Here is a 40668-nt window from a genome sequence, read left to right as displayed (position 1 = left end):
TAAACTGTTTTGTGTTTGAGTTCATTTGTTATTCCTCCGTTTTGGATATACTTCTATTCTATCATATTTGAATGGAAAATATGATATTACCCTAAATTCACACCTGTTCAGGTTTTAAGGTATTCATAATGTGTTCTAAATCAACTTTGATGTACTGAGACTGTTTTTTACTGTTCCATTTCGAAAGTATTCAGGAAACTCATTTTTGATATACACTATATTATTTAGTTTAAGTCGCGATATCATAGTATTTCTTTTGGTTTTCTATTTGATTCCAATTACAAAATTATAATAGCATTTCAATAGTAAGGCTATCTCTGCATTTTATCTTTATACCGTCATGCTATTATCTTGATATAATTATGTTGAATGTAGTAGTGACGGAAATAGTGAAAGATTTCTAATTGGTTAACATATAAAATAAACTATTTCTTCCTTACAATAAAATAAATCGTGGAGAAGATAAAAGATGCAAAGAACAATATTAATTGTAGAAGATGAAGATATTTTACGTGAAATTATGAAAGATTACTTATTAAACGAAGGGTATAACGTCTTAGAGGCGATGGATGGGAAAGAAGCGTTATCTATATTTGAAGAGCATGAGGTGCATTTAATTATTTTAGATATTATGTTACCGGAATTAGATGGTTGGACGGTTTGTCGGCGAATTCGGAAGAAATCTAATGTACCTATTATTATGCTAACGGCTCGGGTGGATGAAGATGATACTTTACTTGGATTTGAACTAGGGGCAGATGATTATGTTACAAAGCCGTATAGTCCTCCTATTTTATTAGCAAGAGCAAAACGATTAATGGAAAGCCGATATTCTTCCGCTGCTAATGTACCAGCTGAAGACACATTAACGAGTAGTGGTATCCATGTACATTTTCCTTCTCGTACAGTAACTATAGATGGGGAAGACATAAATTTGACGCATACAGAATTTGAAATAGTAACGTATCTCATGCGAAATCAAGGAATTGTAATTTCGAGAGAACAACTAATCAATAAAATTTGGGGTTATGAATTCGCTGGCGATGATCGCACTGTTAATAGTCATATTCGTAATTTGCGTCATAAATTAGGACAAAAAGCAGCTTGTATTGTAACGGTTGTACGAGCTGGTTATAAATTTGAGGGACAAGTATGAAAAAGGAATTGTATTAAAGTTATTTATGTTAACAACAGCATTATGCACACTTATTTTAGTAACTATTTTTATTGGACAAACTATATTTTTTAAGCAATACTACGCAAATCGAAAAGTTAATGATATTAAAACAAATATTCAATCCTTTGAAAAAGCATATATAAAAGCTGGAGATGATGCGAAAGTAATTCAAGAATTAGAACAAAATTTCTATCAAGAGAATGCGACATGGATTACAACGTTAGATAGTGTAGGTAATATAAAATATGCAAATGATTTTTCTATAGAAATTCAATTAGACCCAAACGAAAATAAGATATTTTCTGAACGTTCCATTCACATACCGTTGTATAGTTTTATCAATTTAGAAGATATACAGAGGATGAAATATAGTTTAGAACAAGGGAGTCATATTATTATCGACGGAGTACAGAAGGGGGATATAGTAGTCCCTGCGATGTTAACAATAAAAGAGAAGAATGTTGGGCTAGAGAACAAGCAACTGTCAGAAAGGTTGTATGGGCCAAAAGCCGTATCTTCAAAAGAAAGTTCACAATTATATTTAGCGGGAAGCATTCAAAACGTGCAATTACCGGAGGGGACTGTAGGAACGAACTTTATATATGGAAATCGTGTGCTTATAGATAGAATAAAACAATTTCAGGTTGATTTATTATTGAATCAAAAATCTAATGATGTTACTTCTACAGAAATAATGGATTACGAAGAAAATGATATTAAATATAAAGTTTTAATCAAGCCAACAAAAGACGCGGGGGGTAAGACAAACTATATATTTGCTATGACATCATTGCAACCAGTTGATGAAGCGATACAAATGATAAAGGATTATTATGTATATTTAATTATCTTTGTATTGATTTTAATTGTTTTGATATCGTTCTATTACTCAAAAAAAATCGCCAAGCCATTATTACAAATAAATGATACTACAAAAAAAATCGCGGGTTTAGATTTCTCTGAGACGATACCTATTACTACAAAGGATGAAATAGGTGATTTATCACAAAATATTAATACACTTTCTAAAGCTTTGCATTCGTATATTCATCAATTGCAGCAAGATATAGAAAAAGAAAAGCAATTAGAGAATACACGTAAAGAATTTATCGCTGGTGTTTCACATGAGTTAAAAACACCTTTAAGTATTATGAAGAGCTGTATTTCAATTTTAGAGGATGGTGTTGCTAGTAATAAAAAGGAGTATTACTTTAAAGCAATGTCAAAAGAAGTAGATAAAATGGATATGCTCATTATTGATATGCTGGAGTTAGCGAAATTCGAATCTGGTACATATAAAATGGAAATGGATGTTTTCCATATTGATGAAATGATCGATTACATATGTGAGCAATTAACCTCGGATATAACAGCTAAGCAATTATATGTTCATAAACAACTTTCTAAAATTGAAGTTGTTGCAAACCAGCATCGCATAGAACAAGTTATAACGAACTTTATTACAAATGCGATTCGTTACACACCAGAACAGGAGAATATTATTATTTCTACAATAGAAGAGAATGAACGTGTAAAAGTATGTGTAGAAAATAAAGGGGCTCATATCGCGCCAGAACATTTAGAGAAAATATGGGATCGTTTCTATCGAGGGGATACGTCTCGTCAACGTTCAAAAGGTGGAACAGGATTGGGACTTGCTATTTCAAAAAATATATTAGAGCTACATGATGCGGAATATGGTGTTTCAAATACAGAAGATGGAGTATTATTTTATTTCTATTTAAATAAAAACGTGTAGAATTTTTTCTACACGTTTTTATTATTTTTAAACAAAATCGACACTATCTGCATTTTATCTTTATCAGCATTCATTACTATTTTCATTAGAAAGAGAATGAAAAGTTGATAAGGAGATTGTTAAAATGAAAAAAAGAGCGATATTGCTTTTGCTTATTATAATAATAATGGGTACAGGCGTTAGTTTCATACATGCTAAAGGGCACAAAAACATATCAAAAGAGGATTTACGATTAAAAGGAAAAACTATTGTAATTGATCCAGGGCATGGTGGAGGAGATAGAGGGACGAAAGGAAAGAAATTAGGAACGATTGAAAAAGAGCTTAATTTAAAAGTAGCACAAAATATAAAGAAAGAATTAGAAGAAAGAACGGATGCAAAAGTTATATTAACACGTGAAAAAGATACGAGCTTACTTCCAGAAACAAAGCAAAAGGAAGAATTACAAGCACGTGTCAAAGTAGCGAAAGACCATGCGGCGGATCTTTATATTAGCATTCATCATGATGCTTTTGAGGATACAAATGTAAAAGGAATAACAACTCATTTTGGATCTAATAAAAGGAAAGATAAAAAGTTAGCTAAGACCGTACAAGAAGCTATTTTTGATCAAAATATAGACAGCCGTGATAGAGGCATTCATGGAAGTGATTTTCTTGTCTTACGAGAAAATCCTTCTCCGGCTATCTTAATTGAATTAGGGTTTACATCTAATGCGAGTGATGAAAAAAGAATGAATTCAGAAGAATTCCAAGCAAAATCGCAACAAGGTATTGTGGATGGCATTATTAATTATTTTACGATGTAATAAAATAGGTAAATAGAAAAATACTATTCTTTCTAAATCTTAATTAGAAAGAATAGTATTTTTTATTTTGGGTGTATATCCAGTTTTCAAATTTAAGAATTAACTTAACCTTATTCTTTAACTGATTTCGACACTATCTGCATTTTATCTTTACCTCTCTCTATTAATCTATTTATTGTAAACACCGGTTGAAACGAATGATTCAGTCGAATAAAGGCTCAGCCTTATAAATAATGAAAATTAATAGGGAAAGGATCGGAAAATCATGAAAGAATCGAAAAGTAAGAAAAAAACAAGTGTAGTAACGAAGGCAATCATATCTTTAGGAGTTGTTTTAGCAACGACCTTTTTCACCTTCTTTTTAATTGGAAAATGGAACTCTATCCCAGCGAAGGGAATAGCTAACGAAAGTAGTAATCAAGTTAACACGCAACAACAAGAAAAGAAAAAAGAAACACCACCAGCAAAACAGAAAAGACCTGATGGAAAACCGGTGGGAAAGGTTGTTTATTTAACATTCGATGATGGTCCTAGCGAACTAACTGGGAAATTTTTAGATGTACTAAAAGAGCAAAATGTCGCCTCGACATTTTTTATGCAAGGTAGCAATTTACAAAATACAGGTTTTCAGGAAAACGTAAAGCGAGCAGTAAAAGAAGGGCATTATATTGGTGCTCATAGTATGACACATAATAGTGATAAGTTATACAAAAAAGGACAATTTGTACCGGAGATGAAAGAAACGTTAGCTCTTATCCATAATATTACGGGTACAACTCCTAAATTAGTTCGTCCGCCATATGGATCTGCACCAGGATTAAAGGGCGAGGAAATTCGTAACCAAATTGTAGAAGCAGCAATAAAAGTTTGGGATTGGACAATAGACTCAAATGATTGGAAATTAAAAGATAATCCAACTCAGATTATCGATAATGTAAAGAAACAGACAACAGAAGAAGTAGAAGTTGTTTTAATGCATGAAAAGGCGCAAACATTACAAGCTCTTCCTGAAATTATTAAATTTTATAAAGAGAAAGGGTATGAATTTGGTGTATATAATGACGAGGATCATTTTCGTCTAAACTTCCAAAAAGATCAACGTCTATAGTATAAACATAGTTATTTTAAAAGGTGTTTTTATTACTAAATCAATAATTAAGCAAAATTCGATTTCCTATACGATAAAGAAATCGGCTTTTTTTATAAAGTTGACTTTTTAATCAAAAAGGTTTATTCTACTTGTGCAAGTAACGACTTGCATTCGGGTTTGGATAAAGATTATGTGAAAGTTGGATGAAACGTGAATGAAATGACAAATACATCAGAACGTATTATTGAGGCTTTTTTAGAACTATTTCGTACTCATGGCTATAAGGGAACGACGACTCGCTCGATTTCGGAATTAGCGGGCGTAAACGAAGTAACGATCTTTCGGAATTTCGGAAGCAAAAAGAATATTATGGAAAAAGCTGTCGAATCTTTATCGCGTGATATGGAATTGAATAAATTAATGCCTGGAGAGATGACTTGGAATCTTGAAGATGACTTGCTATCTATTGCAGAAGGATATCTTGCATATATAGAAAAGTTAAAGGATTTAATTTTGATTAGTTTTCAGGAAGCTGAAATGTTCCCAGAGCTTAAAGAAAAAATTGCATTAATTCCTAAACAATTAAAAGATAATTTGGTTTCATATTTTATTGAGATGAGAGAAAAGGGAAAGCTTATTGAAACTGATATGGAAGCTCAGGCGATGAACTTTATTTGGATGAATTTCGGTTACTTTCTTTCTAACTCACGCTTCGGGGACAATTTATTTTCAAATTCAAAAGAGATTTTTCTAAAACATAGTGTCCAACTATTTTCTAGGGGGCTAACTCCCTAGGTCTTTTTTTACACCAGATGCAAGTAAGTACTTGCTATAATAAAACAACAAGGAGTACGACAATGAAAACTTTAAAAAATTTCTTTAAATTCCCCCCAACATTCATTGGAATTGCAACAGCATTTGCCTTTCTGTTAATTTTCTTTTGTGTGTGGATGACTGCATACGATGGTGTTACTGATCGGATAAACCAATTAAAAATTGGGTTAGTTAATGAAGATAATGAAATGGGAGCCAATATTGAAAAAAACTTGAAGGAAAATCTGCCCTTTAAAGTTAAAAGCTATAGCTCGGTAACGCACGCCCAAAAAGATATGGATAACAGGAACTTAGATATGGTTATTCAAATTCCTGCAAATTTCTCAAGTCTATTGAAAGAAAATAATACTACAGAGATTAACTATTTCATCAATCAAGCAAACTCATCTTTGGCAAAACAGATTATGGAAGGCGCGGCAAAGGATATTACGCAAACAGTTAATAAAAATGTATATGCGTATAAACAAAAGCTTATTTCATCTAACCTATCTAACGAACTAAGTACAGTGATGCCGTCAGAAGAATTGGTCCAAAAGTTATCAGAAAACATTACGAAAGCTATGAGTTCATTAAACATTGATTCTGTGCAATCATCTGTCGAAAAAACAAACAATACAGATGGCTTTGCAGCAACTATGATTCCATTTTTAATTGTTCTTGCTTCATGGGTTGGAGCGATGCTTATGAGTTTAAATCTTAATATTGTTGCAACAATATTAAAAAACACGCACGGAAAAGGGTCTATATTTTTATCAAGACAAGTTATTACCATTGTCGTATCTGTTATTTTAGCTATTATCACGTTATTATTAATGACCTTATTTAATGTTAAATTGAATACAAGCTTGTTTGAAACATGGATCTTCCAAACTCTTGTCTTTTTCTCTTTTTTAAGCGTAACGCAAATGTTTATCGTTCTATTTGGTCCTGCTGGTATGATGTTTAATATCATATCGCTGTCAGTACAATTAGTTACTTGTGGAGTAATTGTTCCAAAAGTGTTGCTATCCAATTTTTACCAAATTGTCGGTTCTCTTTTCCCTGGAACTTATGTAGCTGACGGATATCAAACAATAATTTTTGGTGGGGGAAATCTATCACACGATATGAATATTCTTCTTTGCACTTCAATTATTACCATTCTTATAGCGGTGGGGAGAATTATGCTGCAAAGAGATAGTAAAAGTGAATTGATCAAACAAACTGCCAACAGATAAAAAGCTTATATTACATGTGAAGTGCACCCTGATTGCTAAACAAAGTCTAACAATCGAGGGGCACTTTTTTTAGTCAAATTCTCTTAGCATACGAAATTCGCGTTTTTCTCCGTAGCGAAATAGGGCTCATATGCTCTAACCTCATTCTATTAGTAAATAGCCTGCAATCATTGTCCTCTGTACATGAAATAAATTTGGTTTGTAATATAATCTGAACTAAAATGAAGTCCGTTTTTTATCCACCACATAATGATTCCTACCAATGAAGCGGTTTTAATCTCAATGGCAACATAATCTTCGGGTAGCTCTGTCTCACTATTATTTCTGCGCGTTTCTACTAATTTCTTTATTAATAGAAATAATTGTTCCTCAAAATGATTCATATTAAATAAAACAGATAAATAATTTCGATGAATATATAAATAATCAAGCAATTGTGTTAGCTGTTGTTTTTCTGATAAATTGCTTACGTGTATTAAAGCGGTAATTTTATTAGAAAGTTCGTTTAAAATTTCATCAGTGAGTTGCATGAGTAAATCCTGAATATCTTGATAGTGTAAGTAAAATGTTGTCCGATTTAATCCAGCTTCGTTTGCAATTTTCTGGACTGTTAAATTTGAAATAGTGGATTCCTCTTGTAAAAGGGAATAGACGGCATTTTTAAACATTTCTCTTGAACGAAGTGTACGAGGATCCTCTTTTTTAGATGTAGACATTTTGAAACTCCTTTATAGATTTTTCTTTGACTTTCTCGACATAGCATATTTTCAATGTCGATTAATGAACATTTTTAACAAAATTGTTCATGGTCAGGAATATGTATCTTTGTTACTATGAATTTTATCGACACTGTGTCGATAATGCAACTATAGAAAAAGGGAGTTTACAAATGGAGAAGGGAATAACAGAAAAAAATAAGAAAATTTTATTACTTGTACTAATTGCTGGATGTTTTTTATCAACATTAAACCAGACGTTACTTAATGTGGCAATGAGTAAATTAATGGAAGTATTTGATGTTACAGCTACAACTGTACAATGGTTAGCAACAGGTTTTATGCTCGTAAACGGTGTTTTAGTGCCAATTACGGCATTTTTAATGAAACGTTTTACAACGAGGCAATTATTTATTAGCTCAATGATTTTTTTATTGATCGGAACATTACTATGTGCCGGTGCCATCAATTTTGGCATGTTATTAACAGGAAGAATGATTCAAGCAATTGGGGCAGGAATTATTATGCCGCTCATGATGACAGTTATTTTATATTTATATCCTAGTGAAAAGCGCGGGAGTGTTATGGGAACTATCGGCTTTGCTATGATTTTTGCGCCAGCCATTGCTCCAACGTTATCTGGTTTTATCATTGAATATGTATCATGGAGATGGTTATTTATTGGATTAGCTCCATTTGTATTCATCGTCATTATTCTTGCGCTAAAATATTTAATGAACGTTGCAGATACGACAAAAGCAAGATTGGATATTGTAAGTGTCATTTTATCAACGATTGGCTTTGGTTGTGTTTTATTTGGATTCAGTAGTGCAGGAAGTAAGGGATGGGATCACCCGATTGTTATTACGACAATTATTACCGGGGTACTTGTTACAACGCTATTTTGCTTACGTCAAATAAAGTCTAACGATCCATTATTAAATTTATCCGTATTTAAGTATAAAATTTTTACTCTTACATCAGTGATCAATGTACTTATCACGATGATTATGTATGCTGATTTAATTCTTTTACCGATTTACTTACAAAACGGAAGAGGATTTACTGCATTTGAATCAGGTTTACTTCTATTACCTGGAGCGGTCATTAATGCATTCTTATCACCAATTACAGGTAAAATGTATGATAAATACGGAGCAAAACCACTCTTTATTACAGGGTTAGTATTTATCATTATTTCGATGTGGGGGGTAATTGATTTAACTGAATCCACAACGTATATGTATGTAATGGTGCGTACTATTCTTTTACGGATTGGGTTAAGTTTCATTTCAATGCCTTTAAATACAGCAGGACTAAATGCTTTACCTAGAGAATTAGGTTCACATGGTTCAGCCGTAAATAATACGGTTCGTCAATTAGCTGGTGCTATTGGAACAGCTGTTGTTATTACTATATATACAACTCAAGCAACTTCACACGCTTCAGAGTTATCTTTAGAAAATGGAAACATTACAGCTATTCAACTAGCGAAATTATCCTCTATTTTCGGCTCAAGCGATGCGTATCTATTCATGTTATTTTTATCTTTCGTAGCATTAATCTTTGCATGTTTCATGCCTAAAAAAGTGGCAACTCAAAAACTTGAAAGTAAGGCAAGTAATTAGAATGGTTTATAGAGTTGTTTAGAAAGTATATGATGGAAGAAAAGCAAGTGATCTAATAATTAAGGTCATTTGCTTTTCTTTTTGTTTATGCACTTAACTGTATTTTGTAAAGATATTAAAGGAGACATGAAAAAATCCACCTACAACAATTAAAAGATTGATTGAAACAATATAAAAAGGACTCGTAAATTTATCCCACTTTAATGGGTAGTAAGACCCCTACCTCAAAATTCAGAGAAAGCAAAGAAGTTAGGTAGGGGATCAACTGCCCATAAAAGTCCGATTGGTGAGGGCTGATTAAAGTTTCACTTTATAAGAGTTCTTTTTTGTAATTGCTATAATTTCTACTTAGGAATTGAAAATAAAATTAATCCGGATTATTATATTGTTATTGTAAATTTATTTTATTGAAGGAGGATACATAGATGAAAAGCTCAAAAGGCTCTATTGAATCAGAGATAAGCAAAGCAATTACTCACTGGGAAAAGGACTACCTAGGACGCGGGTCTATATCCGTTAAGACAGATATATTACGGGATATGATTATCGTAAATTTACAAGGTGTTTTAACGCCGGCTGAATATAGTGTTTGCGAAACAAAAGACGGTATGTTAACGATAAAGAAGAATCGTTCGGAGCTAGTTGAATCTGGAATTGATGATCTGAAAGAGATTATACTAGAATTAACTGGAGAGAAAGTGAAGAGCTTTCATACGGATATAAGCTCCCGTACAGGCGAACGAGTAATGATTTTTAAATTGCTTCATAATCTTGAGGAGAAATTTTAAAAATACCTTAAGGTTAGTGGAAGGATTAAGAAACCTACAAGTTTTGCACTTTATTAACAGGCTAATAATTAAAAACTTGAAGTTATTTAGGTATAATAAATCTTAATTCTAATAACTCTTAAAAAACGGATAAATAAATTGACAAACTGCTTAATATGGTTTATCTTATAATTGTTTTAAAAAATTGATAGATGCTCATTTTAACAGCTTGCTATAATTAAGGCTTTAGCATTTTTTTAATATGTAATATTGACTAAATGAAAAAGTTTCTTAATTAAAAGATAGCGTATAACATAAATTGATATATTGATTGCATAATCTAGGAGATCAGAAATATACATTTCTTTTTAACAGGAGTAATACATACATTATTATCCTCTATAAAATGGGAGCTCTTCAAAAAACTTTATTGAAGTTAGTTGAAGGGAAACCGACAATCTCCATAATTCAATGATGATATAAAATCATTGAATTATGGAAGTTGTCGGTTTTTTTTATGGGAAAAAACGATGCACTAAAAAGAGTGAATGAAAATTGAAATTTAAAAAATTATCTTAATTAAAAGGAATTTTTATAGGTTATTTTCGCTTAGAAGGGAGTATTTAACATGTTAATTTCGCTGAGTTCATCAACACTGTTAACATTATTTTTTATGGCGCTTAGTGCTTCTTGGCTAAGTGGATTATTGTTTTTACATGCAAGGATGCCTTTACGTTTTGTTCATATCCATATTGGTATCGCTGCTTTGCCTTCATTGATTTCTTTACTCGCACTTGTTAATAACAATGGAGATAGAGTTGTGGGGCCTTGGCATCTAGATACTTTAGCTTGGTTAATGGCTTTCTTTGTTCTTACAATTGGTTTAATCATTCAGCGTTTTTCTGTACGTTACTTAATGGGAGACCGCTCATATCGAAAATACTTTGCACTTTTTACATTTACTACAGGTGTATCTTCGGTTGCATGGTTAAGTGACGATCTTCGTTTCATGATCATTTGTTGGGGAGCAACGCTTATAGGATTGGTTCTACTCATAGGGCTAAATAAAGGGTGGAAAGTAGTTAGTGAAGCAACTAAAATCTCTGGCTATTTATTTACAATAAGTTGGATTGCGTTGCTATCAGCTATCATTTGGCTTTTTCAAGTAACTGGACAGTGGCAATTAACATCAGTTTTAACGAATGAAAATGTAGCGCTACATGGAACATTGGAGAGAACAGGAATTAACTTATTAATTATATTAGCGGTGATGATTCCAGCAGCACAATGGCCTTTTCAAAGATGGTTAATTGAGTCCGCTGTTGCTCCAACTCCTGTTTCTGCTATTATGCATGCGGGTTTAGTAAATGCTGGCGGTATCATGTTAACTAGATTTTCACCTCTTTTTCATGATGATATTGCACAAATCATTTTACTTATTTTCTCTAGTATTTCTGTCTTGATAGGTACAGGAATTAGTTTAGTCCAAGTTGATTATAAACGTCAGCTAGTAGGTTCAACTATTGCACAAATGGGATTTATGCTTATTCAATGTGCATTAGGCGCCTATTTAGCGGCTGTTATTCATTTAATTTTACATGGTTTGTTTAAAGCTACACTGTTTTTACAAGCTGGTTCTTCAGTGCAACGTTTTGGGGTAGTGAATCAGTCTAATGAAAAGATGTCCAATTTATGGATTATAGTCGGGCGTGTTTTAGGATTATTTATAGCAATTACTTTCTGGTTTATGACTTCTGGAGAGGGGTATCAACTAGTTAGTGCGTTAATCTTAGGCTGGTCACTATACTTTTCATGGAAACAGCTTGTTGTTTTTGGAGAGGGAAGAATGGGACGAATTGCTGGCGTAATTGTTTTGATTGGATTTTCTCTCATTTACTTTACCGTTCATAATTCTCTTTATAAATGGTTGCATACTGATATTTATCAAAGTGTTCAACCTTCAGCTCCAGCCGTTATCTTTGTTATATGTATTTTACTATTTAGTAGTGTTACTAGTACTTTCGTTACTCGTCATCAATCTTCTACTTTATTCGCTGTACTTTATCTTTGGTTAGTTCGAGTAGGTGAGGCGAGAAGAAAATCAGTAGAAAGTCACCCAAGCTATCTGAAACATTATGTATCAAAGGGAGGTAATTCGTGATGAGCATATCGTCAATATTAAAGAAAGATACAAACATTGATATGCAAGAAAATAATATAAATGATTTAGTTGCATCTGCTGGCCGAGTTATTGCACCACTTTGGCCTATCTCTACGTTTGCAGCTCACCACCCTTGGATGGGACTTGAAAAGCAATCATTTGAACAAGTCGCAAATTGGCTAAAAGAAGCTCGTAATGTGGATATGTATCCTAGTACTTCCATGATTCATTCGGCAAAAGCGAAAGGTGAGATTGAGGAATCATTTTTACAAAGTAGTTTGTCTCGTTGGCTGGATTCACAATCTTTTCATATTCCGCGAGAGAAAGTAGAGGGATTTTGCCAAGCGGCTTTAAAGTTAGAAAAATTACCTTCTAGTCTATTATCATCGCCAGAATTAAATAAACTGGCAGACGAAATGAGTTATATAAATACAGGGAGTATGAAAGCCTCTGTTATGCAGCCAATAAGTTCGCTTATAGAGAATCAAAATAGTGAAAACCTATCTGATATTCTTAATTATCATATCATTAAATGGTGTAAATTATATCTTGATGACTCCGGATCAAGTTGGACGATGCCAAATCGAGAGAAAGGTTTTTATCGTGCATGGCAACACCTTATTACATTTGATCCAGCGCTCAGTAAAAATGAGCGTAAAGTTTTAAAAGATTGGCCACAAGATGCCGAAGTAGCTTTAGCGAGAGCGTTATTTGAACTAGGAATTTCTGAATCTAACATACAAGCTTATCTTGAAGGGCACTTACTTTCTTTACCTGGGTGGGCAGGAATGATACGATGGCGCTCACAACAATCAATTCAGGAACAGGGGCTTTTAATAGAATATTTAGCAGTTCGAATTTCTATGGAGCTGGCTATTGCAAAACCTTATTTACCTTTAAAAAATCAAAAGGTTGAGAAAAAAGTTTCGATCGTCCCACTTATAGCTTCTTGGATCTATTGGGGGAATATTTCAACACGGGAATGGTCACAAATGTCTGCAGCTGAACAAAGCGAATTGTTAGCATTTGCATATCGTTTTGATGAAAATATTCGCAGGAAACTTTGGCTGGAAGCTTGGGAACAAACGCATGCAGAGCAATTAAGAGAGAAGATTGCTTCTAAACAACGTGCAACCAATGATAAAAAGCGTGTATTAGCTCAATTAGCATTTTGTATTGATGTACGTTCAGAACCGTTTCGTCGCCACTTAGAAAAACTAGGTCCGTTTGAAACGTTTGGAATAGCTGGTTTCTTTGGGTTACCAATTGCGACTAGTGAACTAGGTAGTAATGACAGCCATCCTTCTTTGCCAGTTATACTGAAACCGAAGCATCAAATAAAAGAGCTTACAGATGAAAATGAATTTAAATCTTATGAGCAACGTAAGAGGGTAGGCAGTTCGGTGCGTTATACATTTAAAACGATGAAACAGAACGTACTGACAAGTATGGCGCTACCTGAGTTAAGTGGTCCTTTACTTGGTCTACAGATGGTGACAAGAAGCTTTGTCCCAAGAGGAGTTGGTGGTTTCATTCGTAAACTTCGTAAAACTATGTTACAAAAACCTGATACAACATTCTCGCTTAATTATGTTCATGACACAAAAGGTGAGATACCTATCGGTTTTACGAAAGAAGAAAAAGTGAACTATGTGCGTCAAACTTTAAAAATGGTGGGACTGACAGAAAAATTTGCTCCTTTAGTTGTAATGTGTGGACATAGTAGTCAAAGTACGAACAATCCTTATGCGGCAGCACTTGAGTGTGGTGCTTGTGGAGGCGCAGCAGGGGGATTCAATGCAAGAGTTTTCGCTACTTTATGTAATCTTCCAGAAGTAAGAGAGGCGTTGTCTGCTGAAGGCATTAACATTCCTGAGGATACCATTTTTGCAGCAGCTGAACATAAAACAACAGTGGACGAATTGGAATGGATTTACGTCCCAGAACTTTCGAAAACTGCGCAAGAAGCGTTTGATTGTATCGAGACGATTATGCCAAATGTGAGCCAACATGCAAATAGAGAACGTTTAACTCAATTACCTAATTTTAAAACGAAAATAAAAAATCCGAGTAAAGAGGCGCATCGATTTGCAGAAGATTGGAGTGAAATACGTCCAGAATGGGGATTAGCGCGTAATGCATCTTTTATTATCGGAAAGCGTGAATTAACTCAAGATTGTGACTTAGAAGGTAGGGCTTTCCTTCATAATTATGATTGGAAACAGGATGAAAGTGGAGATATATTAGCTAATATTATTGCAGGACCAGGAACAGTTGCGCAGTGGATAAATCTACAATATTACGCATCAACTGTAGCTCCTCACTATTATGGTAGTGGAAATAAAACAACCCAAACCGTAACGGCGGGTCTCGGTGTTATGCAAGGGAATGCTAGTGACCTGTTGCCAGGCTTACCTTGGCAATCCGTTATGCAGTCAGATAGTGAGACGTATCATTCACCACTTCGTTTACTAATTGTCATTCAAGCACCTATTGAATATATAGAACGTTTGTTAAATAATGATTTCACATTTCGAGAAAAAGTTCAAAATGGATGGGTTAGACTTGCAAGTGTTGATCCAGAGGGAAGCTGGAAAAACTGGTAACAATTATTATTGTTACTAGCTTAAAAGTTTCATAAATACAATAATGAAGAAGGAGTGCTCCATATGAATTCAAAGAATAAAAAAGTTTTATTATTAACAGACATTGAACACGGAATAGAGCCTAGTATCCAACAAGTAACTAACATTCAACAAGAAAACATGTTGACTATACACAGCTATGATTCTGTAATTGTACATCCTTATGGAGATATAATGAGATCTATTATTATTGCTATTTATCAAGAAAATGTTAAAGAAATTTTTGTTGTCGGAATAGAGGATAAAGAAACTTCTTCAGTTAATCTACAAACTCAACGTGATTTCATAAAAGATAATATAGAATTAGACTATCTCTTTAAAAATTGCATGCCTGAATTTTCAAGTGGTAGCCTTAATCAATGGCTGAGTGGACAAAAAAATGTTAGTGAAAATATTGAAAAGAGTATAGATATGATCCGTCATCATCCATTAGTACCTTCTGATATTGAAGTTCATGGTTTCAGGATTGATAGAACAGGTGAAAAAGAAATGGTTGTTAAAGTTTCTGCTAATAAAGTACTGAAACAAATGGATTTTTATGTGTAAGTTATCGATAGATAAGCAACTTTTATTTGGACTTGTGTCCTTTACAAAGAGCAAAAGAAATCTTCTATAAATGGGGATCTTTTGCTCTTTTTGTTTGAATTTTTAATGTGTTTTATAGGAGATACCTAATATGTACATAATAAAAATATATAACTTTTTGCATAAAATTTTAAGGACGGATTAGCAGGCGGAAAATAAAAATTTATGTTGTGATTTATTTCAAGATTATTACTAAAAAGAATGGAGATTCTTTAATTATGAGAATAAAACAGTTAAACCCTAAAGTGATATGGAAAAAAAGAATGTTGCTAACTCTTTTTATTGTTTTCGGATTGATTATTGCGGGGGTTGTTTTTTGGAATGTTTCACCTATTCCGAAAGCGTTTCTCATAAAAAAAGCATTTGAAGGTGGAATGTTTGTTCAATCTAATAATTATAAAAACGCTCTAAAAGAGACACGAATTGTTAAAGATATCAATTATAATTCTAAATTTCCTGATGGTACATTAGACATTATTTATCCCAAAAATTTTATAGGGAAAACACCTGTTATTTTTTGGGTGCACGGGGGTGGATTTGTAGGTGGAGATAAATCAGACATTACTGGTTATGCAGTAGAATTAGCTGCTCGTGGTTATACAGTGATAAATATAAATTACGCTCTTGCTCCTAAAAGAAAGTATCCTACACCAGTACTACAACTTGGTGAGGCTTATGAATATATAAAAGCAAATGCAAAGAAATATAATGTAAAACTAGATGACCTATATTTTGCAGGAGATTCTGCGGGAGCGCAAATATCTGGACAATTTGTTACTATTCAAACATCTCCAGATTATGCGAAATTAACCGGGATTGACGCTGTTGTTGCTCCTTCTACAATTAAAGGTATATTGCTATTTTGCGGCCCGTATAATATGCCTGCATTAGCTAAAATGGAAACATCCAAAGAAGTGCAAGACTTTATGCGTACTACTGGCTGGGCTTACTTTGGGAAAAAGAAATTTGAAACATTACCTGAAATGGAAATCGCCTCTATTTATAAACACGTTACAAAAGATTACCCACCAACGTTCATCACAGATGGAAATACTGCATCATTTGAAGAGCAAGGTAAAGCATTAGCTTCTACTTTACAAAATAAAGGAGTACCTGTAGATACACTTTTCTTTGATAAAAATATCTCTGGCGAGTTAGCACATGAATTTCAATTTAAAATGAACACTCCAGCAGGTGAAGAAGCTTTTAACCAAGTTCTTAAATTTCTAAATGAAAATAAATAATATATATACTATTAACTTTTTATAAGCTTAGTTTAATACCATATATGGGTGAACAAAATATTGCACTAATAATCTAATGGTAGCAAAAATAAATTTGATAAGAAGTATATAGTAAGAATGATTTGGAGATACAGATGGGGATATAACTATTTTATTTAGGACGGTGCACTTTAAATGGATTTACAGAAAGGGAAATTATATTGGAACACAACTTTTTCTAATACACCTTCTTATCCTCGGTTGGAAGAAGATATAAAATGTGACGTACTAATAATAGGAGCAGGAAGTTCAGGTGCTCAATCAGCATACTATTTGAGTGAATCAGATCTAAATATTGTTGTCGTTGATAAAAGAAAGGTAGGACACGGGAGTAACCTTACAAATACAGCACTTATTCAATATTTAGGTGACAAGATGTTTTTTGAACTTGTAAATACATTTGGAGAAGAGTATGCAGTTAAGCATATGAAATTGTGTGAACAAGCTATTAATGATATTGAATATGCTGATCAAAACTTGCCTTATTGCTCTGATTTTAAACGACGTGACAGTTTATATTATGCAAGTTATGAAGAGGATATAAAGAAATTAGAAAAAGAACTGTATTATTTACATAAGCATGATTTTAAAGCGACTTGGCTATCAGAGGAACAAATTGGACAGAGATATCCATTTAAAAAACGTGCAGCTATTTATACGTATAATGATGGTGAAATAAATCCTTATAAATTTACACATAGTTTATTAGAACAAGCTTCTAATAAAGGAGTTCAAATTTATGAAGATACAGAGATTGTTGGCAAAAAGTTAGAGAAAGAATGTGCTATCTTTTATACAAAGGGGGGCAATTCTATTACTGCCAATAAAGTAATTGTGGCTGCAGGATATGAAGGCTTAGAATTTAAAAAGGAAAAGAACGCTACACTGATTAGCTCATATGCAGTTGTTACTAATCCTGTAGAAGATTTATCTTCTTGGTATAAACGTACTCTCATTTGGGAAACTGCGAGACCATATATTTATATGAGAACTACTGCAGATAACAGGATTATTATAGGTGGGTTAGATGAAGATACAAACATTGCTCAAGAAAGAGATTCAAAATTAATCCATAAAAAAGAGAAATTAGTAAATGAATTTAATAAGCTCTTTCCCAATATAACAGTTGAACCTGAATTTTATTTAAGTGCTTTTTATGGTGGTACTCATGATGGTTTACCTATAATTGGAATGTATGAAGAGTTTCCAAATTGTCACTTTATCTATGCGTATGGAGATAATGGATTAGTATATAGTATGGTGTTTTCTAAAATTGTTCGAGATATAATTATTAACGGTTCAAGTCCGGATTTGAATTTATATTTACAAACTAGACCAAAACTAAATGAGTAAGCTACATGTATGCAAAATCAAGGTAGTATAAAAAAGTAATAGTTTTTACGGTTTTAATTACTTTATATAGGAAGCAATTCTACAATTATAATCTCTCCAATATATTTGGGGGGATTTATTTTTTTTTTTAATGATTTATTGAAAAATAGTCTAATTAGACTATAATGAGTATATAGTTTAATTAGACTATTTATTTTGTTGAGTGTGAAAAAAGGAGGAAAGAGGTATGGTTGCAAAAGAGAGCAACTTACGCTTAGTGATAGCTGGGTTAATGCTAGGTATTTTAATGGCTGCAATGGATAATACAATTGTTGCCACTTCAATTGGTACAATTGTCTCAGATTTGGGGGGATTGGATAAATTCATCTGGGTTACTTCTGCTTATATGGTTGCAGTTATGGCGGGTATGCCTATTTTCGGGAAATTATCTGATATGTATGGTAGAAAGAGGTTTTATATTTTTGGTTTATTAATCTTCTTAATTGGTTCTGCATTATGTGGTACTGCGCAAAGTATTGTTCAGCTAAGTATTTATCGTGCAATTCAAGGTATAGGTGGGGGGGCACTGATGCCAATCGCCTTTACCATTGTATTTGATATTTTTCCTATTGAAAAAAGAGGGAAAATGACTGGGTTATTAGGGGCCGTATTTGGTTCTTCAAGTGTATTAGGACCTTTATTAGGTGCGTATATAACAGAAAATATAAGTTGGCATTGGATTTTTTACGTCAATATTCCAATTGGTCTAATGTCATTAATTTTTATTTTAAAAGCTTATAAAGAAAATAATCCACCTACTAAGCAAAATATTGATTGGTGGGGGGCGATAACACTCGTCATAGCAGTAATTAGCTTAATGTTCGCTTTAGAATTGGGAGGAAAAGAATTTAAGTGGGATTCGATACAAATCATTGGGTTATTTGCATCGTTTATTGTATTTTTTGTTGGCTTCCTATTGGTAGAAAGAAAAGTGAAAGATCCGATAATATCATTTTGGATGTTTAAGCGTAAGGAGTTTGCAATATCACAAATTATTACGTTTTTCTATGGAGCAACATTTGTTATTTTAACAGTATTTATTCCTATTTTTGTTCAGGCTGTATATGGTGGAACAGCAACTAATGCTGGATTAATTTTAACCCCAATGATGTTAGGTTCTGTAGTAGGTAGTGCAATTGGTGGAATATTTCAAACGAAAATTAGTTACCGCAACTTGATGTTATTATCTATAATATCCTTTGGGATAGGTATGTATTTGTTAGGAACGATGGATCCACAAACAAGCCGTGTACTTTTAACGATATACATGATTATAACGGGGTTTGGAGTTGGATTTTCGTTCTCTTTGCTTCCCACAGTTTCTATTCATAATATGGAACCGAGATTCCGTGGTTCAGCTACTTCAACAAATTCATTCTTTCGTTCACTAGGTATGACAATTGGAGTAACGATTTTTGGCTCCATTCAAAATAGTACCTTTACAGCTAACTTAAAGGATGCTTTTAAGGGAATAGAACATGGTTCCAGCATGTTAAATAATCTAGGTGATCCGAGTGCAATATTTCGCTCAGATGTAAGGTCCAGTATACCTACTTTTATTCTTGAAAAGGTTATAGCTGCTATGTCATCTTCCATTACTACTGTTTTTCTATTAGCTTTAATTCCAATTATCGTTTCGTTTATGGCAATATTATTTATGGGGAATGTCAAAGCTGGTACAAAGGATAATAAAGTGAATTTGAAGTTATAAATTTTATAAAACAAAAAGATTCTTTACTTATTTTTAGCTTATACTATTGGTATAGGTTATTAAGGAGTGGAGAGTTATGAATACAAAGCTTTTTATGCTGGGTCTTCTTATGGAGAAAAATAGGCATCCGTATGAAGTCCAGCAACTTTTAAAAAATAGTGAAATGAAATATTATATAAAAATTACTAAAGGCTCTTTATATTATACATTTGAGCAACTTGAAAAGAAGGGTTTTATAGAGGTTGTTGATATTATTCGTAATGAACAACGTCCTGAACGGACTATTTACGGTATTACTAAAAGTGGTAAACAAGAATTTGAACATTTATTATTAGAGCAAATGATAAAGAAAGAGGATATGCATCGTCCTATATATGAAGCGCTACTTTTTGCACAATATGGGGAAGAAGAATTAATTCTAGAACAGCTAAAAACTAAAATTTCTCAACTGACGTTATATCTTACTACCCTTCAAAAAGTATATGAAGAGAAGTGTGGAAAAGAGAGTGTAGCTAAGTTATATATATTATCTAGTGTCATTTTACATTTAAGAACAGAGTTAAAAGTTTTACAGAGTTTATATAACACTATAAAAAATGAAAAGATAGATAATATTGGAAATGATGTACTTAGAGAGATAGAAAATCAATGTTTATAGTGACAGATATTATAAAATAAAGAAAAGTATAATATTTTAATTCATAAATTAAAAACGTTAATTTGGACAGGTCTAATAGTATAGGGAACTGTCCATTTTTAATATGTAAATTCTCCATTCAATGTTAAGAAATCTTAATATTTTTGTAGGGTGAAAATTAAGATTTTTTCAGTAGATTGATTGTATGTTCTAAATTAACATTGGAGAGGAATTTATGAATGTTATTTGTTTTATGTAAGAGTATGTGAAGCGGCCTCGGATCGTAGGGGGCTATTTTACCCAGTTCAAATCAACTTGCAAAACAGATGGTTTCTTCAATATGTTTAAAAAAGCAAAGTGTATTATCACGCATTAACGGGTAGTAAGACCCACATCTCAAAATTAAGTGGAAGCAAAGAAGTTAGGTGGGGGGCGGGATTCCCGTAAAAGACCGATTGGTGAGGGCTGATTAAAGTTTCACTTTATACGTGTAAGGTAAAACTAAATGTATAATACTACAGCATAGAACGAGATGTCAGAGAGGAAGAAAATATGATGCAGAAAGAAAAAATTTTGATTGTAGATGATGATATAGAGATAAGAAAAATCGTATCCATTTATTTAAAAAATGAAGGGTATGAAATTATAGATGCATCGGATGCTATAGAAGCTTTAGAAACTTTAAGAAATACAACAATTGATTTAATCATTTTAGATATTATGTTACCGAAAATGGATGGCATAGAGGCTTGTTTAAAAATAAGAGAACAGTATCAAATGCCTATAATTTTTTTGTCAGCTAAAGATGAGGATATAGATAAGATCCAGGGATTAATGAGTGGGGCAGAAGACTACATTACCAAACCGTTTAATCCACTTGAATTAATGGCAAGAATTAAATCTCAATTACGAAGATATCGTGTTTATCAAACAGAAGAAGTAAAACAATTTATTCATGAAATAGGCCATCTTAAGGTAGACGAGGAGACAAGACAAGTTTTCATTAGAAATGAAGAAGTAAGGTTAACTCCAAAGGAATTTGACATACTTTCTTTATTAGTGAGAAATAAAGGAAAGGTTTTTAGTGTAGAAAAAATATACGAGATGGTCTGGGAAGATTCATTTTATAAATCAGATAATACAGTCATGGTTCATATTACTAAAATACGGGAAAAAATTGAAGAAAACCCTCGTCAGCCTGTTTATTTAAAAACAGTATGGGGAGTTGGCTATAGAGTATGATCGATCGTACGAAATTAAGGGATAATATATTCTTTTCTACACGCTTAAATATAAAGCTTATTTTAATTTTTTTGCTCTGTTTCATCGTTGCGGTTGTTACTTTTTTTCTCATAGCAATGAAAAGTGCAAATCTACTTTCTTATAATCAACAGATTGAAAAAGAAGCCGAAATAAGGGAAATAGCGATAGGGATAACTAATGATATACAAAAGCGTAATTTGGAATCTGGGCATATAGAACAAGTTATACCGATGATTCAATCTATCCAAAAGAAGAATGAAAATTTAAGGTTTTTAGTATTAGATTATAAAGGCCATATTATCTATCGTTCACATAATTTTCAATTGCAGGATAATCTCCCACAGGAATTATTACAGGAGAAATTAAATGTTACACCAAACGTCAGAAATCCTTTGTTTGAGAAGTTCATATTGTTTGTTTCACCAGTTTCATTTCAAGATGGAATTGGATATGTAATGGTACAATCTCCAAATTCGAATAAAACAATCTCACCAACTCAATATAATCAAAATTTATTACTTGCTTTGGTGAGCAGTATATTAATTTTCATCCTTTTATTTTTGCTGTTTATGATCCCTATTACAAGATACATTAAAGAAATTGAACGAGGTATTCAAAAGATTGTAAAAAAAGATTGGAAACATTCCATACGTGTTAAAGGAAAAGATGAATTATCTTCTTTAGCTTATAATATTAATTGGATGGCTAGTCAATTAAGGGAGCGTTTTGAGAAAGAGAGAGCAATTGAGAAAGGTAAAAGTGAATTTATTACCAATATTTCTCATGATTTGCGTACCCCTTTAACGTCTATTATTGGATATTTAGCATTAGTAAATGAAAAACAATATCGAAATAAAGAAGAATTAGAAATGTATATTCAAAATACGTATAATTTAACATTAAAATTAAAAACTCTCATTAATGAATTGTTTGAATACACAAAATTATCTTTACCTGATGTTAAGTTGAGAAAAGAAAAAGTAGAATTGGGCAATTTGTTAGGTCAGCTAGTAGGAGAGTATATCCCGATTTTTGAAAAACAGCAATTAATTGTTAAACTAAATATCATTAATAAGGATATTTGGGTATGGGCAGATATAGAAAAACTGGTGCGTGTATTTGATAATTTACTATCTAATACTGAAAAATATAGTTTTTCAAATTCAACAGTAATAGTGGAACTAAAAAAAGAAGAAGATAAGGCATTTATTTGTATTACAAATAAAACAGATCATCTTGAAGCACAAGAATTAAGCAAGATGTTTGAGAAGTTTTATCGAGTTGATAAATCACGGTCGAGTCAAATACACGGATCCGGAATTGGTTTAGCAATTGTAAAGCGCACAATTGAATTGCATGAGGGTAAAGTATGGGCTGAAAGTCATGGAAATAGTCTTACGATACATGTAGAATTACAACTTTTAAAAAATGTTTAAAAACTATTTAAGAATTTTCATTATGTAACTAATATAAATGCTTAAATAAAGCATTTATAAATAATAGTAGGCTTCTTTTGGTAACCATTGCATGAATGCCATGCCCAAATGGGGAAATCTATAGTAAAGTCAATACCTTTCTGTTTCATGTGTCTTACAATGTATTTATATGCTTTGCAATCTTCTTTACTAACAAAAATAGGATTGGCTATAAGCTTACCTTCATTCAAAAGTGTATTTATAGCATTTTGGTTTTGAAAAGTCCATAGGATTGTTGAATCAATAAATGTATTTAAGTTTGATTGTTTATCAAATTGTTTTTTCATCTTTCGCTCCATTTTCTTTTTTATTTTGCAGAATTAAGAATAAATATGACTAATCGGACAATAAGAAATACCTATGCTAGATACAATTGTAAATGCTTATTTAAAGTAACAGCAAGGAATAACCTTTGTATATAGAGTGTACAATACATGCAAAACAGGATTAAAGAAGATTTTAAATATAATATGAAATAGTACAAAATAAGAATTTGATATATCTTTTATATATAAACTATTAATTGAAGTTTGTAATTACACATTATAGTTAGTATACTAACTATATAATTAGTGTGCTAACTATATTGGGGGTTATATGAATAATTTAGGCTATTTATTACACAAGGTAAGTATAATGACGAAAACAGAATTATCAAATCAATTAAAAGAATATAAAATAACAGCTCAGCAATGGTCTGTGTTAAAGGATATATCTCTTTATCCAAATGGAACCACCCCAGCTATGATTGCTGAAAGGCTCTTAGCAGACCGTCCAACAGTAACCGGGATTATACAAAGATTATTGCAAAAAGAATGGATTCTTATAAAACATAATCCTAAAGATAAACGGTCACATTTAATATTTTTAACAGATGAAGCTAAGACATTAATACAGGAGATAGAAAATGTAAGCGATGAAGTTATAAAAAATGCTACAGCTAGTATTCCTAAAGAGGAAGTAGAAAATACAGTTCGAGTTTTGCAAAGTATGATTCAAAATTTACAAAAAAATAAAGGGTGATTAAAATGATTTTAGTAACAGGTGCTACAGGGAATGTAGGAAAAGAGGTTGTAAAATGCCTAATAAAAAGAAATGCTACTTTCAAAGTCACAACGCGCAGTAGAGAAACTGAAGGAGTGTATTTTGATTTTGAAAATCCTTCATCTGTAAAGGCGGCTTTAACAGGTGTTACTAAAATCTTTCTAATAAGACCACCACATCTAGCTGATGCAAAAAAGTATTTCCAGCCTGTTGTAGATGCCGCAAAAGAAATAGGTATAAAACACATTGTATTTTTATCTTTATTAGGTGTAGAAAAAAATCCGATAGTACCTCATGCTAAAATTGAAGCTATGATAAAGGCTTCTGGGATCCCTTACACATTCCTAAGACCGAGTTTTTTTATGCAAAATTTATTATCACAACATGGTGATGAATTAAGAAATAAAAAAATAATTGAAGTACCTGCTGGTAAAGGGGAAACAAGTTTTATAGATGTACGGGATATTGGAGAAGTTGCAGCTAAAATATTAACCGAAGAGGGACATGAATTTAAAGCTTATTCTTTAACGGGAAATGAGGCATTAACATATTATGAAGTTGCTGCTATTATTTCAAAAATAATAAATAAAGATATTACTTATACAAATCCAAGTATATTTAAATTTAGAAAAAGAATGATTCAAAAGGGACTTAACAGTGACTTTATTTGGGTTATGATTGGAATATATACAACTGCAAAATTAGGGTTAGCTAAAAAAGTCACATCAGATTTATCGAATTTACTAGATAGAAGTCCAATAACTATGGAAACGTTTGTTTACGATTACAAAGAATTATTAATATAATAATGCAAAAGTAAAAAAGAGGATTATTCACATAAAGAATCTATTATGTTTTAAGAGTAAGAGGGGATAGCCATGCAAAACAAAATTATCGTTATGTTTCAAAAAGATTTTCGTTTATATGATAACCCAGCTCTATTTGAGGCTGTTCAGTCCGGGGAGGTTCTTCCGGTATATGTACAAGATGAAACTTTTTCAATAGGAAGTGCGGCAAAGTGGTGGTTACGCCATGCTATAATGGATGTCCAAAAGCAACTTAAGGCATTGGGCTCTACTTTAATAATCCGCAAAGGAAATACACAGGAAGAAATACTTTCTCTCATAAAACAATTAGATATAACGGCTGTATATTGGAATAGTTGTTATGATCCAGACAGGTTAAAATCTAATCAAAAAATGAAAATGATATTAGAAGATAAAGGTATTATTTGTAAGGAATTTAATTCGCATTTATTATTAGAACCGTGGATTATAAAAAAGAAGGATAACACTGAATATAAGGTGTTTACGCCTTTTTACAATGCATTTCAAAAGCAGGTAATACCTAAACCTATTAGCAGAGTACAGAGTATAAAGTGGGGAAGCTCTTTACCAGCAAGCTTATCTGTCTCAGAATTACACTTGTTGCCGACTATACCGTGGACATCTCATATGGAAGCAATATGGGAGCCTACAGAGGAAGGGGCATACAAAACATTTAAGAAATTTTTCTCTAGTAAATTAGCCTCTTATAGTGAAGGAAGAGATTTTCCAAATCAAAATGCTCATTCAATGTTGGCGCCATATCTTTCATTTGGCCAAATATCAGTGAAGTTAATGTATCACTACTTAATAAATAAAAGTACCGAAAGACAATGTAGTTTTTTTGAAAAACAAGTGATTAGTTTTATACGCCAATTAATTTGGAGAGAGTTTTCTTATTATTTACTATATCACTATCCGTTTACAGTATATAAACCTCTTAATAAAAACTTTGAACATTTTCCGTGGAATAAGGAAGAGGAGTTATTAAGAGTATGGCAGAAGGGTGAAACTGGTTATCCGTTTATTGATGCGGGAATGCGAGAACTATGGCAAACCGGTTTTATGCATAATCGGGCAAGAATGGCTGTAGCCTCTTTTCTTGTAAAGCATTTGTTAATTCCGTGGCAAGAAGGTGCAAAATGGTTTATGGATACACTACTAGATGCTGATATTGCAAATAATACAATGGGATGGCAATGGGTTGCTGGAAGTGGAGCAGATGCATCCCCGTACTTTCGTATTTTTAATCCTATCACACAAGGAGAAAAGTTTGATAAAAATGGAGAGTATATAAGAAGATGGGTACCAGAATTAAGAGATATCCCAAACAAATATATACATAAACCTTGGGAAGCACCTGAGCATATTTTACAAAAATCCAATATAAAACTTGGGAATACATATCCTTATCCGATTGTTGATCATAAGGCAGCACGAGAGAGAGCCCTTTGTGCATATAAAAATATGAAAGAATTTGTATGAAATAGGTTAAACAATATGTATTTAGAATTTTATCCATTATAAGGACATACTAATCATATAAAGTTTCTATAATCTTCTAGTAAAAAGGAGAATGTTTATGAAAAAATCTAGTATTATAGTATTTTTACTAACATATGGTTTGTTTTATGTTTCTAGTGTTTTATTCCCTATTGATCGTACTTGGTATGATGCGTTAGAAAAGCCGTCTTGGACACCTCCTGGTATGACAATCGGAATGATATGGGCTGTATTATTTGGACTTATTGCATTATCAGTTGCAATTATTTACAACAACTATGGATTTAAGCCAAAAACATTTTGGTTTTTATTCCTTTTAAATTATATATTCAATCAAGCGTTCAGCTATTTTCAATTTAGCCAAAAGAATTTGTTTTTAGCAACAGTAGATTGTTTACTTGTCGCTATTACTACGTTACTTCTCATAGCGGTTTCTTCCAAATTATCTAAAGTATCGACATGGTTGCTAATACCATATTTTTTATGGTCTGCATTTGCTACATATTTATCTTGGACAATTTATAGTATAAATTAAAGACGGAACTAAAAACTTGAGCACAATAAAAATGCTCGAGTTTTTATGTGTGTTAATGATAATCCGAAATATGGAATATATACATCTTATGGAGGTCATTTTTGTGAAGAAATGGATAAAAATTATGCTGTACTCTTTACTAGCTATTTTAATTATAGGAAGTTTTACTTTTTTGACTTGGTCTCAGTTTACTTATAAACCGACGAAAGAGGCTTTGTCGTTAGTAGATGATAAAAAAGATGAAGATAATATCGTTTTTGGAGCGAAAGATGCGAAAGTAGGGGTTATTTTTTATCAAGGAGCTAAAGTAGAAGCTGAGGCTTATAGTTACTTAGGAGAAGCGCTTGCAAAAGATGGGCACTTTGTAGTAATGCCTAAGTTACCATTAAATTTAGCGATACTTGGAATAAATGAGGTAGACAGTGTAATTGAAAAGTATCCGGAAGTTCAAAAATGGTATGTTGCAGGGCATTCAATGGGAGGAGCTATGATTTCTAAGTATGCCTCTCAGCATGAAGACAAGGTACACGGAATCATTTTCTTAGGTTCGTATCCTGCAGATGACTTTTCTACAAAATCGATTCCGATGTTATCAATTTATGGGGAAGTAGATGCTTTAGCAACTGTAGAAAAAATAGAGAACAATAAAAAGTTCATGTCAAAGAATACAACTATGCACATGATAAAAGGGGGAAATCATGCTCATTTTGGCATGTATGGTGAGCAAAAAGGTGATAATGCGAGTTTAATTACGGCAAAAGCACAACGAGATGAAACAGTAAAAGTAATTGAACAATGGTTATTGGAACAATGATAACGAATTTAATAAATCTACCGAAAGAATTATCCAAACGGTAGATGGGAGAGAGAATAAAGAGCCAAATCGTATGAATTGGCTCTTTTATTTATTTGCTATCTCCAATTGTCCCCTTATTTTCTCCGGAATATCCTCTTTAGAAATAATATCGTAAGAATACACATATTTTCCTTTCACATGAATTTTTAAGTAAGTTTTTCTTATAAAATCATTAGGCGTGTTCGTTCCAACTGTATATTCTTTTTCATTACTTAATTCGTCAACAGCTTTTAGTGAGTACATAGCTTTTCCTTTATGATGATAATCTGGAACACCATATCCTTTCGCAACGGCATATACATTTTTTTCTTCAGCAATCGGATTAAATCTGTCTAAATCTCCGCGTAATATGAAAGGTAGTAAGTATATAGGGAGGCCTATTCCTAGTATGCAAATTACAAATTTCTTCATGATTGTTTCTCCTTTTGTCTATTTACATTTTTGAGTATAGAAAAAAGTTCTTATGAATATAGAGGGAAATTCTTTAAGTTTTTCTTAATAAAGTTTAACTTTGTGAAAAAAACTAGTTTGAGCATTAAGTTTACGAAATGAATAGCCAAATAACCTGTTTTCTTTATTTTTTGATGGTAGGTTATTAGGTTTTATATTGGTATGAGTGAATTAAGAAATAAGTGAGATTTAGGAAATAGAATGAATTTATCTTACAGTAATAAGAGAATTACCTAAATAAATGATAGTGAGAACAATTAAAGAAAGCATCTAGTGGGGTGCTTTTTTCTTTTGAAACAGAGAATCTCATGGGTAGGTTACATGTAATTTCGTGCTGTGCTTCTAGGTCATTGGAAAATCCAACAATAAAAAAAGAGGGGGAAGGCGTTTTTTATTGAAGTTTGTTAATGATAGATTTTTAACTTGAGAGGGGGATCGTAAAATAGATTATTAATCTCTTTGGTAATTTTTATTTTCCTTATAGTTGGCATATTGTATTAGAAATTTTAAATTTTGAAGGGAGAATCAATAAGTATGGGTAAGAAAAGAAGAATAAGTAATAAGTTATTACTTATCAGTGCAATTTTTACAATAGCAATTCCCTCAGTCTCATATGCGGAGGAAGTAATTTCACCTGAAAATTTTAAGAGTTCTTCAAATTTGTATAAGGCACGGAATACGGAAATTTTGAAAACAAATTTATATCCTAATACATATAATAATCCATTTAACCACCAATTTATTTCAAAATTAAAGGAAGTAAACACAAATATAAAAAAAATAGACAATAGTGATGATGAAAATCCTGTTATATCTACTACTCTTTCATTTATTCGCCATATGAATAGTGAAGATTATAAATCTGCATTTGATTTAACCTCAAGGTCATTACAGAAAATAATATCCGAAGAATGGTTGAAGAGCTATTGGGAGGGACTGCCAGTTCAATTACAAGCAGGTTCTTTTATAGAAATTGGAGAGGTTACACAAAAAGAGACAAATCCTGTTCATACAAATGTGGAGATTCAATTAGTTTTTGAAAAAATGACTGTACCTTTACTAATTAAACTAGATCCATCTGGAAAAATAGACGATTTTCAACTAAGCATGTCGTTTAGTCCTGTTGCTGAGCGTCCATCATATAGTAAGCCTGAATCATTTGTTGATAAAGAAGTAGTAGTTGGAAGTGGTGCATTTCCATTACCAGGAACATTGTCGGTTCCAAAAGGAAATGGTCCTTTTCCAGCGGTTATTCTTGTTCAAGGATCAGGAGCAACTGATCAGGATGAAACAGCGTTTGCTTTAAAACCATTTCGCGATTTAGCTGAAGGTCTTGCATCGAAGGGAATTGCTGTCCTTCGCTATAATAAACGAACGTATGAACATGGGCTGAAAACACAATTCAGTCCCTTCTATACAGTTGATAAAGAGACAACAGATGATGCTCTTCTTGTAACTCAATTTCTTAAAAATGAGCCTCTAATAAATAAGAATCAAATATATATTCTTGGTCATAGTCAAGGTGGAATGATGCTTCCGAAAATGATTGAAAAAGACCAAAATCAAAATATTGCTGGGGCAATTGTAATGGGTGGACCAGCTCGTACGATTCAAGACGTTGTTTTAGATCAATTTGAGTATCTTTTTTCTATTGGAGCAATGAACCAGGAGCAATATAAATTCTACAAATCGCAATTTGAATTATTAAATGATCCAAATTTCTCTGGTCAGAATCCTCCAAAAGATTTTTACTTAGGATCAGCAGTATTTTGGGATTCTATTCGGAAAATTAAAGCAGCAGAAATATCAAAAGAACAAAAGACACCGCTTCTTATTATTCAAGGAGAAAGAGACTATCAAGTTCAATCAAAAATCGAAATTCCTCTTTGGAAAGAACAATTAAAAGAACGAAATAACGTTGATTATCGACTATATCCAAAGTTAAATCATTTCTTTACAGAGGGCGATGGGGAAATAAGTAAACCGGATGAATATTATAGTCCTGCTAATATTCCTGAGTATGTTATAAATGATATTGCTGCTTGGGTGCAAGGCAGATCGCAATTAAATTAGCAACCATATGTTTTAATAAAGACTTTCTTTCTGTAATCAAAATAGAAATATTTTTATTAGGTTATATGTTTTTTTTAGCACTCTTTGAAAAGGAGTGCTTTTTTATTTTTCTATGATTTCTATAAAATAATGGACTTGTCTTCCAAATAAAGCGTTATTTGTAACACTGTTATCAAAGCAAAGTGCTCGTGACATTTCCTTGATATTCAAAAACATTAATAACCTATTATGTGAAGTTTTTTGAAAATTTAGGTTTAACATCTTTAAAATAGGTGTATTACATATTACATAACAACTAAATAAGAAAATAAAAAATCTAAGGGAGGAAAAATACGATGCATAAGAATGAAAGAAAACCGGTGGTTTATGAATATCAAAATGAACAGGAAGTAGTTATGAAAGTAAAAGAGCTAGAATTGAAAGGGATTCACCAAGATGACATTTACGTCTTAACACATGAAAAACATATAACAAAAAAGATTGCGGATGATACAAACACAAATACGATTGGAGTAAAAGAACAAGGGTTGGGCACAAGTATTATCAACTTTTTCTCCAAAAAAGGGGACGAGCTCCGAAATCAAATGGAGGAAATGGGGTTGTCGAAGGAGGAAGCTAACTTATATGAAGAAAAACTAGATCAAGGGAGAATTTTACTTCTAGTAACAGATGAAACACTAACGGCGAGTGATAGGCAGCCGCAAAACTATCATTCTCTCTAATAGATTGCAATATCTGATAAATAGATAAGTTAATTATTTTAGGTTGTAGCATGGAAGAAAATAAAAGTAGAGAAGGGTGAGAAAAATGAAACATACAATATTTAAATATGCTGTGATTGGGATTACGACCGGAGTCATAGTATCTCTGTTAAAAAAAGAAAATCGGAAAGCTATACAAACAAAAGGAAAAAGCGTAAAAGACAAACTACAAGAAGGAAACATAAAGGAAACATTAGAGAAGGTAACCGAGACAAGTAAACAATTCTCTGTAACTGCAGCTAATGTTGCAAAACAAACATTACCACAACTGCTTACAGCCACACCGGTTGTCATTTCTACTATTAAAGATTTAACAGAAAACGAAAATAACAAAAAGAAAAAAGATGAAAAGGATAATGAAATAAAACAAAATAGTAAGAACCTAGACGGAGAAAAAATGGGAAATGAAAAGAAATATGTGAAAGAAGGGAAAGAAGAGAGTGCTTAGATTTAATTCTAAAAAGAGAAAGTGAGGAAAAAAGTATGAAATCTCTGTATGCAATTGATGTAGGAATTGGTTTTACTAAGCGGGCATATCGACAGGATGTAGATTCTGAGGTGACGATTAAGAGTGAAGCTGCCACACTAGCTCCTGTACCTAATCATGCTGAAAGTGAAGATTTAACAAAGGTAAGTTTTATAGACTTAGACTTTGCATACTACATGGGAAATGAAGCACATCAATCTGACGCTTCATTTCTTCCTCCATTTGACGAAGAAATAGAAAATTATTATGAAAGCGAAGAGTTTAAACAACAAATATTTGGTTGCATTGCAAAGGATTATAAAGAAAATGTCGTGTTACCTTTAGTTGTTACCGGGCTTCCAGTCACTTGTTTTGGTAGTCAGCATGAGCAATTACAACGTGCACTAAAAAAAGAAACTTCCGTACAAATTGATGGGAAATTTATTAATATTACGGTTGAAAATGCTTTGATTCTTCAGCAACCGATCGCTTTACATGCCTATTTCTTAAAAGAGGGAATCATTCAGGAACAAGATCGCATCTTAATTATTGATGGTGGATTTCGTACATTAGAAATGACAGATATGAAACAGAATGTCATTTTAAATCATTATGAGACGGAACTAGGATGTAGCAAGCCTTTGAAAAATATTAAGAATATCCTGCAGAATCATGCGGGTGAAAGTAATCAATTGCATATTAATGACATGCCAAAAATATTAGAAAAAGGATATGGAGATAAAGAAGAAAATTATGAGACAAGTCAGGTGGATATTTTAATTCAAAAAGAGTTGGATACACATTTCCAAGACATCATGCGTGTATTACAAGAACAATTTAAGTTAGACCAGTATGACACTATTATTTGGACAGGAGGAATAGTAGATCTCCACAAAAAACAAATTGAAAAAATGCAAGGTGAAATTGTTTCTTTCCGTATGGTAGACGCTTCAAAAGAGGCCGCGCTTCATGGATACTATATTATTGGAAGTCAAGTATTTGAGGACATCACCAATCAATCTGCATATAAATCCAAATTATAATGACGACCGAAATGGAGTTCGTTGAATAGACGTGCTAAATTGTGTGGCTTCTTTTCCAAATATAAATAAGAAAAGATAAAAAGTGCTTGTATAGAGGAAATGTTTAAAATTGAGAATAAAAATAACTAATATATAGGGGGTCTTCCTTTTTAAAGAATAAGACCTCCTATGCATTTATTTTGTAATTTAGATGATTTAAAAACTTTTCCTCCAAGATATGGATACCTACATACAAATTTCATATTACGGATATGATTCGATCAAACATAAAACTATTTAGAAAGGAAGAATAATATGGAATGCATAAAAATGACGAAATGGAGTTGGTATCATGTGAAAACTAGTGAGCTTGAAGAAATTTCTTCTATAATCCCCCGTGATGTAACATCTTATTTCCCTCAATTTGTAAAGAAAATAAGTTCTCCTTGTGAAAATGGATTATATGTTTATACGTTATCACCAAGTCAAACTTGTGTATATGGTTCGTTTTTATATGATCAAGATAAAAAGGACGCCAAAATTCAAAAATTTCTTCATTATTTCGTAGCTCATGGGATACTGATAACGGTCCAAGAAAAAGAGGAAGAAGATTTTCAAGAATTAATACATAATTTCCCTATAGGTATAAAAAATTGTAATAGTTCCGCTGAAGGACTATGTGCCATCTTATCGATATTTATATCTCACTATTTACGAAAGGTTGACTATTTTGAAAACAATTTCAGAAATGTGTTATGGGATTTTTATCATCATAATAACATAGCAGTTTTAGAAAGGATTTATCATATTCGTCATGAATTATTTATGAACACACATGTGTTTCGCTTAATACAAGAAGTGTTACAAGGCCTAAAAGAAGCTTGGTTAGAAAAACTAACAAACACCCTTTGTTATAAACAAACACACGTAAAATTAGAGCGTGGATTACAACTTGTTAAAGAGTACCAAGAAGAATTAGACACGATGATTCATTTGCAAGAAGTTGTTTCTTCTCATCGTGGGAATGAAATTATGAAAGCTCTTACTGTATTAACTGCTGTGAGTACGCCTTTGACAGCCTTAGGAGCATTATGGGGTATGAATTTTAAATACATGCCTGAACTTGAATGGAAATATAGCTATTTAATTGCTCTCTTATTTATTATTTTCACAACAGGGGGTATGTATATGTATATGCGATTCAAAGGGTGGACAGGTGATTTATTACGAGTAAAGAAAAAGAAATCTTTTTTTAAATCTAATTGATCCTGTTTATAAAAAATATGATAGGTATGAACCATAGATATATGGTTAGTAATATTTATTAATAGAGGTAGTGCCATATCCCCATCAAGTTAAAGTTTTGATGTCTCCGCAATGATAAAAATAAACTTGGTTTCCATAAAAAACATAATATTTTCATTTAAAGGCTATGAGGTGAAATGTCATCATCTTCATCACGTTTGACCTTCAAGAAATAAAAAGTTAAACTATTCTTGTACTCGAAGTACTATTATAGTACTGGAGAGATAATAACTTTACTATTTTGGTATGAGGTGAATAAATGATGAAAGATCGGATTGCCAAAACTGCTATTGCGCTTTTTCATGTAAGGGGAATAAAATTCACAATGAGTGATTTAGCTCGTGATCTAGGTGTAAGCAAAAGTACGCTTTACGAGCATTTTCCATCTAAGGACGAGCTTATTGGTTATGTAGTTGAGCAAATAAATGAAGAAGCCCAAATACGTTTTCGGGAAATTATCGATAATTCGAATTTGACCATACCGGAAAAATTAAAAGGGATTCTTTTAATTGTGCCTAAGGATTTTCAGCACAGCTTCGTACGTTTACTGATTGAACTGCGACGTTACCATCCAGAGCAGTGGGCAAAAATAGAACAAGGCATAAATGAAGAATGGGAGGTAATTACTGGGCTAGTTGAAGAGGGCATCAATAGCGGTGTTTTACGTTCAATGGACATTCCAGTGCTAATCCAAACACTCAAAACGTTAATGAAATCAATTTTTGAACAGGGGAGTATAGCCTCTAACCAAATTACTCTACAAGAGTCACTTGCAATGATGGCCGATATCATATTGCATGGAATCACAAGTAAGGATTAAATAGTACTTCTACATAAAAAATGAGTAGGGTCACAATAACCATACAGGTTAACGTAGCCCCGCTCATTTTTTATTTTTATCCCGCTTTAATGGGCAGTAAGATTCCTACCTCAAAATTCAGTGAAAGCAAAGAATTTAGGTGGGAGATCAACTGCCCATAAAAGTCCGATTGGTGAGGGCTGATTAAAGTTTCACTTTATGTCGATTTTACTTAAGGGTAATTATACTTTACAGTCTGGAAGATTTCGGTATAATATAAAATGAGTACCAAAAATAATTTTTCGGTACTGAAGGTACGGATTAAGATAATCAGAGATGGAAACGAAAAGTTTGTAATTTTAAATTGTTTTTTCAATTTGGCTGGGATGTCCTTGAAGATAAAATACGGGTATAGGAGGAATGTAAATGGATTTTTTTGAGACTGTTATAATTATTGTGAATTTTAGTATTCTAGGCAGTATATTGTTTTTTAGTGAGAAAATAAAACAATGGTCTGTCTTCATTCTAACAGTTGCCTTTTGTGTGGTTGTTGTGCAGCTTATCGTAGAAGGGTATCGCTGGCAGATGATTCCTGCTTATTTGTCCCCATTTATTTTAACAAGCTGCTATCTATTTGCTGAATCAAAAAAGAACGTTAAAAGTTGTGGGGCATTCACAGTCAAGACAGCGCTACTGGTCATTTATTTGACTATTGCGGTCATGCTTTCTTCCCTCATGCCGGTAGTTTTATTTGAAAAAACGAGCGGTCCCTTCAAGGTTGGTACTACACTTTATCATTGGATTGATTATAATCGAGAAGAACCTTATATGAAAGATTTGAACGGCCGGCGCGAGCTGATGGTTCAGGTTTGGTATCCTGCAAAAGAAAAAGGAGAGATGAATCGCGCACCTTATATCCATAACTCGGATGAGATTGCCAAGGGGTTGGAAAAATCATTGTCTATTCCAGCATTCGCGTTTCATCATCTAGGCTTGATGAATTCGAATGCATTCATGGAAGCTCAATTGTCAGATTCAGAGGAACGTTATCCGGTCCTACTCTTTTCCCATGGTTTAAGCGGTTTTCGCAATCAAAACACGTTTGAGGTGGAGGAGTTGGCCAGCCAAGGTTACATCGTCGTAGGAATTGATCATACCTATGATGCTGCAGCTACCGTCTTTCCAGATGGCAGAACCGCTTTTGTACAGTCGATCAATTTAACTGATTTTGCCGAACGAGATCGCCATATCAAATTATGGAAGGAAGATGTTGTTTTTGTACTTAATCAAATGGAGAAGCTTAACCAAAGCGATAAAGATAATCGCTTTACAGGAAGAATGGATACATCCCGAATTGGAATGTTTGGACATTCTTATGGTGGAGCTACAGCTGCGCAAGTGTTAGTGGAAGACTCCCGTGTCAAAGCAGCCATCAATATGGATGGTACATTATATGGGGAAAATGTTCCGAAATCTAGAGTTGGAAAACCGTTTTTGATTATGAATGCAGAGACTAGTGATGATTCCACGAAAGATTTTTTAGAGGGAAAAGTTCGTAGTGACCATGCACTTGCAGGTGGTGGCATGTCAATGGTTATTCCCCATACCAATCATACGAGTTTCACTGATTTTCATTTGTTCTCTCCTTTGTTACGAAGCTTAGATGAAGATCCAAGATACGTTCACCGTATTATAAACGAATTCAGTCTCGCTTTTTTTGATCGATATGTGAAACAGGTAGACGATAGCTCTGCGCTTGAAAAATTGGACTCCAAATACCCAGAAGTGAAATTTAAAGTGAATTAATGACAATGTCTTTTAATATATTTGCTAACAGTTGGGTATATATTTTAATCATCAAGAAAGATTGCCCTCTGTAGCATACAGAGGGCAATCTTTTTTAAATTAATATAAAGGAGTTTTTTTATGTTTAATAGATTGAAGTATTTTCTTTTATCCGAGAAAGAAATAGTTGAAACTGTGAAGAATTACAAGGAGGAAAAAATACATGTTTTCATAATAAAAGATTTTTTAGGGGAGTTAATCTTAATAAGAACTCTTATATTTTTAATGTTTGTTCCAATATCAACTTTTATTTTTTCAGTTGTAATTTTTGGAGCTGTTTTCTTTTTATCCGGTATTAAGATTACCATTTGGGGCATTGCTATAATGTTATTGGTTCCAATAACATTACTTTTCTATATGAATATAACTAATACATCAATTATTATTACTGATTTAGTGAAGAAATTTTTATTAACCATAAAATATCTAAATCCATTTTACTCAATATTAAATAAACCTTGGTTATTTATTTTTGAATTATTATTTGGTTTTTTATATGTCTTCGTGCTATCTTTGTTTTCTATTTGGATAGTATTACATTCATTAGAAATAGGTTTCTCTGAATTTAGTTCAGAGGACAATCGAAGTTTCCAATTTTCAATTATTATTTTGCATACAGCAATTTATTTGTTTATAAGAGTTCATGGCCAGCCTTGTAAGACAACTAAGCAAAAAATTAAAAAACTGAAAATGAAATTTTATTTATGGTTTTGTTCTATGATTGCAAGTATTGTATATATATTTGAATCACTCTTTAATTATATGAATGGAATTCAAGCAATTTATTTTATATTTGTTTTAATGATTGCTTTAGAAAGAACAGTGACACATTATAAGAAATTTATAGATTTTTTAGAATCTGAAAATTTGTATGAAAAATAATTTTAGAGAGAAAAGTCATTTGAAATATAAAAAGTTATACCTACTAAGTACTGAACGAGTAAAAAAACGTTATTCTTTCTCTAGAATCCTAGGAAAGGATAGCGTTTTTTATGTCTATTTTTGTATCTGATGAACTACAACTATTTGCTCAAGAAATTCAATGTTATTTATCCCCGAACATCTTAAGAAATCTTGCCAGAGAGTCTGGTTTCGTGCAACGAACCTGTAAATTCCAAACAAAAAGTTTACTCAATTTATGAGTATGTATGGAAAAAGAAAGAGATTCAATAATGCTTTGTTTAATGTTAATTTATACAGAAATACATATTAAACAATATGTAATAATACATTTTATGATAATTTATTAAGATAAAATGTTATATTTTTGGGTGGAATATATAAATGGAGGAAATGTTATGAACAAGAATTTAAAATTTACTCAAATGATGATCGGTATTAGTACGATGGCATTATCATTTGGAAGTATTCAAACACAGGTATCCGCAGAAGAAAAAGCACCCTATAATCTGTTGCAGATGAAACCAATTGGAACAGAAACTTCAAAAGATGAAATGGCTCATGCTACAAAAGCGGACGAAACATTGAATTTTGAAGAGCGTTTAAAAGTAGGCGATTTTTCACAACGACCTACTTCGGTGATGAAACATGATGAAAGGCAATTAAAGCAAAGCTATACTCTGGCAGAATTGAATAAAATGTCTGATAGTGAATTCATTGATACGCTATCAAGAGTTTCATGGAATCAAATTACAGACTTATTTCAATTCAATCAAGATACGAAAGCTTTTTATCAAAATAAAGAACGTATGAACGTTATCATTGATGAATTAGGACAAAGAGGGACATCTTTTACGAAAGAGGATTCAAAGGGAATTGAAACTTTTGTTGAAGTATTACGTTCTGCTTTTTATGTGGGATATTTTAATAATGAAGTAGGTTACTTAAAAGAGAGAAGCTTCCATGACAAATGTTTACCATCATTAAAAGCAATTGCAAAAAATCCAAACTTTACATTAGGTACAGCTGAGCAAGATAGAGTAGTAGTTGCGTATGGAAAGTTAATTAGTAATGCTTCTAGTGATGCTGAAACAGTACAGTATGCAGCAAATATTTTAAAACAGTTTAATGATAACCTTTCTATGTATGCTAAAAATTATACGAAAGAACAAGCTGTATATGAAATTGTAAAAGGTTTTGATTATGATCTACAGTCTTATTTGCAGGAAACGAATAAAAAACCTAATGCAACAATGTGGTATGGAAAAATTGATAATTTTATAAATGAGGTTAGTAGAATTGCTCTCATACGGAATTTAACAACTGAGAATAGTTGGCTAATTAATAATGGGATTTATTATGCAGGACGTTTAGGGAAATTTCATAGCAATCCAAACAAAGGATTGGAAGTTATTACACAAGCGATGAATATGTATCCTCGCCTAAGTGGACCTTATTTTATAGCGGTAGAGCAAATCAAAACAAACTACGGTGGAAAAGATTATGATGGAAATACAGTAGATTTACAGAAAATACGTGAAGAAGGGAAGTTACAATACTTACCTAAAACATATACATTTGATGATGGATCTATTGTTTTTAAGACAGGCGATAAAGTAACAGAAGAGAAAATTAAAAGGTTATATTGGGCAGCCAAAGAAGTAAAGGCACAATATCACCGTGTAATTGGAAATGATAAAGCACTAGAACCAGGTAACGCAGATGATGTGCTGACAATTGTAATTTATAATAATCCAGATGATTATCAATTAAATAGACAATTATATGGATATGAAACGAACAACGGCGGTATTTATATTGAAGAGAAGGGTACTTTCTTTACATATGAGCGTACACCAAAACAGAGTATTTATAGTCTAGAAGAGTTATTCCGTCACGAATTCACTCATTATTTACAAGGAAGATACGAGGTTCCTGGTTTATTTGGGAGTGGAGAACTATATCAAAATGAACGCTTAACTTGGTTCCAAGAAGGGAATGCAGAATTCTTTGCAGGATCTACACGTACAAATAATGTTGTTCCACGTAAAAGTATTATAAGTGGCTTATCATCTGATCCGGCAAGCCGTTATACTGCAAAGCAAACTTTGTTCGCAAAATATGGATCATGGGATTTTTATAATTATTCCTTTGCACTACAGTCTTATCTATATAATCACCACTTTGAAACCTTTGATAAGATTCAGGATTTAATCCGTGCAAACGATGTGAAAAATTATGACGCGTATCGTGAAGCATTAAGTAAAGATGCACAGCTGAATACAGAATATCAAACGTATATGCAGCAGTTGATTGATAATCAAGATAAATACAATGTACCACAAGTAACAAATGATTACTTAATACAACATGCACCTAAGCCGTTAGCTGAAGTGAAGAAAGAAATTGTTGATGTAACTAATATAAAAGATGCAAAAATCACAAAACATGAGTCTCAATTTTTTAACACATTTACTGTAGAAGGCAAGTACATAGGTAGTACATCAAAAGGTGAGTCTGAAGACTGGAAAACAATGAGTAAACAAGTCAATCAAACCTTGGAGCAGTTGTCTCAAACAGGATGGAGCGGCTATAAAACAGTTACAGCCTATTTTGTTAACTATCGTGTGAATGCAGCCAATCAATTTGAATATGATATTGTTTTCCATGGTGTTGCAACAGAGGAAAAAGAAAAAACAACGACTATAGTAAATATGAATGGACCATATAGCGGGATAGTAAATGAAGGAATTCAATTCCATAGTGATGGTACAGAAAGTGAAAATGGAAAAATTATTTCTTATCTATGGAACTTTGGAGATGGTACAACAAGTACAGAAGTCAGCCCTACCCATGTATATGGAGAAAAAGGAGCATATACTGTGGAACTAACAGTGAAAGATAGTAGAGGAAAAGAAAGTAAAGAACAAACAAAAGTTACTGTAAAACAAGATCCGCAAACAGGTGGATCCCTTGAAGAGGAAAAGGTACTCCCGTTTAATAAGCTTGTAAAAGGAAATCTGATTGCTCCTGATCAAACAGATGTTTATACGTTTGATGTTACAGTTCCAAAAGAAGTAGATATTTCTGTGGTAAATGAACAAAACATTGGGATGACATGGGTACTTTATCATGAA

At 32.5% G+C, this 40668-nt stretch carries 33 protein-coding genes and 2 pseudogenes; 32 read left to right on the top strand and 3 right to left on the bottom strand.

Annotated features, from left to right (window positions below):
- Positions 1–469: 469 nt before the first annotated feature.
- The 6 genes from HMPREF2590_RS02275 (at position 470) to HMPREF2590_RS02250 (ending at position 6885) form a co-directional block, all read left to right on the top strand.
- Positions 470–1156: a response regulator transcription factor gene (locus tag HMPREF2590_RS02275; protein WP_050821969.1), complete on the top strand. Its 687-nt coding sequence runs from the start codon at positions 470–472 to the stop codon at positions 1154–1156.
- Positions 1157–1181: 25 nt separating this feature from the next.
- Complete coding sequence (locus HMPREF2590_RS02270; protein ID WP_050822211.1) at positions 1182–2936, top strand: sensor histidine kinase; 1755 nt, start codon at positions 1182–1184, stop codon at positions 2934–2936.
- 124 nt (positions 2937–3060) lie between these two features.
- Positions 3061–3744, top strand: a complete 684-nt coding sequence (locus HMPREF2590_RS02265) for an N-acetylmuramoyl-L-alanine amidase family protein (protein WP_000745357.1) — start codon at positions 3061–3063, stop codon at positions 3742–3744.
- A gap of 265 nt (positions 3745–4009) precedes the next feature.
- A complete protein-coding gene (locus tag HMPREF2590_RS02260) occupies positions 4010–4852 on the top strand; it encodes a polysaccharide deacetylase family protein (protein WP_050821968.1) in 843 nt (280 codons plus the stop codon).
- A 192-nt stretch (positions 4853–5044) separates the two neighbouring features.
- A complete protein-coding gene (locus HMPREF2590_RS02255; RefSeq protein ID WP_001004645.1) occupies positions 5045–5629 on the top strand; it encodes a TetR/AcrR family transcriptional regulator in 585 nt (194 codons plus the stop codon).
- 62 nt (positions 5630–5691) lie between these two features.
- The gene (locus HMPREF2590_RS02250) at positions 5692–6885 is read left to right on the top strand and encodes a YhgE/Pip domain-containing protein (protein WP_070861312.1); all 1194 of its coding nucleotides are present in this window, start codon (positions 5692–5694) and stop codon (positions 6883–6885) included.
- 167 nt (positions 6886–7052) lie between these two features.
- On the opposite strand, the gene HMPREF2590_RS02245 is transcribed toward HMPREF2590_RS02250, so the two are convergent.
- Positions 7053–7601: a TetR/AcrR family transcriptional regulator gene (locus HMPREF2590_RS02245; RefSeq protein ID WP_000107858.1), complete on the bottom strand. Its 549-nt coding sequence runs from the start codon at positions 7599–7601 to the stop codon at positions 7053–7055.
- Between the two features lie 173 nt (positions 7602–7774).
- On the opposite strand from HMPREF2590_RS02245, the gene HMPREF2590_RS02240 reads away from it, so the two are divergent.
- From HMPREF2590_RS02240 to HMPREF2590_RS02190, 11 genes are all read left to right on the top strand, one after another.
- Positions 7775–9229, top strand: a complete 1455-nt coding sequence (locus tag HMPREF2590_RS02240) for a DHA2 family efflux MFS transporter permease subunit (RefSeq protein WP_000410726.1) — start codon at positions 7775–7777, stop codon at positions 9227–9229.
- Between the two features lie 425 nt (positions 9230–9654).
- Positions 9655–10017: a Na-translocating system protein MpsC family protein gene (locus HMPREF2590_RS02235; protein ID WP_000842548.1), complete on the top strand. Its 363-nt coding sequence runs from the start codon at positions 9655–9657 to the stop codon at positions 10015–10017.
- Positions 10018–10624: 607 nt separating this feature from the next.
- Positions 10625–12157 carry an NADH dehydrogenase subunit 5 gene (locus HMPREF2590_RS02230; protein ID WP_000908923.1) on the top strand — a complete coding sequence of 511 codons (1533 nt, stop codon included), beginning with the start codon at positions 10625–10627 and terminating at the stop codon, positions 12155–12157.
- The gene (locus HMPREF2590_RS02225) at positions 12157–14763 is read left to right on the top strand and encodes a DUF2309 domain-containing protein (RefSeq protein WP_050821967.1); all 2607 of its coding nucleotides are present in this window, start codon (positions 12157–12159) and stop codon (positions 14761–14763) included. Before HMPREF2590_RS02230 ends, HMPREF2590_RS02225 begins: the two co-directional genes overlap by 1 nt.
- A gap of 63 nt (positions 14764–14826) precedes the next feature.
- Entirely contained in the window at positions 14827–15348 is a 522-nt protein-coding gene (locus HMPREF2590_RS02220) for a carbonic anhydrase (protein ID WP_050821966.1), read from the top strand.
- Positions 15349–15605: 257 nt separating this feature from the next.
- Positions 15606–16631, top strand: coding sequence for an alpha/beta hydrolase (locus HMPREF2590_RS02215; protein WP_050821965.1), 1026 nt, complete (start codon positions 15606–15608; stop codon positions 16629–16631).
- Positions 16632–16805: 174 nt separating this feature from the next.
- Positions 16806–18023, top strand: coding sequence for an NAD(P)/FAD-dependent oxidoreductase (locus HMPREF2590_RS02210; RefSeq protein ID WP_044795107.1), 1218 nt, complete (start codon positions 16806–16808; stop codon positions 18021–18023).
- Between the two features lie 226 nt (positions 18024–18249).
- Positions 18250–19773, top strand: coding sequence for an MDR family MFS transporter (locus tag HMPREF2590_RS02205; RefSeq protein ID WP_000225814.1), 1524 nt, complete (start codon positions 18250–18252; stop codon positions 19771–19773).
- 76 nt (positions 19774–19849) lie between these two features.
- Positions 19850–20431: a PadR family transcriptional regulator gene (locus HMPREF2590_RS02200; protein ID WP_001093176.1), complete on the top strand. Its 582-nt coding sequence runs from the start codon at positions 19850–19852 to the stop codon at positions 20429–20431.
- Between the two features lie 534 nt (positions 20432–20965).
- Positions 20966–21652, top strand: coding sequence for a response regulator transcription factor (locus HMPREF2590_RS02195; RefSeq protein WP_001168370.1), 687 nt, complete (start codon positions 20966–20968; stop codon positions 21650–21652).
- Between the two features lie 116 nt (positions 21653–21768).
- Positions 21769–23109, top strand: a complete 1341-nt coding sequence (locus tag HMPREF2590_RS02190) for a sensor histidine kinase (protein WP_134995522.1) — start codon at positions 21769–21771, stop codon at positions 23107–23109.
- A gap of 65 nt (positions 23110–23174) precedes the next feature.
- Here HMPREF2590_RS02190 and HMPREF2590_RS02185 read toward each other — a convergent pair.
- Positions 23175–23435 (bottom strand): annotated as a pseudogene (locus HMPREF2590_RS02185) (DUF3841 domain-containing protein); the annotation flags it as partial.
- Positions 23436–23745: 310 nt separating this feature from the next.
- Here HMPREF2590_RS02185 and HMPREF2590_RS02180 point away from each other — a divergent pair.
- From HMPREF2590_RS02180 to HMPREF2590_RS02160, 5 genes are all read left to right on the top strand, one after another.
- Complete coding sequence (locus HMPREF2590_RS02180; RefSeq protein ID WP_001061038.1) at positions 23746–24171, top strand: MarR family winged helix-turn-helix transcriptional regulator; 426 nt, start codon at positions 23746–23748, stop codon at positions 24169–24171.
- Between the two features lie 5 nt (positions 24172–24176).
- Complete coding sequence (locus tag HMPREF2590_RS02175) at positions 24177–24998, top strand: SDR family oxidoreductase (RefSeq protein WP_000604771.1); 822 nt, start codon at positions 24177–24179, stop codon at positions 24996–24998.
- Between the two features lie 72 nt (positions 24999–25070).
- Positions 25071–26501 carry a cryptochrome/photolyase family protein gene (locus HMPREF2590_RS02170; protein ID WP_025966701.1) on the top strand — a complete coding sequence of 477 codons (1431 nt, stop codon included), beginning with the start codon at positions 25071–25073 and terminating at the stop codon, positions 26499–26501.
- A 97-nt stretch (positions 26502–26598) separates the two neighbouring features.
- The gene (locus HMPREF2590_RS02165; RefSeq protein ID WP_000749743.1) at positions 26599–27054 is read left to right on the top strand and encodes a TspO/MBR family protein; all 456 of its coding nucleotides are present in this window, start codon (positions 26599–26601) and stop codon (positions 27052–27054) included.
- A gap of 103 nt (positions 27055–27157) precedes the next feature.
- Positions 27158–27868: an alpha/beta hydrolase gene (locus HMPREF2590_RS02160; RefSeq protein WP_050821964.1), complete on the top strand. Its 711-nt coding sequence runs from the start codon at positions 27158–27160 to the stop codon at positions 27866–27868.
- 87 nt (positions 27869–27955) lie between these two features.
- On the opposite strand, the gene HMPREF2590_RS02155 is transcribed toward HMPREF2590_RS02160, so the two are convergent.
- Positions 27956–28321 (bottom strand): YxeA family protein, encoded by a 366-nt coding sequence (locus HMPREF2590_RS02155; RefSeq protein WP_000714887.1) that lies wholly within the window; start codon positions 28319–28321, stop codon positions 27956–27958.
- A gap of 573 nt (positions 28322–28894) precedes the next feature.
- On the opposite strand from HMPREF2590_RS02155, the gene HMPREF2590_RS02150 reads away from it, so the two are divergent.
- From HMPREF2590_RS02150 to colA, 10 genes and pseudogenes are all read left to right on the top strand, one after another.
- Entirely contained in the window at positions 28895–30433 is a 1539-nt protein-coding gene (locus HMPREF2590_RS02150) for an alpha/beta hydrolase (protein WP_000516851.1), read from the top strand.
- 335 nt (positions 30434–30768) lie between these two features.
- Complete coding sequence (locus HMPREF2590_RS02145) at positions 30769–31155, top strand: YflT domain-containing protein (RefSeq protein ID WP_000549439.1); 387 nt, start codon at positions 30769–30771, stop codon at positions 31153–31155.
- Between the two features lie 85 nt (positions 31156–31240).
- Positions 31241–31642 (top strand): hypothetical protein, encoded by a 402-nt coding sequence (locus HMPREF2590_RS02140; protein ID WP_000683209.1) that lies wholly within the window; start codon positions 31241–31243, stop codon positions 31640–31642.
- Between the two features lie 35 nt (positions 31643–31677).
- Positions 31678–32703 carry a ParM/StbA family protein gene (locus HMPREF2590_RS02135; protein WP_000839452.1) on the top strand — a complete coding sequence of 342 codons (1026 nt, stop codon included), beginning with the start codon at positions 31678–31680 and terminating at the stop codon, positions 32701–32703.
- Between the two features lie 294 nt (positions 32704–32997).
- Positions 32998–33948, top strand: coding sequence for a magnesium transporter CorA family protein (locus HMPREF2590_RS02130; RefSeq protein ID WP_044584619.1), 951 nt, complete (start codon positions 32998–33000; stop codon positions 33946–33948).
- 301 nt (positions 33949–34249) lie between these two features.
- Complete coding sequence (locus HMPREF2590_RS02125; RefSeq protein ID WP_000654864.1) at positions 34250–34807, top strand: TetR/AcrR family transcriptional regulator; 558 nt, start codon at positions 34250–34252, stop codon at positions 34805–34807.
- 405 nt (positions 34808–35212) lie between these two features.
- Positions 35213–36592, top strand: coding sequence for an alpha/beta hydrolase family protein (locus HMPREF2590_RS02120; RefSeq protein WP_050821963.1), 1380 nt, complete (start codon positions 35213–35215; stop codon positions 36590–36592).
- A gap of 120 nt (positions 36593–36712) precedes the next feature.
- Positions 36713–37513 carry a hypothetical protein gene (locus HMPREF2590_RS02115; protein ID WP_000483298.1) on the top strand — a complete coding sequence of 267 codons (801 nt, stop codon included), beginning with the start codon at positions 36713–36715 and terminating at the stop codon, positions 37511–37513.
- A gap of 110 nt (positions 37514–37623) precedes the next feature.
- Positions 37624–37770 (top strand): annotated as a pseudogene (locus tag HMPREF2590_RS29805) (IS4 family transposase); the annotation flags it as partial.
- Between the two features lie 159 nt (positions 37771–37929).
- A partial coding sequence (gene colA, locus HMPREF2590_RS02110; RefSeq protein ID WP_070861311.1) for a collagenase ColA occupies positions 37930–40668 on the top strand: 2739 nt, incomplete at its 3' end.

It is taken from the genome of Bacillus sp. HMSC036E02 (genome assembly GCF_001836235.1).
GTDB lineage: Bacteria > Bacillota > Bacilli > Bacillales > Bacillaceae_G > Bacillus_A > Bacillus_A cereus.
This window is presented reverse-complemented; position numbering and strand designations above follow the sequence as displayed.

What these genes read in the sequence shown, in the direction of transcription:
- HMPREF2590_RS02275 (WP_050821969.1), top strand. Translation starts at nt 470, where the DNA reads ATGCAAAGAACAATATTAATTGTAGAAGATGAAGATATTTTACGTGAA.
- HMPREF2590_RS02270 (WP_050822211.1), top strand. Translation starts at nt 1,182, where the DNA reads ATGTTAACAACAGCATTATGCACACTTATTTTAGTAACTATTTTTATT.
- HMPREF2590_RS02265 (WP_000745357.1), top strand. Translation starts at nt 3,061, where the DNA reads ATGAAAAAAAGAGCGATATTGCTTTTGCTTATTATAATAATAATGGGT.
- HMPREF2590_RS02260 (WP_050821968.1), top strand. Translation starts at nt 4,010, where the DNA reads ATGAAAGAATCGAAAAGTAAGAAAAAAACAAGTGTAGTAACGAAGGCA.
- HMPREF2590_RS02250 (WP_070861312.1), top strand. Translation starts at nt 5,692, where the DNA reads ATGAAAACTTTAAAAAATTTCTTTAAATTCCCCCCAACATTCATTGGA.
- HMPREF2590_RS02245 (WP_000107858.1), bottom strand. Translation starts at nt 7,601, where the DNA reads ATGTCTACATCTAAAAAAGAGGATCCTCGTACACTTCGTTCAAGAGAA.
- HMPREF2590_RS02240 (WP_000410726.1), top strand. Translation starts at nt 7,775, where the DNA reads ATGGAGAAGGGAATAACAGAAAAAAATAAGAAAATTTTATTACTTGTA.
- HMPREF2590_RS02235 (WP_000842548.1), top strand. Translation starts at nt 9,655, where the DNA reads ATGAAAAGCTCAAAAGGCTCTATTGAATCAGAGATAAGCAAAGCAATT.
- HMPREF2590_RS02230 (WP_000908923.1), top strand. Translation starts at nt 10,625, where the DNA reads ATGTTAATTTCGCTGAGTTCATCAACACTGTTAACATTATTTTTTATG.
- HMPREF2590_RS02225 (WP_050821967.1), top strand. Translation starts at nt 12,157, where the DNA reads ATGAGCATATCGTCAATATTAAAGAAAGATACAAACATTGATATGCAA.
- HMPREF2590_RS02220 (WP_050821966.1), top strand. Translation starts at nt 14,827, where the DNA reads ATGAATTCAAAGAATAAAAAAGTTTTATTATTAACAGACATTGAACAC.
- HMPREF2590_RS02215 (WP_050821965.1), top strand. Translation starts at nt 15,606, where the DNA reads ATGAGAATAAAACAGTTAAACCCTAAAGTGATATGGAAAAAAAGAATG.
- HMPREF2590_RS02210 (WP_044795107.1), top strand. Translation starts at nt 16,806, where the DNA reads ATGGATTTACAGAAAGGGAAATTATATTGGAACACAACTTTTTCTAAT.
- HMPREF2590_RS02205 (WP_000225814.1), top strand. Translation starts at nt 18,250, where the DNA reads ATGGTTGCAAAAGAGAGCAACTTACGCTTAGTGATAGCTGGGTTAATG.
- HMPREF2590_RS02200 (WP_001093176.1), top strand. Translation starts at nt 19,850, where the DNA reads ATGAATACAAAGCTTTTTATGCTGGGTCTTCTTATGGAGAAAAATAGG.
- HMPREF2590_RS02195 (WP_001168370.1), top strand. Translation starts at nt 20,966, where the DNA reads ATGCAGAAAGAAAAAATTTTGATTGTAGATGATGATATAGAGATAAGA.
- HMPREF2590_RS02190 (WP_134995522.1), top strand. Translation starts at nt 21,769, where the DNA reads ATGAAAAGTGCAAATCTACTTTCTTATAATCAACAGATTGAAAAAGAA.
- HMPREF2590_RS02180 (WP_001061038.1), top strand. Translation starts at nt 23,746, where the DNA reads ATGAATAATTTAGGCTATTTATTACACAAGGTAAGTATAATGACGAAA.
- HMPREF2590_RS02175 (WP_000604771.1), top strand. Translation starts at nt 24,177, where the DNA reads ATGATTTTAGTAACAGGTGCTACAGGGAATGTAGGAAAAGAGGTTGTA.
- HMPREF2590_RS02170 (WP_025966701.1), top strand. Translation starts at nt 25,071, where the DNA reads ATGCAAAACAAAATTATCGTTATGTTTCAAAAAGATTTTCGTTTATAT.
- HMPREF2590_RS02165 (WP_000749743.1), top strand. Translation starts at nt 26,599, where the DNA reads ATGAAAAAATCTAGTATTATAGTATTTTTACTAACATATGGTTTGTTT.
- HMPREF2590_RS02155 (WP_000714887.1), bottom strand. Translation starts at nt 28,321, where the DNA reads ATGAAGAAATTTGTAATTTGCATACTAGGAATAGGCCTCCCTATATAC.
- HMPREF2590_RS02150 (WP_000516851.1), top strand. Translation starts at nt 28,895, where the DNA reads ATGGGTAAGAAAAGAAGAATAAGTAATAAGTTATTACTTATCAGTGCA.
- HMPREF2590_RS02145 (WP_000549439.1), top strand. Translation starts at nt 30,769, where the DNA reads ATGCATAAGAATGAAAGAAAACCGGTGGTTTATGAATATCAAAATGAA.
- HMPREF2590_RS02140 (WP_000683209.1), top strand. Translation starts at nt 31,241, where the DNA reads ATGAAACATACAATATTTAAATATGCTGTGATTGGGATTACGACCGGA.
- HMPREF2590_RS02135 (WP_000839452.1), top strand. Translation starts at nt 31,678, where the DNA reads ATGAAATCTCTGTATGCAATTGATGTAGGAATTGGTTTTACTAAGCGG.
- HMPREF2590_RS02130 (WP_044584619.1), top strand. Translation starts at nt 32,998, where the DNA reads ATGGAATGCATAAAAATGACGAAATGGAGTTGGTATCATGTGAAAACT.
- HMPREF2590_RS02125 (WP_000654864.1), top strand. Translation starts at nt 34,250, where the DNA reads ATGAAAGATCGGATTGCCAAAACTGCTATTGCGCTTTTTCATGTAAGG.
- HMPREF2590_RS02120 (WP_050821963.1), top strand. Translation starts at nt 35,213, where the DNA reads ATGGATTTTTTTGAGACTGTTATAATTATTGTGAATTTTAGTATTCTA.
- HMPREF2590_RS02115 (WP_000483298.1), top strand. Translation starts at nt 36,713, where the DNA reads ATGTTTAATAGATTGAAGTATTTTCTTTTATCCGAGAAAGAAATAGTT.